Origin of the sequence: Pseudomonas graminis, assembly GCF_004364335.1 — a bacterium.
GTDB lineage: Bacteria > Pseudomonadota > Gammaproteobacteria > Pseudomonadales > Pseudomonadaceae > Aquipseudomonas > Aquipseudomonas graminis_D.
In genome coordinates, this window is the sequence record NZ_SOCR01000016.1 from 1 (window position 1) to 57671 (window position 57671).

31 protein-coding genes (1 of these 31 running past the window's edge) are annotated in these 57671 nt (G+C 63.2%); 14 read left to right on the forward strand and 17 right to left on the reverse strand.

Going from position 1 to position 57671, the window contains the following annotated elements:
• Positions 1 to 553: 553 nt before the first annotated feature.
• The 10 genes from EC919_RS24545 to EC919_RS24590 all read right to left on the reverse strand — a co-directional run bounded on the left by EC919_RS24545 (position 554) and on the right by EC919_RS24590 (position 37736).
• Entirely contained in the window at positions 554 to 2752 is a 2199-nt protein-coding gene (locus tag EC919_RS24545) for a TonB-dependent siderophore receptor (RefSeq protein ID WP_133776896.1), read from the reverse strand.
• Between the two features lie 174 nt (positions 2753 to 2926).
• Positions 2927 to 4357 carry an aspartate aminotransferase family protein gene (locus EC919_RS24550; protein ID WP_133776897.1) on the reverse strand — a complete coding sequence of 477 codons (1431 nt, stop codon included), beginning with the start codon at positions 4355 to 4357 and terminating at the stop codon, positions 2927 to 2929.
• Positions 4350 to 20588, reverse strand: coding sequence for a non-ribosomal peptide synthase/polyketide synthase (locus EC919_RS24555; RefSeq protein ID WP_243842334.1), 16239 nt, complete (start codon positions 20586 to 20588; stop codon positions 4350 to 4352). Before EC919_RS24555 ends, EC919_RS24550 begins: the two co-directional genes overlap by 8 nt.
• Positions 20588 to 30346, reverse strand: a complete 9759-nt coding sequence (locus EC919_RS24560) for a non-ribosomal peptide synthetase (protein ID WP_243842335.1) — start codon at positions 30344 to 30346, stop codon at positions 20588 to 20590. Before EC919_RS24560 ends, EC919_RS24555 begins: the two co-directional genes overlap by 1 nt.
• 130 nt (positions 30347 to 30476) lie before the next feature.
• Positions 30477 to 31823, reverse strand: coding sequence for a lysine N(6)-hydroxylase/L-ornithine N(5)-oxygenase family protein (locus EC919_RS24565; RefSeq protein ID WP_133776898.1), 1347 nt, complete (start codon positions 31821 to 31823; stop codon positions 30477 to 30479).
• 164 nt (positions 31824 to 31987) lie between these two features.
• A complete protein-coding gene (locus EC919_RS24570) occupies positions 31988 to 33682 on the reverse strand; it encodes a multidrug ABC transporter permease/ATP-binding protein (protein ID WP_133776899.1) in 1695 nt (564 codons plus the stop codon).
• 45 nt (positions 33683 to 33727) lie between these two features.
• Positions 33728 to 34279: a sigma-70 family RNA polymerase sigma factor gene (locus tag EC919_RS24575; RefSeq protein ID WP_166650624.1), complete on the reverse strand. Its 552-nt coding sequence runs from the start codon at positions 34277 to 34279 to the stop codon at positions 33728 to 33730.
• 147 nt (positions 34280 to 34426) lie between these two features.
• The gene (nudK, locus tag EC919_RS24580; RefSeq protein WP_133776901.1) at positions 34427 to 35005 is read right to left on the reverse strand and encodes a GDP-mannose pyrophosphatase NudK; all 579 of its coding nucleotides are present in this window, start codon (positions 35003 to 35005) and stop codon (positions 34427 to 34429) included.
• Between the two features lie 550 nt (positions 35006 to 35555).
• Positions 35556 to 36482, reverse strand: a complete 927-nt coding sequence (locus tag EC919_RS24585; RefSeq protein WP_133776902.1) for a Gfo/Idh/MocA family protein — start codon at positions 36480 to 36482, stop codon at positions 35556 to 35558.
• A gap of 66 nt (positions 36483 to 36548) precedes the next feature.
• Positions 36549 to 37736 carry a XylR family transcriptional regulator gene (locus tag EC919_RS24590; RefSeq protein ID WP_133776903.1) on the reverse strand — a complete coding sequence of 396 codons (1188 nt, stop codon included), beginning with the start codon at positions 37734 to 37736 and terminating at the stop codon, positions 36549 to 36551.
• Positions 37737 to 37925: 189 nt separating this feature from the next.
• Here EC919_RS24590 and xylA point away from each other — a divergent pair, with 189 nt between their 5' ends.
• From xylA to EC919_RS24610, 4 genes are all read left to right on the forward strand, one after another.
• Positions 37926 to 39242 carry a xylose isomerase gene (gene xylA / locus EC919_RS24595; protein WP_133776904.1) on the forward strand — a complete coding sequence of 439 codons (1317 nt, stop codon included), beginning with the start codon at positions 37926 to 37928 and terminating at the stop codon, positions 39240 to 39242.
• Between the two features lie 331 nt (positions 39243 to 39573).
• Positions 39574 to 40575: a D-xylose ABC transporter substrate-binding protein gene (gene xylF, locus EC919_RS24600; protein ID WP_133776905.1), complete on the forward strand. Its 1002-nt coding sequence runs from the start codon at positions 39574 to 39576 to the stop codon at positions 40573 to 40575.
• 230 nt (positions 40576 to 40805) lie between these two features.
• Positions 40806 to 42392 (forward strand): D-xylose ABC transporter ATP-binding protein, encoded by a 1587-nt coding sequence (gene xylG, locus EC919_RS24605; RefSeq protein WP_243842336.1) that lies wholly within the window; start codon positions 40806 to 40808, stop codon positions 42390 to 42392.
• Complete coding sequence (locus EC919_RS24610) at positions 42389 to 43525, forward strand: sugar ABC transporter permease (RefSeq protein ID WP_133776906.1); 1137 nt, start codon at positions 42389 to 42391, stop codon at positions 43523 to 43525. The genes xylG and EC919_RS24610 overlap by 4 nt, the downstream gene beginning before the upstream one ends.
• 189 nt (positions 43526 to 43714) lie before the next feature.
• On the opposite strand, the gene dusA is transcribed toward EC919_RS24610, so the two are convergent.
• Complete coding sequence (dusA, locus tag EC919_RS24615; RefSeq protein WP_133776907.1) at positions 43715 to 44725, reverse strand: tRNA dihydrouridine(20/20a) synthase DusA; 1011 nt, start codon at positions 44723 to 44725, stop codon at positions 43715 to 43717.
• 448 nt (positions 44726 to 45173) lie between these two features.
• Here dusA and EC919_RS24620 point away from each other — a divergent pair, with 448 nt between their 5' ends.
• The 7 genes from EC919_RS24620 to tal all read left to right on the forward strand — a co-directional run bounded on the left by EC919_RS24620 (position 45174) and on the right by tal (position 50132).
• Complete coding sequence (locus EC919_RS24620) at positions 45174 to 45617, forward strand: CsgE family curli-type amyloid fiber assembly protein (RefSeq protein WP_133776908.1); 444 nt, start codon at positions 45174 to 45176, stop codon at positions 45615 to 45617.
• Positions 45614 to 46060, forward strand: a complete 447-nt coding sequence (locus tag EC919_RS24625; protein ID WP_243842337.1) for a curli assembly protein CsgF — start codon at positions 45614 to 45616, stop codon at positions 46058 to 46060. Before EC919_RS24620 ends, EC919_RS24625 begins: the two co-directional genes overlap by 4 nt.
• A 60-nt stretch (positions 46061 to 46120) precedes the next feature.
• The gene (locus EC919_RS24630; RefSeq protein ID WP_133776909.1) at positions 46121 to 47104 is read left to right on the forward strand and encodes a hypothetical protein; all 984 of its coding nucleotides are present in this window, start codon (positions 46121 to 46123) and stop codon (positions 47102 to 47104) included.
• A 52-nt stretch (positions 47105 to 47156) separates the two neighbouring features.
• On the forward strand, positions 47157 to 48059 hold the full coding sequence (locus tag EC919_RS24635; RefSeq protein ID WP_133776910.1) for a CsgG/HfaB family protein: 903 nt from the start codon (positions 47157 to 47159) through the stop codon (positions 48057 to 48059).
• The gene (locus tag EC919_RS24640) at positions 48043 to 48552 is read left to right on the forward strand and encodes a curlin-associated protein (protein WP_133776911.1); all 510 of its coding nucleotides are present in this window, start codon (positions 48043 to 48045) and stop codon (positions 48550 to 48552) included. Before EC919_RS24635 ends, EC919_RS24640 begins: the two co-directional genes overlap by 17 nt.
• 5 nt (positions 48553 to 48557) lie before the next feature.
• On the forward strand, positions 48558 to 48866 hold the full coding sequence (gene csgH, locus EC919_RS24645; RefSeq protein ID WP_133776912.1) for a curli-like amyloid fiber formation chaperone CsgH: 309 nt from the start codon (positions 48558 to 48560) through the stop codon (positions 48864 to 48866).
• Between the two features lie 339 nt (positions 48867 to 49205).
• Positions 49206 to 50132, forward strand: a complete 927-nt coding sequence (gene tal, locus EC919_RS24650) for a transaldolase (protein WP_133776913.1) — start codon at positions 49206 to 49208, stop codon at positions 50130 to 50132.
• Between the two features lie 100 nt (positions 50133 to 50232).
• Here tal and rssC read toward each other — a convergent pair whose 3' ends face one another.
• Both rssC and rssB read right to left on the reverse strand, forming a co-directional pair.
• On the reverse strand, positions 50233 to 50715 hold the full coding sequence (rssC, locus tag EC919_RS24655) for an anti-sigma factor antagonist RssC (RefSeq protein ID WP_133776914.1): 483 nt from the start codon (positions 50713 to 50715) through the stop codon (positions 50233 to 50235).
• Positions 50715 to 51896 carry a two-component system response regulator RssB gene (gene rssB, locus EC919_RS24660; protein WP_133776915.1) on the reverse strand — a complete coding sequence of 394 codons (1182 nt, stop codon included), beginning with the start codon at positions 51894 to 51896 and terminating at the stop codon, positions 50715 to 50717. The genes rssC and rssB overlap by 1 nt, the downstream gene beginning before the upstream one ends.
• A gap of 265 nt (positions 51897 to 52161) precedes the next feature.
• On the opposite strand from rssB, the gene EC919_RS24665 reads away from it, so the two are divergent.
• Complete coding sequence (locus EC919_RS24665) at positions 52162 to 52461, forward strand: PilZ domain-containing protein (protein ID WP_133776916.1); 300 nt, start codon at positions 52162 to 52164, stop codon at positions 52459 to 52461.
• 98 nt (positions 52462 to 52559) lie between these two features.
• On the opposite strand, the gene EC919_RS24670 is transcribed toward EC919_RS24665, so the two are convergent.
• Positions 52560 to 53261 (reverse strand): MlaA family lipoprotein, encoded by a 702-nt coding sequence (locus EC919_RS24670; protein WP_133776917.1) that lies wholly within the window; start codon positions 53259 to 53261, stop codon positions 52560 to 52562.
• A gap of 201 nt (positions 53262 to 53462) precedes the next feature.
• Between EC919_RS24670 and EC919_RS24675 the strand changes: the two genes are divergently transcribed.
• Entirely contained in the window at positions 53463 to 54098 is a 636-nt protein-coding gene (locus tag EC919_RS24675) for an HAD family phosphatase (protein WP_133776918.1), read from the forward strand.
• 111 nt (positions 54099 to 54209) lie between these two features.
• Positions 54210 to 54473 carry a DUF4404 family protein gene (locus EC919_RS24680; protein WP_065989610.1) on the forward strand — a complete coding sequence of 88 codons (264 nt, stop codon included), beginning with the start codon at positions 54210 to 54212 and terminating at the stop codon, positions 54471 to 54473.
• Between the two features lie 1558 nt (positions 54474 to 56031).
• Here the strand turns inward: EC919_RS24680 and queF are convergent.
• From queF to EC919_RS24695, 3 genes are all read right to left on the reverse strand, one after another.
• On the reverse strand, positions 56032 to 56862 hold the full coding sequence (gene queF, locus EC919_RS24685) for an NADPH-dependent 7-cyano-7-deazaguanine reductase QueF (protein WP_133776919.1): 831 nt from the start codon (positions 56860 to 56862) through the stop codon (positions 56032 to 56034).
• A gap of 80 nt (positions 56863 to 56942) precedes the next feature.
• Entirely contained in the window at positions 56943 to 57491 is a 549-nt protein-coding gene (locus tag EC919_RS24690) for a cupredoxin domain-containing protein (RefSeq protein ID WP_133776920.1), read from the reverse strand.
• Positions 57492 to 57500: 9 nt separating this feature from the next.
• Positions 57501 to 57671, reverse strand: partial view of a lipoprotein-releasing ABC transporter permease subunit gene (locus EC919_RS24695; protein ID WP_133776921.1) — the 3' portion only. Its footprint extends 1074 nt past the window's final position; the window shows 171 of its 1245 coding nt (coding positions 1075-1245); its start codon lies off the right edge, out of view — the gene reads right to left on this strand; the stop codon is at positions 57501 to 57503.

The following is a 57671-nucleotide window of genomic DNA, read 5'->3' on the forward strand; positions in this document are numbered from 1 at the left end:
AGGAAAAGCATTGAAAAGCTGAAGGCTGCCCAAGGCATCCTTCAGCTATGACAAACTTTCCCCGGACACTAGTGACGCAGAGCGTGGGAACGATCGATACAGGGAGGGGGGGCAATCAGCAAAAATTGTTGGCGCCTGGGCTGGCCTCTTCCCGGCTGAAGCCGGTCCTACAAAGGCATCGCAGGCGTCCAGAGGAATTGGCGGTGACCTCGACTGTAGGACGGGCTTCAGCCGGGAATCCGTTGCCGTTGCCGTTGCTTTTGATCTTCCTACGCAGCAAGTCCAGACACCGCCAATCGCGACTTGGGTGCAGGCTGAACGGAGGTCTCGCGCAGTGGGCCGAGCCGCATGGATGCGGCGAGAGCTGCCCCCCGCCATGGATGGCGGATGGCAGCGGGCCCACGGAGCGGGGCCGGAGTGAAGGAACCCGACGAAGTCGGGCCAAACCGAGAGCAAGCACCCTTGGTTACTTGGGGTGCTTTTCCAAGTAACTCGCCGAAGGCGAAACGTCTGCCCCCAGGCAGACGCTCTTGATGTTCTCACCCCTTGCGAACTACCAACGGAAAGCAACGGTCCCCAGCACCGTCCGCTCTTCGCCCCAATAACACCGACCCGCGTTATTGCAGCCGCTCACATACTCCTTATCGAACAGATTCTTCGCATTCACATCCAGCGACCAATGCTTATCGATGTCATAACCCACCAACGCATCCACCAGCGTCACATCACCGGTCTTCAACTTCCCGTACAACGTCGGCGCGGTATACGCGAACGTATTATCGAAATAACGCACCCCGCCACCCACACGGAAACCGCTCAGCGGACCGTCGAGGAAGCGATACGTCGCCCACGTACTCGCCTGATTACGCGGTATGCCGGTCAACTGATGATCCTCGTACAACGAACCCGGACTGTCCTTCGTCACCCGCGCATCGGTGTAGGTGTACGACGCCGTCAGGCTCAGGTTCTTCGTCACATCGCTGTTGACCTCAAGCTCCACGCCCTTCGACTCGCTCTTGCCGATCTGACGGCTGAACCCGTTCGAACCGGCAATCACGTCGTGGGTCTTGGTCAGGTCAAACACCGCCGCGCTGAACGTCGTGTTCCAGCCCGCCGGCTCGTACTTCAGACCCATCTCGTACTGCTCGCTGAGAATCGGATCAAGCAACTCGCCGTTCGGTTGCGACGATTGCTGCACCGGGGTGAACGCCGTCGAGTAACTCACGTACGGCGAAATACCGTTCTCGAACTGGTACATCAACCCGGTCTGCCAGCTGAAACGATGGTCCCAGCCGTCCAGGTCCGCGGCGCCGCTGGTGGTGCCGGCGCGGTTGCGGTACTGGCTGTTGACGAAGTCCTGACGACCGCCCAACAGGTAGATCCAGTTGTTGTACTTGCTCTGCAACTGGCCGTAAGCGCCGTACATCTGCTGATCCAGCTGCGAGTTCTGCACCGTCGCGATCATGCGCGGATCGCCCGACGGGTACACCGGATTGAAAGCGTTGTACGTGCCGCCGTTGCCGGCCGCCCAGTCCTGGTTGAACGAGGTGCGGTCATAGCTGGCGCCCAACAACACGGTATTTTCCAGTGCGCCGGAAGTGAAGTGGCCTTCGAACTGGTTGTCCACCGAGTAGGTGATCGACTTGTTGTCGCGGTCGTACGCGGTGCTGGTCAGCGTGCTGCCGAAACCGGCGTTGTTCAGGTTGTTCGGCCAGGTCTCGTGACGGTCCAGGCGCGATTCCATGAAGCGCGAGTTCTGGCGGAACTGCCAGGTGTCGTTGAGCTGGTGCTTGAACTCGTAACCCAGGGTCCAGGTTTCGCGCTCGAAGTCGTCCCAGTTCGGGTTGCCGTTGAACTGGTCCTTGCCGATCTTGCCGTTGACGTTGTTCAGCAAGGTGCCGGCCGCCGGATAGCCGAGCAGCAGCTTGGTGCGATCGCGCTGGTACGACGAGAGCAGGGTCAGCGCGGTGTCTTCGTCGAAGTTGAAGGTCATCGACGGCGCGATGTAGATGCGGTCGTCCGGCACCGAATCGACCTGGGTGTCGGCGTTGCGGCCAAGCATGACCACGCGGCCGAGGATGCGGTTGTCGTCGGTCAGCGGGCCGGACACGTCGAGGGACAGTTGCCGACGGTTGTTGCTGCCGTAGGTGAACTTGGCTTCGCCCTGGGCGGTTTCGGTCGGGCGCTTGCTGACCAGGTTGACCAGCCCGCCCGGCGCGTTTTCACCGTAGAGGATCGAGCTCGGGCCACGAAACACTTCGGTGCGTTCCAGGCCATAGGGTTCGGTGGTGGTGTCGTAACGGTTGCCTTGCAGACGCAAGCCGTCCTTGAGCAGGCCGTAACCGTAGTCGGTAGCGTTGTAGCCGCGAATGGAGAACAGATCGCCCGCGAGTCCGTCGCCCACGGCAAAGGGTGGGGCGAAGATGCCGGGGACGTAACCGAGGATGTCGGTCAGGGTTTGCGAGCCCTGATCCTGAATGCGCTGGCGTGTCACCACCGACACCGAGCGCGGGGTTTCCGACAGCGGCGTACTGGTCTTGGTGCCCGCCGTGCTGTTTTTCACCTGATAGCCAACGGTTTCCTGCCCTTCGGGCGCTTCACCGGTGACCACCGAATTCTGCAGTTCGATGGTGGCGCCCTGCTCGGCCTTGGCCGGGGCATCCGCCGCCCATGCCGCGCCGTGGCAGGCGACCGTTGCGACCAGCGCTGCCAAGGCATTGACCTTGAAGTGACCCTTGTTATTGCTCGCCATCCGAACTCCCCCTCCCTTTGAAATCACACGGGGCAATGCCCCAAAATTGACCGCTTATGTCAAAAAAGCGTGAAAATGTAACAAAGAACGTTTCTCATTACCATTCTTATAGTAAAAAAGGGCGAAGGGCCACTGCTGGTCCTACGCCCTCTTTCAACGCTGTTACAACAAGGGTTAACGCTGTTTGACGGCCGCTGAAACGGCGGCGGCAAAGATGCCGGCGATCTGGTCGATCTGCACGGCAGTGACGATCAGCGGCGGCAGGAAGCGGATGACCGACGAGTGCCGTCCGCCCACTTCGATGATCAGCCCGCGCTGCAAACATTCACGCTGGACGGTCGAGGCCAGCGCGCCACTGTGGGGGAAGTGACCGAGGGTGTCAGGGCGGCCATCAAGATCGACCATTTCCACCCCGAGCATCAAGCCCATGCCGCGCACATCGCCCATCTGCGGGAAGTCTTTCTGCAGCGAACGCAGGTGGCGGATCAGCCGCTCGCCCATGGCGGCAGCGTGCAGGTCCAGTTGCTGTTCGCGGACGATGCGCAGCGTGGTGGAACCGGCGACCATCGCCAGTTGATTGCCACGGAAGGTGCCAGCGTGGGAGCCCGGTTTCCACACGTCCAGGGACTTGTTGTAGACCACCACCGCCATCGGCTGGCTGCCGCCGATGGCTTTGGACAGCACCAGCACGTCCGGCACGATGCCGGCGTGTTCGAAGGCAAACGGCTTGCCGGTGCGGCCGACGCCACACTGGATTTCGTCGAGGATCAGCGGCACGCCGGCGTCGCGGGTGATGCGACGGATTTCCCGCAACCAGTTCGCCGAAGTAGGCACCACGCCGCCCTCCCCTTGCAGGGTTTCCAGAATCATCCCGGCCGGCGGCAACACGCCGCTTTCCGGGTCGGTCAGCTGGTTCTCGATGTAGTGCAGGCCGATGCGCTCGCCGGCCTCGCCACCGACGCCGAACGGGCAGCGGTAGTCGTAGGGAAACGGCAGGAACTGCGCGCCGCCGGCCATGCCGTCCAGATAGGTTTTAGGCCCGAGATTGCCCATCAGCGCCAGCGCGCCCTGGGTCATGCCGTGATAGGCGCCGTGGTAGGCCATCAGGTTGCTGCGCCCGGTGGCGGTCCGCACCAGTTTCAGCGCCGCCTCTACCGCATCGGTCCCGGCCGGGCCGCAGAACTGAATGCGCGCGTCCCTGGCGAATTCAGGCGGTAGCAAGGCGAACAGCTCGTTGATGAAGTCGTCCTTGGCTTCGGTCATCAGGTCGAGGGTGTGCAGCGGACGCTGGCCGTCGAGGGTGGCGCGCATCGCCTGGATCACCTCGGGGTGGTTGTGCCCCAGCGCCAGGGTGCCGGCGCCGGCCAGGCAATCGATGAACCAGCGCCCCTCGCTGTCCTGCACGTGAATGCCCTGGGCGCGTTTGAGTTCCAGGGGGATGCGCCGCGGGTAGCTGCGCGCGTTGGACTCCACGGCCGCCTGCCGCTCCAGGCGCGGGGTCGGCGCAAAGCGGTAGTCGGCGTTGGCGACGGCGGCGTCCGGGCTGCTCGACAGCGCCTCGCTGTGGCGGGCGGCAATCGGCGTCACGTTGTGTTGGCTATGCATGTTCGTGCTCCTGGAAATCGTAGGAATGAGGGCGTTCGTTGACCCGCGCGAGGGCCTCGGCAAGCTGAGTGATGAACGGCTGATCACGGACGATCGAAAGGTGGTCGGCGTCGATCCAGGCCGAAACCTGCAAGCGAACACCCATGCCCTGCTCCAGAAGAGCCGGTGCGTTATCGTTATTTTCCGGCGAGCGCTCGGCCCACCAGGCGTAGACCGGCACGCTCAGGGCGTGGATCTCGCGGCATTGATTGGCCAGCTGGCGCATGTGCCGCTCGACGCCGAGCAACTGTTGCCAGTGCGCGTCGGCTTCCAGGCCTTCATCGCCAGCGTCCAGAGCCGGGCTTTCCGGGGCGGTTTCTGGAAGGACAGGACGCGGCTGACCGGCGCCCGGCACGTAGCCGTCGATCAGGCCGACGAACTCGACGCGCTTGCCGAGGCGGGTCAGCAGTCGGGCCATTTCCAGGACCATCGTGCCGCCCATGGACCAGCCGATCAGCCGGTACGTGCCGGACGGCTGTTGTTCGAGCAGCGCCTTGACGTAGTCGCGGGCCATTTGCTCGATAGAACTGTCGCGCCACTGGCCGTCCAGCACCTGGCGATTCTGAATGCCCCACACGTCACACTGCGCAGACAGCCGCCGGGCCAGTGCGTAGTAACCGACCACCGTACCGCTGACCGGGTGCACGCAGAACACCGGCGGTTTGTTGCTGGCGCCGCTGCTCAGACGAATCAGAGGATTCGGTGCGCCGTCGCGGGTGCTGGCCATGGTTTGCGGTGCAGTCGATTGCGGTGCGACAGGCTGTGCGGATGGCAGGCTTTCCAGCAACGCCATCAACCCGTCGCGATAGGCCGTTTGCAAGCGTTCGATGGTCTGACGCTGATAACGCTGACCACTGAAACGGAAGGTCAGTCCCAGTTGCCCGGCGAACACCTGACCGTTGATTTCCAGCTCGCGATTGAGCGGCGTGGACGGGTCGACCAGCGCGCCGGCCGCCACCTTCGACGGCGAGAAACGACCATCGCCCAGGTCCTGATCGAACTGACCCAGGTAGTTGAACACCACCTTCGGCTCCGGCAGTGCGGCCAGTGTCTGACGAGCCGAATCGTCGCCCAGATAGCGCAGCAGTCCGAAGCCGACGCCCTTGTCCGGCAAACCCCGCAGGCTGTCACGCACGCTGACAAGGGTCTGCCGAATGTCACCGGCGGCACGCACCCGCAGCGGGAACAGACTGGTGAACCAGCCCACCGTGCGACCGACATCCAGTCCTTCAGCCAGGGCTTCGCGGCCATGACCTTCCAGGGCGACGAGATTGTCGGACTGACCACTCCAGTCTTTCAGCGCTTCGGCGAGCACCGCCAGCAGGATTTCATCGGTGCGCGCCGCCAGTGCCGCCGGGGCTTCGCGCAACAAACGTCGGGTCAGCCCGGCGTCCAGCAGCAGCTCGCACTGTTCAAGGTCCTGTTGGGTGGCGCGGCCTTCCGGGTGGTCCACCGGCCAGACCGGCTCGGTGCTGCCGACCTGTTCCAGCCACTGCGCCACCTCGGTATGACGCTCAGGCGCCTGCGCCGCGTCGACCAGATGCCGCGCCCAGCGTTGGAAGCTGCTGGATTTCGGCCCCAGATCAACGGCACCGCCCGAAGCAACCTGGGCGTAAGCCCGCGCCAGATCTTCCAGCAGCACCCGCCATGAGACGCCATCGACCACCAGGTGATGGGCGACCAGCAACAGCTTTTGCCCTTCCGGCATCTGCGCCAGCACCACGCGCAACAGCGGACCCTCATGCAGATCAAGGCTGCGCTGGGCCTGTTCGCACAGCGCAGTCATGGCATGGTCGTCGGCCACGTCACGCACCCAGAGGCTTTTGACGGCAGGCGTCGCTCGATACCGCTGCTGCCAGCGGCCGTCAGCATCCTGATGGAAACTCAGGTTCAGACCGTCGTGATGACTCAGCAGCGCGGCCAGCGCCTGGCTCAACAGCGGCGCTTCCAGCGGACGCTGCACGTCCAGCAACAACGCCTGGTTGAAGTGCGCGCGGTTGCTCATCGGCTGCTCGAAGAAATGCGCCTGAATCGGCGTCAACGGGAGCTCGCCAGTGGGCGCGTCTTCAATCAACAGCGCTGCGCTGGCTTCGATGACCGTGAGGCGCAGGGCCAGATCCTTGAGGCGCGGATGGCTGAACACGTCTTTGGGCAGCAGCTTGAAACCGACCTGACGCAGACGAGTAATGACCGCGAGCGACTGGATCGAGTCGCCGCCCAGCTCGAAGAAGCTGTCCTGACGGCTGATGGTCTCAACGCCCAGCAACTCCTGCCAGACCCGCGCCAGCTCGACTTCGCGCGCACCTTGGGGCGCTTCGAAGGCCTGACTGCCGATCTGCGGATCAGGCAATGCGTTGCGGTCCAGCTTGCCGTTGGGCAACTGTGGCAGGCGTTCCATGACCACGATATGCGCCGGGACCATGTATTCCGGCAGGGTGTTTTTCAGTTGGTCCTTGAGGCTGTCTTCAGACAGGTCATTGCCGCCGACATAACCCAGCAACTGCTTGCCGTTGCCTTTGTCGCGCACGATCACCAGCGCTTCGCGCACGCCCTCGCAGGCCTTCAGCGCCGCTTCGATTTCACCGGCCTCGATGCGGAAGCCACGGATTTTGATCTGATGGTCAATACGGCCCAGGTATTCCAGCAGACCTTCGCTGTTCAGGCGCACGCGGTCGCCGCTGCGGTAGATGCGTTCGCCAGCGCGGAACGGGTGCGGCAGGAAGCGCTCGGCGGTCGCGCCGGGACGGTCCAGATAACCCCGCGCCACCGCGCCGCCCAGGTACAGCTCACCGGCTATGCCTTGGGGCAGCGGGTTCAAATCCGCGTCCATGACGTAGCCCTGACGATCCCCCACCAGATCACCAATCGGCGCATACGCCGTGGTGAAGTCAGCGGCCTCGGCGGAGGCCAGCCACAGCGTTGGCGTGACCACGGTTTCGGTCGGGCCATAGCCGTTGATGATCCACAGCGGCTGCAAATTGCGGATCACGTCGTGGAGCATCTCCCGGCTGAAGGCTTCACCGGCAAAACAGTACGTCTTCACTCCCGGCCCTTTGCCCTGCACACCGGCCCAGTCGGACAGCTGACGCAGGTAGCTCGGCGGGAACGAGGCCACGGTGATGCCTTCGCGAATCAGGGTGTCGTAGGTCTGTTCAACGCTCCACAACTCCTGATCGCGCAGCACCACACGAGCGCCATAGCACAGCGGCATCATCCAGCCTTCGTGGGCGCCGTCGAAGCTGATCGACAGGAAGTGGAACTTGCGGTCTTCCGGCGTGAAGCGGTAGCGCTCGCCGATGGTCTGGATGTGCATCGAGATATCGGCGTGGGCGATGGCTGCGCCCTTTGGTTTGCCGGTGGAGCCCGAGGTGTAGATCAGATACGCCAGTTGCTGCGGGTGAATGACCACATCGGGCGCTGTTTCAGGCTCGGACGAGCAATCCAGTTCGTCGATGTTCAGCAACGGCACATCACCCACCGGCACGCGATCCAGCGCCGCGTCGTGGCTGATCAACAGCCTCACGCCACCGTCTTCCAGCATGTAACGCAGGCGCTCGGTCGGGTAATCCGGATCGAGCGGAATGTAGGCGCCACCCGCTTTAAGCACGGCGTAAAACGCCAGCCACAAGTCAACGCCGCGCTCCATGGCAATCGCCACCCGAACTTCGGTGCCAATGCCCCGGGCGCGCAAGGCGTGGGCCAGTTGATTGGCGCGACGGTCGAACTCGGCGAAGGTCAGGCGCTGTTCGCCATGGACCAGCGCGATGGCGTCGGGCCGGATGCGCGCGTGGTCGGCGATCAGCTCGTGAATCGGCCGATCGACATAAGGCGTAAACGGCGGCGTGTTCCATTGATCCAGCGCGGCCAGGTCCGTCTCGCCGAGCAACGGCAGATCGCCGATGGCGGCATTGGGTTGCGCGCAGATCGCCCGCAACAGCGTGACCAGTTGCTCGAACAAACGCGCCACGGTCGAGGCGTCGAACAGGTCGGTGGCGTAATCGAGGTAGCCGCTGATACTGCCGTCGCGGTGCTCGAAGGTGCCCAGCACCAGGTCGAATTGCGCGCCCTTGATGTCCCACTGGCGGGCTTCGCAGCTCAGGCTGTCGAACTGCAGCAGCGACATATCCGGCTGCTGCTGATGGTTGTAGCTGACCTGGAACAGCGGGTTGACGCTGAGGCTGCGCGCCGGTTGCAGCGCTTCCACCAATTGCTCGAACGGCAGGTCCTGATGGGCATGGGCGCCGAGCAGGTTGTCCTTGACCTGAGCCAGCAGCGCGGTGAACGGGTGGTCGCCGCTGACCTGGACGCGCAGCACCAGGGTATTGACGAAGAAGCCGATCAAACCCTGGGTCTGCACCTCGGCACGGCCTGCTACCGGCACGCCGATGCGCAGGTCGCGCTGGCCGCTGAGGCGGTAAAGCAGCGTGTCGAACGAGGCCAGGAACAGCATGAACAGCGTGGCGTCGTGGGCTTTCGCCGTGTGGTGCAACGTGTCGGCCAGATCTTGCGGCAGCACGAAGGCATGGCGTCCGCCTTTGCCATCGCGCTCGGCCGGACGCGAACGGTCCGCCGGCAGTTCCAGCACCGGCTGTTCGTCACCCAGGGCCTCGCGCCACCAGTTCAATTGGCGCTCGCGCTCGGCACCGCTCAGGTGTTCGCGCTGCCAAGCGGCGTAGTCGGCGTATTGCACGCTGAGCTCTGTAAGTTGCAGATCCGCAAGTTGCAGCTCAGCCAGTTGCACGTCGCTGCCTTGGGCGAACCGGCGATACAGCGCGGCGAAGTCTTCGAGCATGACCTGCACCGACCAGCCGTCGGAGATGATGTGGTGCATGCACAGCAGCAGGCGCCACTGATCGTCCGCGACCCGCGCCAGCGCCACCCGCCACGGCGCCCGCTCGGCGTCGAGGTCGAAGGGCTGATTCATGAAGTCCTCTGCCAGCGCATCGAAGGCGGCTTCCGGCGCCGGGTGGTCGCGCAGGTCGTGACGGGCGATGTGCACGCTGCTGACCGGCAGAATCCGTTGCTGCGGCACCGCCTCCCCGTATTGCATCGGAGATGGACGGAAGCAGGTGCGCAGGGTTTCGTGACGGGCCGCGAGGGCGTCGAAGGTCTGCTGCAGGGCATCGAGTTTCAGCACGCCGCTGAGGTTAAGCACGCACGGCAGGTTGTACGCGACGCTCTCGGGCTCCAGTTGCGCGAGGAACCACAGGCGCTGCTGGGCGAAGGACTGCGGCGCGAATTCCCGGTCGGCACGACGCTGCAGAACCGGCATGGCCGTGGCGACGGCCTGGGTGTTCAGGTAGTGCGCCAGATCGGCGAGGACCGGCGACTCGAACAGCGCACGCAGGGGCAGCTCAAGCTTCAGGTCGCGGCGGATTTGCGCCACCAGTTGAATGCCCAGCAGCGAATGCCCGCCCAGGGCGAAGAAGTTGTCCTGACGGCCGATTGGCGCGACGCCGAGCAGGTCTTGCCACAGGGCAGCCAGCTGGGTTTCGACGCCGGCCAGTGGCGCTTCAAAGGCCCGTTGCTGGATGTGTGGGTCTGGCAGGGCTTTGCGGTCGAGCTTGCCGTTGGCCGACAGCGGCAGCGTTTCCAGGGTGACAAAGTGGGCCGGGACCATGTAATCCGGCAGGCGCTGTTTGAGCTGGGTACGAAGGTGTTCTTCGTCGAAATCGTCGGCCACGAGATAGGCAACCAACTGCATGCCGGTCGCCAGTTCGCGGGCGATCACCACCGCTTCGTTGACCGCTGGGTGATCCAGCAGTGCCGCTTCGATTTCGCCGATTTCCACCCGCAGGCCGCGCAGTTTGATCTGATGATCGAGACGGCCCAGATATTCCACCACACCGTCGACACGCCAGCGCGCCAGGTCGCCGGTGCGATACAGGCGCTCACCGGTGCCGAATGGGCTCGCTACGAAGCGCTCGGCGGTCAGGCCGGGACGTAAATGGTAGCCGCGAGCGAGGCCGTCGCCGCCGATGTACAGCTCGCCGGGTACGCCGATGGGTTGCGGGTTGAGACGGCTGTCGAGGATGTGAATCTGAAGGTTGTTTATCGGGCGGCCGATGGGCACGGCAACGCCCGGCTCATCAACGCAGGTCCAGTGGGTGACGTCGATGGCCGCTTCCGTCGGGCCGTAGAGATTGAACAGGCCAGCGTTCGGCAAGCGCTGCAGGGTTTCCCGCGCGAGATCAGCGGGCAAAGCTTCGCCGCTGCACACGATGCGTTTGAGGGAAGCGCAGCCAGTGAGATCGTCCTGGGCCATGAACGCCCCAAGCATCGACGGCACAAAATGCAGCGTGGTGATCTGCTGCCGTGCGATCAGCTTATTGAGGGCAACAGGATCGCGATGATCGCCGGGCTGAGCGACGACCAGACGCGCGCCGATCATCAACGGCCAGAAGAACTCCCAGACCGACACGTCGAAACTGAACGGTGTTTTTTGCAGCACCGCGTCGGTGGCGTCGAGGGAATAAGCCTCCTGCATCCAGGCCAGGCGGTTGAACAGCGCCGCGTGAGTGTTGCCCGCGCCCTTGGGTTTCCCCGTCGAGCCCGAGGTGTAAATCAGGTAGGCCAGTTGCTCGGGGTGTAGCTCGACACTCGGCGCCGTCACTGGCTGAGCTGAGAGGTCAAGCTGATCCAGATTCACCACCCGCAAGCTTTCAACAACAGGCAGGTCAGCGATCACCCCATCGTGGCTCAGCAGCAAACCGATCCCTGCGTCTTCCAGCATGTAACGCAAACGATCCGCCGGGTACTCCGGATCAAGCGGCACATACGCAGCACCGGCTTTGAGCACCGCATACAGCGCCACCACCATTTCCAGCGAACGCAACGCCGCCACGCCCACCAGCGATTCCCGCCCCACGCCCTGCTTTTGCAGGTAATGGGCCAGCTGATTCGCCCGCTGATCCAGCTCGCGATAACTCAGCACCTCATCGCCAAAGCGCAAGGCTTCGCGCTCCGGATGCGCCTGGGCAAGCCGCTCAAAATGACTATGAACAAACGGCTTATCGGCAGCCCAGTTCCGCGCCGTGTCATTGACCCACGCCAACTGCGCGCGGTCTTCAGCATCCAGCAACTCGAAGTCGCCAATCGCGGCGTCCGGCTGCTCAATCAACTCGGCGAACAGCTGCTCAAAACGCCCATGCAGCCGCTCGATGCTGCCGTGATCAAACAGATCCGTGGCGTAATTCCACGACCCACCCAGCACGCCATCGGCGTCTTCGTGGGTGTTCAGCGCCAGGTCGAACTGGCTGCTGCCATCGTCCAGCGGCAGCACGTCGGCGCGCAGGCCGGGCAGCCCGGCGAGTGATGCAAAGTCTTGCTGCTGGTGGTCGTAGGCCACCTGGAACAACGGGTTGTGGCTCAGGCTGCGTTGCGGTTGCAGCGCTTCGACCAGTTGCTCGAAGGGCAAGTCCTGATAGGCCTGGGCGCCGAGAGTCCGCGCCTTGGCCTGTTCCAGCACCTGAAGATAGGTCAGCTCGGCAGACACCTCGGCGCGCAGCACCTGGGTGCTGACGAAGAAGCCGATCAGCCCTTCCACTTCCAGCCGCGAACGGCCGGCAATCGGCACGCCGATGCGCAGGTCGTTCTGTCCGCTCAGACGGTGCAGCAACACCTGATAGGCCGACAGGATCGCCATGAACGGCGTGACGCCCTGCTGCTTGGCAAACCCGCGCACGCGCTGACTGAACGCGGCATCGAAGGCGAACAGCACGCGGTCGCCGCGATAGCTTTGCTGGGGCGGACGCGGCCGGTCGGTCGGCAGTTCCAGCACCGGGTGCTCGTCACCCAGTTGCTCGCGCCAGTAGTTCAACTGCCGCTCGCCCTCGCCTGCCGCCAGCCATTCGCGCTGCCAGGCGGCAAAGTCGGCGTATTGCACCGGCAATGGCGCCAGCTGCGGCGCGCGGTTTTCCACGGCCGCGCGGTACAGCTCGCAGAATTCCTGCAACAGCACCCGCACCGACCAACCGTCCGAGATCATGTGATGCAGGCACAGCAGCAAACGCTGCTCATCAGGCGCGACGCGCACCAGGGCCAGCCGCCAGACCGGGCTGCGCGACAGGTCGAACGGGCGCTTGACGAAGGCCTGGGCCAAGGCGTTGAAGGCGGTGTCGAGATTCGGCTCCGCGGTGATGTCGATCCGCTCAATCTGCACGGACCGGGCAGGCTCGATCTGCTGCATCGGCACGCCATCGACCGCCAGGAACCGCGTGCGCAGCACTTCATGGCGCGCGGTCAGGCCGTCGAATGCCGCCTGCAAAGCAGCCTCGTTCAGCGCGCCGCACAAGCGCACGGCACCCGGCAGGTTGTAGGCGTGGCCGCCGGGTTGCAACTGATCGAGGAACCACAGGCGCTGCTGGGAGAACGACTGCACGGCAAGGGCCTGCCGACGTGGGGTCAGCTCAAGCTGGGGCGCGTCGGCGCCTGTCAAGCCGGCGATGCGCTGGGCGAAATCACTGAGGCGCGGCGCGTCGAACAGGGCACGCAACGGCACGCTCAGTTGATGCTCGTGGCGCAGCCGGGAAATCAGCTGCATCGCCAGCAGCGAGTGGCCGCCGAGTTCAAAAAAATGATCGTTGCGGCCGACCGATTCGATGCCCAGCAGTGGCTGCCACAGCGCCGCCAATTGCTGTTCAAGTAGCGTTTGCGGCGCTTGATAGTCGCTGGAGATCACCTGCGGGTCAGGCAGCGCATTGCGGTCGAGCTTGCCGTTGGGCAACTGTGGCAAGCGTTCCATGACCACGACGTGCGCCGGCACCATGTATTCCGGCAGGGTGTTTTTCAGCTGCTGCTTGAGGTTGTCTTCAGCCAGGCCATTGCCGCCGACATAACCCAGCAGGACCTCTCCGTTTGCGCTGTCGCGAACGACGACCAGGGCTTCGCGCACGCCGTCGCAGGCTTTCAGTGCCGCTTCGATCTCGCCGGCTTCGATGCGGAAACCGCGAATCTTGATCTGATGGTCGATACGGCCGAGATACTCCAGCAGGCCCTCGCTGTTCAAGCGAACGCGATCGCCGCTGCGGTAGAGGCGCTCACCGGCCTTGAAAGGATGCGGCAGGAAACGCTCGGCGGTTGCGCCAGGACGGTCCAGATAACCCCGCGCCACGGCGCCACCCAGATAGAGTTCGCCAGCAATGCCCTGGGGCAGCGGGTTCAAATCCGCGTCCATCACGTAGCCCTGACGGTCGCCCACCAGATCGCCGATCGGTGCATAGGCCGTGGTGAAATCGGCGGTCTCGGCGGAGTCCAGCCACAGCGTCGGCGTGACCACCGTTTCCGTCGGGCCATAGCCGTTGATGATCCACAGCGGCTGCAGATTACGAATCACGTCGTGGAGCATTTCGCGGCTGAAGGCTTCACCGGCGAAGCAGTAGGTTTTCACCCCTGGCCCCTTACCTTGGACGCCGGCCCAGTCGGACAGCTGACGCAGGTAGCTCGGTGGGAACGAGGCCACGGTGATGCCTTCGCGGATCAGGGTGTCGTAGGTCTGCTCGACGCTCCACAGCTCCTGATCACGCAGCACCACCCGGGCGCCGTAACACAGCGGCATCATCCAGCCTTCGTGGGCGCCGTCGAAGCTGATTGAGAGGAAGTGGAACTTGCGGTCTTCCGGCGTGAAGCGGTAACGCTCGCCGATGGTCTGGATGTGCATGGAGATATCGGCGTGGGCGATGGCCGCGCCTTTTGGCTTGCCGGTCGAACCCGAGGTGTAAATCAGGTAGGCCAGTTGCTGCGGATGAATCGTGACGTCCGGCGCTGTCACCGGCTCGGACGAGCAATCCAGTTCATCGATATTCAGCAACGGCACATCACCCACCGGCACGCGATCCAGCGCCGCGTCGTGGCTGATCAACAGCTTCACGCCGCCGTCTTCGAGCATGTAACGCAGGCGCTCGGTCGGGTAATCCGGGTCGAGCGGGATGTAGGCCCCGCCGGCTTTCAGTACGGCATAGAACGCCAGCCACAGATCAATCCCTCGCTCCATGGCAATCGCCACCCGCACTTCGGTGCCGATGCCCCGGGCGCGCAAGGCGTGGGCCAGTTGATTGGCGCGACGGTCGAACTCGGCGAAGGTCAGGCGCTGCTCGCCATGGACCAGCGCGATGGCGTCGGGACGGATGCGCGCGTGGTCGGCAATCAGCTCATGGATCGGCCGTTCCACGTACGGCGAGAACGGCGGCGTGTTCCAGGCGTGCATGGCGTTGACGTCGCCTTCGGTGAGCATCGACAGCTCGCCGATGCGCGCCTCGGGGGAGCGGCAGAGGCCGTCCAGCAAGGCCTGAAAATGCCCGCACAGGCGCGAGATCTGTTCGGCGCTGAACACGTTGCTGTGGTAGTTGACGTGAACATGGGCGTGCTCGCCTGCCACCACCGCCAGGCTCAATGGGTAGTGGGTCTTGTCGCTGAGTTCGACCGAACCCAGGTTGACGCCGTTGGCCTGTTTGTCCCGCAGCACCGCGTCCACCGGGTAGTTTTCGAACACCAGCAGGCTGTCGAACAGGTCGCGACCGGCATGACCGGCATAGCGCTGGGCCTCGAACAGCGGCGTGTGTTCGTGTTCGCGCAATTCCAGGTTGTGGGCTTGCAGGTCATTCAACCAGTCGCCGACCTTCTGCTGCGCCTGGGGCGCCTGCACCAGCGGCAGGGTGTTGATGAACAGGCCGAGCATGCGCTCGATGCCCGGAATCTGGGCGGAACGACCGGACACCGTGGCGCCGAACGCCACCCGCTGTTGCCCGGTGTAGCGCTGCAACAACAGCACCCACACCGCTTGAATCAGCGTGTTGACGGTCACGCGCTGACGCCGGGCGGCGCTGTTCAGCAGCTCGCTGTTGAGGTCCATGGAAGTGACCCGCACCTGGCTCGGCAACGGCTCGCCGGTGCTGGAGGTCGGCGCAGTCAGCGCCGCCGCCATCATCGTTGGTTGGTCGAAACCGGCCAGGTGGCTCTGCCAGAAGGTCTTGCTGCGCTCGGCATCCCGGCTCAGCAGCCATTCAACGTAATCCCCGTAATGCCCGGCGGGCTGCGGCGTGGCGTCGGACATCGCCGCCTGAATCACTTCACCCAGCACCGCCGCGCTGCTCCAGCCGTCCAGCAGAATGTGGTGGAAGGTCCAGACCAGTTTCCACAGCGTCTCGCTCTGGCGAACCAGCAACACGCGCATGAGCGGCGCCGCGTGCAGGTAGAACGGGGTTTCCCGCTCGGCCACCAATACATCGGCCAGTGCCTGATCGCTGCTGCGCAGATCAAGTTCGCGTACGACCAACGCGGCATCGCGACGGATCAGTTGCACCGGCTGTTCGCTGCCAGGGATGCGGAGGAACGCCGCACGCAGGATCGGATGGCGCTGCACCGCCGCGGCCCACGCCGATTTGAATCGGGCCACCGGCAGGTGTTCGATGTCCAGCGCCACCTGATTGATGTACAGGTCCCGGGCGCTGCCCTGATCGGCCATCTCGCTGCCGCTCAGCTCGGTGTGAAACAGCAGGCCTTGCTGCATGGGCGTCAGCGGGTACAGCTGTTCGATGTCCCAGGCGGCGACCGGCAATGCGTCGAGTTGCGCCTGATTCAGCGCCAGCGCCGGGAAGTCCGACGGGGTGACCGCAGCGTGGCGACGGCAGTGTTCGATCACCTCGTCCAGGGCTTCGCCGTAAGCGTCGAGCAGGCGTTGAACCGAGGCGGATTCATGGCGTTCGCCGCTGTAGCTGCAGGTCAGGCTGAACTGGCCGTCACGGATTTGCGCATCGATGGACAGCTCGCCATTGAGCGGTGCATCGGCGGCGCGTTGGGCGCCGCTGCCCTCCTCGGCCAGGCTGAAAAGCCCGCTGCCGTTTTGCAGCCGACCCATGTAGTTGAACAGCACACAGCCGTCCAGCGCCGGCAAGGCTTCGCCGCGCAGGTGGCGCAACAGACCGTAACCCAGACCGCCGTTGGGCACGGCGCGCAGGGTTTCCTTGGTGTGTTTGAGCGCGGCGTCGAGGTCGTCGTGGGCCTGCAGGCTGACCGGGTACAGGCTGGTGAACCAGCCGACGGTGCGCGCCGGGTCAACGCCGTCGAAGAGGTCTTCGCGGCCGTGGCCTTCCAGGGCGATCATCGCCTGGGACTCGCCGCTCCAGCGCTTCATCGCGCGGACCAGTGCGGTCAGCAGCAGGTCGTTGATCTGCGTGCGGTACGCCGCCGGGGCCTCGCTGATCAGCTTTTCGGTGCGCGCGGCGTCCAGTTGCAGGTGCAGTTGACGCACGTTGTTTTGGCGCGCTTCGCCCTGGGGATTGGCGCAGGGCAATGCGGGTGCTGGCGTCAGGTTGCGCCAGTACTCGGCTTCGGCCAGCACGGCGTCGCTGTACGCAAAATCGAGCAGACGATTGGCCCAGCGCTGGAACGATGCGGTTTTGTCACCGAGGTCGAGGGTGAGGTCCGCTTGGGCCTGGGTGTAGGCGTTTTGCAGGTCTTCCAGCAGGATCCGCCACGACACGCCGTCGACGACCAGGTGATGGACCACCAGCAGCAAGCGTTCGCCGCCTTCGGCCAGGGTGAAATGCACCGCGCGCAGCAGCGGGCCGTCTCTCAGATCGAGGCTGGCCTGGGCTTCGTCGCAGGCTGCATCAAGTTGCGCGAAGCTGGATTCACGCTGCCACAACAGGCCGTCGGGAGCTTGCTCGTCAGCTGAAAGCTCTTCAGCAGAAAGGCGGGCGCGGTAGCGTTGCTGCCACTGGCCGCTGTCCTGCTGAACATAGCGCATGCGCAGGGCGTCGTGATGGTTGATGACGGTATGAAGCGCCAGGGTCAGCGCCGGCAGGTCCAGCGCTTCACTCGGGTTCAACAGCAGCGACTGGTTCCAGTGGTCGCGGTTGCGCATCGGTTGCTGGAAAAACCAGTGCTGGATCGGCGTGAGCGGGATGTCGCGATTGAGCTCGATGCGCTCGACTGGGCGCGCGTCCTGACTGACCACCTGAGCAACCTGGGCCAGCTCGGCGATGGTCTGGCGTTCGAACATCTGCCGGGGCGACAGCACGATGCCGGCCTTGCGCGCGCGGGAGATGATTTGCAGGCTGAGGATCGAGTCGCCGCCGAGGGCAAAGAAGTTGTCCTGACGACCGATTTGCGCGACGCCGAGCAGGTCTTGCCACAAAGCCGCCAGTTGGGCTTCGACCCCGGCCAGCGGTGCTTCGAAGGTTCGCTGCTGGATCTGCGGATCGGGCAGTGCTTTGCGGTCGAGCTTGCCGTTGGCCGACAGCGGCAGGCTGTCCAGCGTGACAAAGTGGGCCGGGACCATGTAATCCGGCAGGCGTTGTTTGAGCTGGGTGCGCAGGTGTTCTTCGTTGAAATCGTCGGCCACCAGATAACCCACCAGTTGCATGCCGGTGCTGAGTTCACGGGCGATGACCACCGCTTCGCTGACCGCCGGGTGATCCATCAGCGCCGACTCAATCTCGCCGATTTCCACGCGCAAACCGCGCAGTTTGATCTGGTGATCGAGACGGCCGAGGTATTCCACCGCGCCGTCCGCACGCCAGCGGGCCAGGTCGCCGGTGCGGTACAGGCGCTCGCCTTGACCAAACGGGCTGGCGACGAAGCGCTCGGCAGTGAGGGCCGGACGCAGGTGATAACCACGCGCCAGGCCGGCGCCGCCGATGTACAGCTCGCCCGGTACGCCGACGGGTTGCGGGTTGAGGCGGCTGTCGAGGATATGGATCTGCAGATTGGCGATGGGGGCGCCGATTGGGACGGAAACGCCCGGCTCGTCGCGGCAGGTCCAGTGGGTGACGTCGATGGCCGCTTCGGTCGGGCCATACAGGTTGAACAGGCCGGCATTTGGCAGGCGCTGAAGCGTTTCCCGCGCGAGATCAGCAGGCAAGGCTTCGCCGCTGCAGACGATGCGTTTCAGGGAGGCGCAGCCGGTAAGATCGTCCTGAGCCATGAAGGCGCCGAGCATCGACGGCACGAAGTGCAACGTGGTGATGTGCTGCTGTTCAATCAGCGATTTCAACAGCAGCGGATCGCGGTGATCCCCCGGCTGGGCGACAACCAGACGCGCACCGACCATCAGCGGCCAGAAGAACTCCCAGACCGAGACGTCGAAACTGAACGGTGTTTTTTGCAGCACGGCGTCTGAAGCGTCGAGCCCGTAAGCGTCCTGCATCCACGCCAGACGGTTGAACAGCGCTGCGTGGGTGTTGCCGGCGCCTTTGGGTTTTCCGGTCGAACCGGAGGTGTAAATCATGTAGGCCAGTTGTTCGGGGTGCAGCTCTACTACGGGCGCCGTGACGGGTTGCGCGGAGAGATCAAGCTGATCCAGATTCAGCACCCGCAGCCCTTCAACAACCGGCAGGTCATTGATGACCGCATCGTGGCTCAGCAGCAAGCCAATCCCGGCGTCTTCGAGCATGTAGCGCAGGCGATCCGCCGGGTATTCAGGATCCAGCGGCACATACGCAGCACCGGCTTTGAGCACGGCATACAGCGCAACCACCATTTCCAGCGAACGCAACGCCGCGACACCGACCAGCGATTCGCGACCGACGCCCTGCTCCCGAAGGTAATGGGCCAGCTGATTCGAGCGCTGATCCAGCTCGCAATAACTCAGCACCTCATCGCCAAAGCGCAAGGCTTCCTGCTCAGGATGCAGCTGCGCCAGACGCTCAAACTGCCGATGCACAAACGGCTCAGAATCCCACTCCCGCGCCGTGTCATTGACCAACGCCAGTTGCGCGCGGTCCTCAACATCCAGCAACTCGAAGTCGCCTATCGCCGCGTCAGGCCGCTCCAGCATTTCCGCGAACAGCTGCTCAAAACGCCCGTGCAGACGCTCGATGCTGCCGTGATCAAACAGATCTGTGGCGTAATTCCAGTTTCCCGCCAGTTCCCCCGCCGCGTTTTCCCAGGTGTGCAGCGCCAGGTCGAACTGCGCGCTGCCATTGTCCAGCGGCATCAGCGTGGCGTTGAGGCCGGGCATCAATTGCAGCGCTTCGTCCTGGCGTTGCTGATGGTTGTAGAGCACTTGAAACAGCGGGTTGTGGCTGAGGCTGCGCTCGGGCGCCAGGGCGTCCACCAGTTGCTCGAACGGCAGGTCCTGATGGGCCTGGGCGCCTTGGGACGCTAGTCGAACGCTGTCGATGATCCGGTTGAAACTGGCGTCGGCCTGGACCTCGCCGCGCAGAATCTGGGTGTTGACGAAGAAGCCGATCAGGCCCTCGGTCTCGGCGCGCTGACGCCCGGCAATGGGTACGCCGATGCGCAGATCGGTCTGGCCGCTCATCCGCTGCAACAGCACTTGATAGGCCGCGAGCAGGACGGTGAACAAGGTCACGCCGCGCTGCCGGGCCAGTTCACGCATGCGCCCGGACAGCGCCGCGTCGAAGCTGAACGGCAGGCGCGCGCCACGGAAACTCTGGCGCGCCGGGCGCGGACGGTCGGCCGGCAGTTCCAGCACCGGCGGCTCGTCGCCCAGTTGTTGCTGCCAGTAAGCGAGTTGCCGGTCACCCTCGCCCGCGTCCAGGCAGGCACGCTGCCACAGGGCGACGTCCGCATAGCTCAATGGCAGAGGCGCCAAACTGGCGTCGTCACCCGACAGCGCCGCGCGATAGGCCTCGACGAAATCCAGCAGCAGCACCTGAATCGACCAGCCGTCGGCGATGATGTGGTGCAAGCAGACCAGCAGCACGTGGTCGTCTGCCGCGCGCTCGATCAGCGCTACGCGCCACAGCGGACCTTGGGCCAGGTCGAACGGGCGTCGGGCGAAGGCATCCGCCAGCGCTTGCACCTCGCCTTCGTCGTCTGGGCGCAGCCGCTCGAATGGCAACCCTTGAGTACCGCAAATCACCTGCTCCGACGTGCCGTCTTCTGCGGTAGCGAACACCGTGCGCAGGCTGGCATGACGCTCGGCCACGCGCTCGAACGCCGTTCCCACAGCACCGACATTCAGCTCGCCCTTCAGGCGTAAGGCACCCGGCAGGTGATAGGTGCTGTTGCCCGGCTCCAGCTGTTCGAGAAACCACAGACGCTGCTGGGAAAACGACGCCGGGCTGCGCTCGCCCGCGATACCCGGCGGCACCGGCAGCGACGACGCATCCAGGCCCTGCTCGCGCAGCTTGTTCAAAAACACCCGACGCTGAGCGCTGCCAAGGCTGAGGAAACGCGTGGCCAGGGCCAGCAGCTTGCTCTGTGAAGTCATGCTCGGTTGCGACATCAGTTGCTTTCCTCCAGCTCATTCATTAACTCGTCCAGGGCATCGAGCCGGTCGAGTGTCAGGGTCTGCCCCTGCAAGGTGTCGATCAGCGCCGCCTGGGCGGCAACGGTGGTGGCTTCGAAGGCCTGGGCCAGCGGGATGCTCACCCCGAGGCGCTCGCGAATGCGCGACAGCAGCCGCGTCGCCAGCAACGAATGACCGCCCAGTTCAAAGAAGTTGTCGTGACGACCGACCTGCTCAACCTTGAGCAGGCTCTGCCACAGCTCGGCGAGGACTTCCTCACGCTCGCCTTGAGGCGCTTCAAATACGCGCTCCTCAAGGCTCGGCGCCGGCAGGGCCTTGCGGTCGAGCTTGCCGTTGGCGTTGCGCGGCATCTGCGCCAGCACGACGACGTGTGCCGGCACCATGAACGCCGGCAGGGTCTGCGCCAGCGCGCTTTTCAGCACGTCGCTGGACAACGCTTGCTGGGCCTCGGCGACCACATACGCCACAAGTTGCGGGCCATGGGGCGTCGGTTGCGCGCTGACCACGGCGTCGTGCACCGAGGGTTGCGCCAACAGCAGGTTTTCGATTTCGCCCAGCTCGATGCGCTGGCCGCGAATCTTCACCTGAAAGTCCGCACGGCCAACGTATTCCAGCGCGCCGTCGGCGTTCCAGCGGGCCAGGTCGCCGCTGCGGTACAGCCGCGCACCGGTTTCGCCAAACGGATCGGGCAGGAAGCGCTCGGCGGTCAGCCCTGGCCGCGCGGCATAGCCACGGCCGACACCGACGCCGCCGATGTACAGCTCGCCCACCACACCGGGCGCGGCCAGTTGCAGGTTGGAATCCAGCACGTACAGGCAGTTGTTGTCGGTGGGCCGCCCAATCGGCATGTTGGCGTTGAGCGCCGGCGCGGCGGTCAGGGTGTGCAGCGCGACATCGTCGGCGCACTCCGCCGGGCCGTAGGCGTTGACCAGCGGCACCTCGGGGTAGCGGGCAAACCAGCGCGCGGCAAGGTCGGTGGTCAGCGCTTCACCGGTCGGCAGCAGCCAGCGCAAAGCATCGAGCCGCTGGGGCGCGACCGCGAGCATGGCGTCGATCACCGCCGGCACGCACTCCAGCACGCTGACCTGATTGGCCGCGACTGCCTCCAGCAGCCGTTGCGGGTCCTGCACCACGGCGTCCGGCAGAATCTCCACGCGCCCGCCGAACAGCGGCGCGGTGAGGAACTGCCACACGGAAATATCGAACCCGGTGGCGGCGGTCTGGGCAATGACATCGCCCTCGCCCAGACGCAGGTACGGCAGCTTGGACATCTGGTTGTTGAGCATGCCGCGCTGGTTGACCATCACCCCTTTGGGCTCGCCGGTGGAACCGGAGGTGTAGATGACGTAGGCCAGTTGCTCGGCGGTGGCGTAGCGGCCCGGATTTTCGTCGGCGGACTCATCGGCGTCAGTCAGCAGCTCTTCAAGCACCAACACACGGGGTTTGCGTTCGGCCAGCGCAACGATCGCCTCGACCTGGGGCACACATTCCCGCGGCGTCAGCAATACCGGCGCGGCGCTGCTCACCAGCATGCGCGCGCTGCGCCCGGCCGGGTGACGATCATCCAGAGCCAGATAGGCCGCACCGGCCTTGAACACGCCGACGATCATGCTCAACAACGGCAGGCCGCGCGGTGCGAACAGCGCCACCACGTCGTCGGCCTGCACGCCCGCTGCAATCAGGCCGTGACCGATGCGGTTGGCCTGACGATTGAGTTCGCAGTAGCTCAGGCTCTGACCTTGGCAGCGCGCGACTTCCTGGGCCGGATGGGCCAGCACCCGCGCCTCGAAACGCTCCAGGTAGCTGATGTCGTACCAATGCTGTTGCACCGGGCCGAGCCCTTGGGCCAGCAACTGCTCACGCTCGTTGTGCTCAAGGATCTGCAACTGGCTCAGCGTCTGCTGCGGGTTGTCGATCAACTGGGTGAGCAGACGGCGGAAATGGCTGACCAGCGTGCCCATGTCGGCGTCGTTGAAGTGCCGGGTGTCGTAGGTCAGCTGCAGTTGCAGGGATTCACCCGGCAGCAGCACCACGGTCAACGGGTAGTTGGTGTGGGTGCGGTTGGCCAGCGGGTTGATGCGGTATTCGTTCACGGCCTGCTGCACCTCGGCGCCCAACGGAACGTTCTCAAAGACAAACAGGCTGTCGAACAGCGGCTGACCGCGCGGGGTGTCGGCGAGCAGCTGAATGTCGGCCAGGGACAGGTGTTCGTGCTGACGCATGTCGGCGTTCTGCCCCTGCATAGCATTGAGCAGCTCCAGCGCCGAGGCGCCGATGCCCGGCCGGCGGATGCGCAGCGGCAAGGTGTTGATGAACAGCCCCAGCGCGCCTTCGATGCCTTCCAGCTCGGTCGGACGACCGGCCACGGTGACGCCGAACAGCACTTCGTCGCGGTCGGCATGGCGCATCAACAACAAGGCCCACGCGGCCTGCACGAAGGTATTGGCGGTCAGGCGATGCCGACGGGCTTGCTCGGCGAGTTTTGCGGTCTGCTCGACGCCCAGCGCCAGGGTGACGTCGCGCATCTGCGTTTCGCCCTGCTGGTTACGCTGCACACTGTGGCGGTACGGCAGCGGCGTGACGTCGGTGAAGCCGGCCAGCGCGTCGCGCCAGTAATCGCGGCTGACCGCTTCGTCCTGCTCGGCGAGCCAGGCGAGGAAGTCGCGATACGGCCGCGCCGGCGGCAGGCTGACCTGACGGCCTTCGAGGTACGCGCGGTAATGGGCGAAGAATTCAGTGAGCATCAGGCCCCGGCACCAGGCGTCGATCAGCGCGTGGTGGTGGCTCTGGACGATGCGGAAATCCGCCTCGCCGAACTTGATCAGGCGCAGGCGCAGCAGCGGCGCCCGGGCGAAATCGAAGCCCTGTTCGCGCTCGCTGTTCAGCAGGTCATCAAGCTCGGCTTCAGCGGCGTCGCGGGACAGATGGCTGAGGTCGATCAGTTGCACCGGCGACGGCACGCGACGCATCACAACCTGACGCTGCACGCCGCTTTCCAGACCATGAAACGCCGTGCGCAACGCCGGGTGGCGCTGCACCACTTGCTGCCAGGCGAACTTGAACGCCTCGAAATCCACGTGGCTGCCGACGTCGTACTGGTCCTGCATCAGGTAGATGCCGTTGCCTTGCTCCAGCAGGCTGTGGAGCAAAATGCCCTGCTGCATCGGCGCCAGCGGCAGGATGTCTTCGATCTCCCGCGCGGGGATGCCGAGGGCATCGAGTTGCTTTTGATTCAACGCCGCCAGCGGGAAGTCCGAGGGCGTCAGGCCGGCGTGGGTTTCGTCGCTGCAATGGGCGATCAGCTCCAATAACTGCGCTTCATACAGCGCCACCAGTTGCTCGATGCTGTCACGGCTGAAGCGTTCGCGGCTGAAGGTCCAGTCCAGTTGCAACTGGCCGTCGCGCACCTGACCGTCGACCGCCAACGCATTGGCCAGCGGCCCTTGGGGGTCACGCAGATTGGCCGGCGTACGGCTCGACAATGCGAAGAGCGCGCCCTCGCTGTCGTCGAAACGGCCGAGGTAATTGAACGTCACGCCCTGGCCGATCAGCTCTGGCAAATCTGCCCTGGCGATGTACTTCAGACTTCCGTAGCCGAGGCCTTTTTCCGGCACGGCACGCACGGCTTCCTTCACCGCCTTGAGGGTGGCGACTGCGTCATCCGCGGCGTCCAGCGCCAGCGGGTACAGGCTGGTGAACCAGCCGACGCTGCGGCTCAGGTCCAGCACGCCGGTAGCGTCCTCGCGGCCATGGCCTTCGAGGCTGATGACGTGGCGACGGCGGCCGCTCCACTGCCACAGCGCCTGGGACAGCGCCGCCAGCAGCAGGTCGTCGATGCGCGTGCGATACGCCGCCGGGGCTTCGCTGAGCAGGCTGCGAGTGGCGGACGCGTCGAAGGTCAGGTGCAGGGTTTCGCTGTCGCCGACCCGGCTTTCCACCAAAGCATCGCCGGGGAGGATGGCATCGGTGGCGTCCAGTGCTTGCCAGTAAGGCAATTGCTTTTGCAGCCCAGGGTTTTGCGCCAGGGTGGTCAACGATTGCGACCAGGCCTGGAAGCTGGCGGTTTTGTCGGCCAGGGCCACGCTGTTGCCAGCGGCCAGTTGTTGGTAGGCGAGTTGCAGATCCTCCAGCAACACCCGCCACGACACGCCGTCCACGGCCAGGTGATGGATCGCCAGCAGCAACCGCGCTTCACCCGACGGCAGGCGCGCATGGACCACGCGCAATAGCGGACCGGTGTCGATGTTCAGGCTGCGCTGGGCTTCATCGCTCAGTGAATCCAGATCCTCTTCGCGGATCAGTTCGCAGGTCCACAGCACGCGCTCGGCACTTTCGCTGTCGCGGTAACGCTGCTGCCAGTGGCCTGCATCGTTCTGATGGAAGCTCAGGCGCAGGCTGTCGTGGTGGGCCAGCACCGCCCCGAGGGCCTGCTGCAACAGCGCAGTGTCCAGCGCTTGCGGCACATCGAGCAGCAGCGATTGATTCCAGTGCTGACGCTGGGCGACCGGCAGGCTGAAGAAGCGCGCCTGAATCGGCGTCAAGGCAAACTCGCGGGGCGCAACGGCTGCCGTAACGGGCGCGGCGGCAGGTTTGGCTTCGGCCACCGTGGCGACCTGGGCGAGTTCGGCGATGGTCTGTTTTTCGAACAGCTGCTTGGGCGTCAGGCGAATGCCTTGTCGGCGAGCCCGGGCGATGATCTGCAGGCTGAGGATCGAGTCGCCGCCGAGGGTGAAGAAGTTGTCGTGACGGCCCACCGCCTCGACGTTCAGCGCCGCTTGCCACAGCGCGGCGAGTGCGGCTTCGACCCCTTCACGGGGCGCTTCGAAAGCGTCGGACGCCATGCTTGGGGTCGGCAGCGCGCTGGCGTCGAGTTTGCCGTTGGCGGTCAGCGGGAAGGCGTCGAGGGTCAGGATGTGGCTCGGCACCATGTAGTCCGGCAGGCTGTGGGCCAGTTGCGTGCGCAGCGCCTCGCCGTCCACCTTCGCGCCGCTGTCGACGTTAGCGTCCACCAGCGCATAGGCGATCAACTGCCCGCGATCATCGACACGCACATGGGCGTCGCGCAGGCCGTCCAGCTGGCGCAGGCGCTGGGCGATTTCACCGAGGGCCACGCGGTAGCCGCGCACTTTGACCTGATCGTCGGCGCGACCCAGGAACTGAATCTGCCCGTTGGCCAGCAAGCGCGCGCGGTCGCCACTGCGGTACAGCCGCGCGCCGTTGCCGCTCGGGTCAGGAATGAAGGCCGCAGCAGTCATGGCCGGACGCTGGTGATAACCGCGCGCCAACCCCGGCCCGCCGATGTACAGCTCACCGACGTCGCCCTGCACCACCGGTTGCAACTGATCGTTGAGAATCAGCGCCACGGCATTGGGCAGTGGCCGGCCGACGGGCACGCTTTCACCCAGTGCTGCTCCAAGAGCCTCGTTGCTCAGCACGCCGACGGTGGTTTCGGTCGGGCCATAGTGGTTGATGACCCGGCAGCCGGGTTTCAGGCGGTTGACCTGCGCCACCAGTTCCCACGGCAGCGTATCGCCGCCAAGGATCAGCGCGTGCTCGGGCAATGCATCGGCGGCATTCGTCGCCTGCAACAGGCCGTTCAAATGGGTCGGCACGATCTTCAGCACGCCCACCTTGTGCTCGGCCATGTAGGCGGCGAAGCGGTCGGCATCGTTGGTGCGGTCAGGGCTGATCAGGTGCAGCGAACGCGCCGAGCACAGCGCACCAAACAGCACGGTGTGGCCCAGGTCGGCGCCGACGGTGGAGACCATCGCCATGCTCGCCTCGGACGCCAGATCAAGACGGGCGAGCAAGCCCTGAACGTAATCGGCCAGGGCGCCGTGGCTGATCACCACCCCTTTCGGCGTGCCGCTGGTGCCTGAGGTGTAGATCAGGTACGCGGCCTGATCGGCGTGGGGCTGCAGGTTCAGGGCTTGCGCCGGCAACAAGCGCCACGCGGCATCGGCCGCCACGCTGATGAGGTCGCCATGGAAGTCGCCCGGCGCCGACACGTCGCTGATCAACCCGCTTGCGCCACTGTCGGCCAGCACAAACGCCTGACGCTCGGCCGGCCATTTCGGGTCCATCGGCACGAACGCGGCGCCACTCTTGAGCACCGCCAGCAGGCCGACGACGAACTCCAGGGAGCGCTCCAGCAGAATGCCCACGCGGCTTTCAACGCCCACGCCGGCCTGGCGCAGGTGCTGCGCCAGTTGATTGGCCTGGGCATCGACCTCGGCAAAACCGGCGCTGCGCTGTTCGTCTTGCACGGCCAGACCATTCGGTTGTGTGCGCACGCTGGCATCCCACAGGCTCAGCACATCGGTGGCCGGGAACGCCACGGCTTCGGCAACGACACAGGAAGGCTCGGCGCCAATCTGCAGATCCGCCAGCCGCACCTGAGGTTGCGCGACGACCTGCGCGCAAATGCGCAGAAGATCTCCGGCGAGACCGGCGATACGCGGTTCGTCGAACAAATCACAGGCATAGGTGAACACCGCCTGAATGCCCTCGGCGTCGTCGGTGATGTCCAGGCCTAAATCGAAGTGCGCCGAGTAGTCGTCGAGCTGGTTGACGTCCATGCGCACGCCGGCCATGTCGACGTTCTGCGGCAGCGGAAATTGCTGGGTGAATTTCACCTGGCACAGCGGGTTGTGGCTGAGGTTGCGCGACACGCCGAGGGCTTCGACCAGTTGCTCGAACGGCAAATCCTGATGGTGTTGTGCGCCCAGCGCGGTCTGGCGCACGGCGTCGATCAGCTTGCTGAACGACTGCTGCGGCGACACCTCGCTGCGCAGCACCAGGGTGTTGACGAACAGCCCGATCAATCCTTCGGATTCGGTGCAGGTGCGCCCCGCCACCGGCACGCCGACGCGCAAATCAGTCTGGCTGCTGTAACGCTGCAACAGGGTTTTGTAGGCGGCGAGCATGACCATGAACAAGGTCGCGCCGTGGCGGCTGGCGAGGTCGCGCAGGCCCTGGCTTAAGTCGCGGTCGAGGGCGATGGCGTAACGGGCGCCGCGATGGCTTTGCCGGGCCGGACGCGGGCGGTCGGCCGGCAGATTCAAAACCGTCTGGGCATCACCCACTTGCTCACGCCAGTACGCCAGTTGGCGCTGCCCTTCCCCGCCGGCCAGACGCGCGCGCTGCCAGGCGGCGAATTCGGCGTATTGAATCGGCAGCGGCGGCAACACGGGAAGCTGTCCTTGCGCATGGGCGCTGTACAGCGCGGCGAATTCCTTGAGCATGACTTGCACCGACCAGCCATCGGCAATGATGTGGTGCAGCACCAGCACCAGTTGCTGCCGATCCGGCGCCAGTCGCACGTTGAGCACACGCCACAACGGGCCGTTCTGCAGATCCATCGGCTGCTCGACTGCCGCTTTGGCCAGTTCGCTCAACGCTTGCTGCGGGTCGGTGTCCTCACTCAGATAATGGCGCTCGATCAGCACCGGGCCTGGCGCGTGAATGCGCTGCACCAGCTTTTCGTTGGCGTCGATGGCGAAGGTGGTGCGCAGGCTTTCGTGGCGGGCGGCCAGGTCGTCGAGGCTGCGTTGCAGGGCGGCGTCATCCAGCGCGCCAGTCAGGCTCAACTGGCCGCACAGGTGATAGGCGCTGCTGTCCGGTTCAAGCTGCGCGAGGAACCACAGGCGCTGCTGGGCAAAAGATTGCTCGGGGTTAGCTTCGCGGGAGATCAGCGCTACGCCAGCAGGGCGCTCAGTGTTGCGGCCGTGGGTAGAGAGGTGCGCGACGACGTGGGCGTTGAACGCGCCGAGGGTCGGATGCTCGAACAGGTGCGCGGGCTCAAGTTTCAGGCCCAGCTCGCTGCTCAGGCGCGACAGCACTTGCACCACGCCGACCGAATCACCGCCCAGGGCGAAGAAGTGGTCGGCGGCATTCAGGTCGCTTTTGCCGAGGACTTCCTGCCACGCCGCGACGACTTCCGGCAGCAAGGGTGAAGCATCTACAGTGACGGCCACGCTGTCGGCATCGAGCAAACGCCCGTCCTGCCAGATCGCGAAACTGTCGAGGCTGCCGTTCTGCCAGCCGCTGCGGCAGGCGGAACGCTGCAGTTTGCCGCTGGTGGTGCGTGGCAGTGCGCCCGGCTCCAGCAGCACGATGACTTTCGGTGCCACCAGAAACAGCTCGGACACCGCGTCGCGCACCGCGTCGCAGATCATCGGCGGCTTCATCAGGCGGCGCACGTTGCGGCTGATTTCCAGCGCCAGGCCGACGCCTTCGACGCCCTGCTCGTCCGTTACCGGGAAGGCGGCGATGCGCCCGCGACGCAGCAGCTCGACGCTCTTCTCCAGGGCCTGCTCGATGTCTTGGGGGTACAGGTTCTGGCCGTTGAGGATGATCAAATCCTTCAAGCGACCGGTGATGAACAGCTCGTTGTCGCTGGCGATGCCCAGGTCGCCGCTGCGCAACCAGCGCTGGCCGTCTTCCTCGACAAAGGTCTGCGCGGTGGCTTCGGCGTTCCGCCAATAGCCCTGGGCGACGCTCGGCCCGGCAATCCAGATCTCGCCGACGTGGCCGGACGCGAGGGGCTGCAGCGTCGCCGGATCGACAATGCGCAGGTCGTGATCGGGCCGGCACCAACCGCAGCCCGGCAGACGGCTTTTGGCATTCTGGTTGGCGAACACCGCCTCGGCGGCGTCCCCGGCGGCCAGCTGGCTGCCGTCGAAATGCTTGATACCGAACGGCCTGTCGCGCTCGGCGGCGCTCACATACAGGGTCGCTTCTGCCAGGCCGTAACTCGGCGTCAGGGCGCGGCGGTTGAAACCGGCCGGCTCGAAGTGTTCGCTGAAGGCATCCAGGGTGGCGATGCGAATCGGCTCGGAGCCGGAAAACGCCAGGCTCCAGTTGTCCAGCACAAGGCCCTTCACGGCGGCGGGTTTGATGCGCTCGACGCACAGGCGATAGGCGAAATCCGGGCCGCCGGAGAAGGTGCCGCCGTACTGACTCATCGCTTCCAGCCAGCGCGCCGGCCGGCCGAGGAAATAGTTCGGCGACATCAGCGTCAGCGTGCCGCCGTAGTACAGCGGCAACAGCAGACCGCACATCAGGCCCATGTCGTGGTACAGCGGCAGCCAGCTGACCCAGCTTTCCGACGCGGGGTCCGAGATGAAGTGCCGAGCCATGGCGATTTCGTTGGCCATGAGGTTGTCGTGGGAGACCATCACGCCTTTCGGTGCGCTGGTGGAGCCCGAGGTGTATTGCAGGAAGGCCAGCGAGGCGGTGTCGATCAGCGGCGCCTGAAACCCTGCGTGGCCGTCGGTGATCTCCTCGACTGCCGCGAAGCGCCCGCCAGCCGGCATGAACGACTGCAACAGGTGCTGGAATTTATCCAGGTCTTCCCGGCGCCCGAGGACCATCTGCGGCGCGGCGTCGTGGAGGATGCCGGTCAGCCGGTCCAGATGCGTCTGCCGGTTGTACTCGGGGGCGAAGGCCGGCACGGCGATAGCTTTGGCGTACAAACAGCCGAGGAACGCCGCCGCGTAATCGGCGCCCGTCGGCAGGATCAGCACGCAACGCTCTCCGCCCTGCACGCCGAGGTGCTGCTGCAGGCAGGCGGCAATCGAACGGGCCTTGGCATCCAGTTGTGCGTAGGTGGTCAGCAGCGGCGGCTGGTCCTCGTGGACGATGTGTCGAAGGGCAATCCGGTCCGGCTGGGTCTGCGCATAAAAGCCCACCAGTTCGGGAAAATGCGCGGCCTGATCTCGTATGGATTTCATTCTTTCACCTGTTTGTATCGGCAAGGCTCAACCCGCAGGCAGCACGAAGGCGGCCCACAACGTTGTGAGAAAAGAGTGGGTGGCCGCTGACGACCACCGCTGTGACGGGTTTCTTCTTTGCTGCCCGGGCTTAGCGCGCCAGCTTGAGCGCTACGCGCGGCTCGGTCTGCGCCTGCAACGACCCATGGGCAGAGCGCGCCGAACACGGTTGCGCCTGGTCACCGAAGATCGATTCGACGACTTCCTGGGAGCGGATTGCGAGCACCGACAACAGGGTGTCGCTCAAGCCGTGGCTGTCCTCGCAGCAACCCTGCAGGAAGATCCCGGCCTCGCTGCCGGGGCTCAGGGGCAAACGATAGTGACGGTCGACGTTGGCGCCCTCGATGTATTGCTGAATGCCCGAGAGCAGTTCCAGGTGGTAGTCGCGGCGGTAACCGGTGGCGAGCACGACGACATCGAAGGTTTCGCTGTGCATCTGGTCATGGGGCGCATCGCGCAGGAACAGCTCGATGCCGTCGGCGGCCACTTCGGCGTGCACCACTTCGCGGTTGGTGAGCATGCGGTGACGCTCTTCGCCGCGCACCTTCTGCTGGTACATGCGCTGAAAAATCGTCTCGATCAGGTCGGTGTCGACCACCGAATAGTTGGTGTTGCGGAACTCGTCGAACAGCGCGACGCGGCGCTCCTGACTGTGGTTGAAAATGGTGTCGGTGAAGGACGGATTGAAAATCTGATTGACGAAGGGGCTGTCATCGGAGGGCTTCAGCGCGCTGCCGCGAATCACCAGGGTCGCCTCAACGTTGTCGAAACGCGAGGCCAGGTCTTCGAAGATTTCCGCCGCGCTCTGACCGCCGCCGACCACCGCCACGCGCACCGGGCCGGGGCGGTTGGCGAGGAGTTTTTCGATGCCGCCGCGATAGCCGGCAGAGTGCAGCACGCGCGCATCTTCCAGACCGTCAAAGGCCGCCGGAGACTGGGGAATACCGCCGATGCCGAACACCAGATTGCGCGCGCGACGGCGGGAGATTTCGCCGTGCTCATCGCGAGACAACACGTCCATGGCGACGAAGCGGCCGTCTTCGAAATGCGGTTCCACTGACATCACTTCGGCGCCGTAATGGGCCTGTTCGTTGAAGTGCGAGGCGGCCCAGGTCAGGTAGTCGGTGTACTCCTCGCGGGTCGGGAAGAAGGTCTTCAGATTGATGAAGTCCTGCAGACGACCGCGCTCGTTGAGGTAGTTGACGAAGGTGAAGCGGCTGGCCGGATTGCGCAGGGTCACCAGGTCCTTGAGGAAGGAAATCTGCATGGTGGAACCGTCGATCAGCATGCCTTCGTGCCAGTTGAACGCCGGCTTTTTCTCCAGGAAACACACGTGGGGCGCCAGACCGCTGCGCTGGGCATGCTCCTGGGTGGCAATGGCCAAAGCCAGGTTCGACGGGCCGAAACCGATGCCGATGAAGTCGTAGACGAGTTCCATGCTTCCCTCTCGTAAGGCGCGATGGGCGATCGACTCCGGCAAGCCGAGCGACAAAGTCGCCGGCGCCGGATGGCAGTTCACGCGCATCAAAAATGTTTAAGACTGATTCTCATTAACATGACGACTGAGGCTGACAGCTGTTTAGTCCCGGTCGCGGAAAATTCTTACAACGCCTCGACTGACTTCATCTGATAGGCGGCGCCGATCTCTTCCACCGCGTCGCGGCTGGCGTTTTCCCGGCGATCACCCTGCAGTTCGCTGAGCTGCCCGGACTCCATCTTCACCAGACGGTCAGCCAGGTCGAAATACTGGTCGTCGTGGCTGATGGCGAACACCGTGACGCCGGCCTTTTTGAACATCGGCAGCAGCTCGCGGTAGAAGAAACGGCGGAACAACGGGTCCTGATCGGCGGCCCATTCATCCAGCAGCAGAATGTCGCGCTTCTCCAGCAACGCCAGCATCAGCGCCAGGCGCTTGCGCTGCCCCTGGGAAAAACGCGTGTTGAGCAAGTGCCCGTCGGCGAGCTGCACCTTGTGCTTCATGTGCAGCTTTTCCAGCCAGTGCTCGACGTCAGCTACGTCAGCGTTCTGCCCATCGGCACCGAGCAATTGAGCAAACAGGTGGAAGTCGGTGAACACGCTGGCGAACAGCTGACGGTAGGCCAGCCAATCGTCAGAACCGATGACCTGGCCGTCGATCAGGATCGCCCCCGCGGACGGCCGATACAGGCCGCTGAGCAAGCGCGCCAGGCTGGATTTGCCGCTGCCGTTGCCGCCCATCAGGAACACGGTTTCGCCCCGGCGCAGGGTCAGGTTGACCGGGCCGACATCAAAACCGGGCTCGTCGCCCTGGGGCGCGTAGTGGTATTCGACGTCGCGCAGTTCGAGGGTTTGCCAGTGGCCGGCGATGTGGCTTGGTGCGACGTCGAAGCTTTCGTGGTGTTCGGCCAGGGCCAGCGACTCGACTTTATCCAGCGCCACGCGCCCGGAGATCTGCGCCGGAATCGCCGCCACCGCCAGCACTAGCGGCGTGCGCATGAACAGCACGGTCAGCGCATAGGTCGCGGCTACTTCGGTCGGCGCCCAGCCCAGGCCGTTGGCCAGGTAGAACGCCAGGCCGATGGTGCCGAGGACCATGATGTTGGCCCAGTTGCTGGCCAGGCCGTGATACCGGTCGGCCAAGGTGAAATGCTCACGGTAGCGCTGGGCGGCGACGTCGAAGGTTTCTTCGTACAGCCGGCGCGCGCGGTCGCGGTTGAGAGTCAGTTCCTTGCGGCCGTCGATCACCCCTTGGTAGCTCTGGTAGAGCTTGTCTTCGGACTCACGCAGCGCACGGATGTGCGCGTTGAGTTTTCCCACCAGCAGCCAACCGACCCCCAATGTGAATGCCATCCAGCACAGGGTGGTGATAAACAGCGACGGCGACAGCCAGGCCAGGTAACTGAACGACGCGACGCTGAGCACCGAGCCGTAGATCAGGTCCGGCAGTTGCACGAAGGCCATGGTCACCGCTCGAATGTCGCTGGACAGGCTGGCAAAGATTTTCGCCCCGCCGATGGATTCGATGCGCTCGATGTTGGTGTCCAGCAGGCGCTTGACCATCACCCGGCGCAGGCCGTAAACGAACCGGTGACCCAGCGCGGTCAGCGACAAAGAGGCCCCGGACGCCAGCGCCAGCAGCACGGCGAGCATCAGGCCGAACTGCAACAGCGCGGTGCCGAGGCCTTCGTGGCTGCTGATCATGCGTTGGTTGACGAAGGCAATCACGCCGACGCTCAACAGCCCGCTGCTGACGCTCAGCAGCAGCACCAATGCAAGCGGCCAGCGGTATTGCTGGAAGACCAGACGAATTAATTTCATGGATGACTCCGGGCAGTGAAAACGGGGGACATGACGCGGCGATGCCTAGAGCTCGCCGAGCCGCGCGCGGCAGTGAGACAGGGTGTCGCGCAGGAGGAAGTTGACCATGGTCGGCGAGGTGCCGATGACCTTGGCCACGTCGCGCTGGGTGTAGCCCTGGATCTGGCTGAGGTCGAAGACGATGCGCATGCGCTTGGGCAGTTCGTTGAGCGCGCCGACCAGTTGACCGAGGGACTCGCGACCGGCCAGCACACGCTCGGGGGACACCTCGAAACGGATCTGATCTTGCTGCTCGGCTTCGGCGCCGTGGTTGCGTTCGAGACGCTGGCGACGAAGGCGGTCGATGGACAGATTGCGCACGACGCGGAACATGTAGCGCGCCGGTTCCGTGGAGGCCAGGTCGCTTTCGAGCATCTTCACGAAAGCGTCCTGGACCACGTCTTCTGCCCGGGCGCGACAGCCGAGGAATTTGGCCGCCAGGCGCAGCAGCGCTTCGCGGTGGGTGTTGTAGGTGCCCATCAGCGCATCGAGGCGCGGGTCTCTCGCGCCACGGGTGGCGCCAACACACGGTGAGCCGAGCCGTGTGGGCTGGCTCATTGCAGGGCGAAAATCCATCTTGTTCGACATCCCTGGTAACAAAGGAACGCGAAGGATAACGCAAACGATTCTCATTGCAACGTAAGAAAATTTACCGATTGGTGAAACTTTTTCGTCGTGCTTCGAGTCGTTTTGGCCCTGCAGCCCTCATTTCATCAGGCGCAGCTCCAGGTATTGCAGGAGCATGATGGTTTTGCCGTCGTTGATTTCGCCGCTTTCCACCATGGCGATGGCCTGCTCGAAATCCAGCTCCAGCACTTCGATGTCTTCGCCCTCCTCCTCCAGCCCACCCCCTTCGCTGACCCGATCGCCGGGCTGGTATTCACCGATGAAAAAGTGAATGCGCTCGGTCACTGAACCCGGGCTCATGAAGGCATCGAAGATCTTCTTCACCGAACGCACGACGTAGCCGGTTTCTTCCTCGGCTTCCAGGCGAATGCGTTCTTCGGGGCTGGCGTTGTCCAGCAACCCTGCTGCCGCTTCGATCAAATAACCGCTGTGGCCGTTGACGAAGGCTGGCATGCGGAACTGCCGGGTCAGCACCACCGTGCGGCGCTCCAGGTTGTACAACAGAATCGTCGCGCCATTGCCCCGGTCGTAGACCTCGCGGGTCTGGGACTGCCAACTGCCGTCACGGCGTTGCAGCTCGAAGCTGTATTTCTTGAGCACGTACCAGTTGTCAGAGAGGAGCTGTTCGTCGGTAATGCGGATGGGGGTGGAAGGCATATAGCGGTCCTTGATAAATGCGTTTTTTGATATCGATTGCCGATGGTGATCCCACTGATTCAACGCGATCACCCCGTCGGAGCCGGCTTGCTGGCGAACCCGTCGTGTCAGGCGCTGCGGCGGCGAATGGCCCACCGCGTTCGCCAGCAAGCCGGCTCCTACAGAAGTTGCGTCCGGCGCGGTTCCTCAATGGTGCAAATATCCCCTGTAGGAGCGCGCTTGCCCGCGAAGGCGTCGGATCAGGCAACGCCGTGTTAAAGGGTCAAACATGCTCGCGCCGCACAAAAACCCCGAACTATTGTTTCCATCGATTGCCAACATAGGCACGAACGCCGTTCTGTTTGCCCGTGCAAATCCGGATGATGGCGGCACTGATTAACCAGACAAGGATTTGCCCGCAATGTCCATCAACATGACCATTCTGTTGACCCTTATCGTTTCGTTCTCTATTGCTCTGGCCGGCGTGGTGCATATCTGACGCTGTCGGCCCACGTGCCATAAGCGACAAAGCCCGACCGGCGCGCCAGATCGGGCAGTTGTTCGTCAGTTGTCACTCATGAAATTCAGGCGCCGTTTCCTTGCTGCCGACAAAGAAACTGTCGGCGACGATGCGCAGCGGTTGCAGGTCCAAGTCGCTTTTGCCCGCGTCGATCAATCCCGCGAAGTGCCCGTACATGGCCGGGTACTCGCCCTCCTCCGAGACGGTCTGCGCCACGCCATCGATACTGACCTGCGCACCGCCCGCGTCCAGGCGCATCACGCCTTCGTTGCAGTGCAACTCGATGCTCCACTGCTCGTTGACGCTGTGATCGAAATCCAGTTCGGCGATCACCTGCACGTCCTCAGCGGAACGCATCTGCAACGACGCCGCAATCGGCGACTGGCAATTGCTCGGCACGCTCAGGCTCGCCGACTCGACGAACAGCGCGCGCGGCAGCAATTCGGTGACGATCGACAACGCGTTGATCCCCGGATCGAACACCCCCAGCCCGCCCGCCTGCCAGATCCACGCCTGGCCCGGGTGCCATTTGCGCACCTGCTCTTTCCAGTCAATCCGTACCTGCTTAAGGGTCTTGCCTTCAAGCCACTGCACGGCGTTGCGCACGCCCGGGGCGAAGCGTGAATGCCAGGCAAACAGCCCGCTGACACCCGCCGATTTGACCTCGTCGATCAGGGCAAGGGCTTCGCCCAGGGTCGAGCACGGCGGTTTTTCCACCAGCACGTGTTTGCCAGCCTTCAGCGCCCCTTCAACCAGCGCAAAACGCCCCTGAGGCGGCGTGCAAAAGGCGATGGCGTCCACCGCCGGACCTTGCGCCAGCAGCTCGGCCAGTGAGCTGAAATTGGGCACGCCCGGACAGTGTTGACCCAGCGTCGCCACAGCCACCAGCTCAAACCGGTCACTGGCGTGGATCGCCGGCACGTGCTGGTCCTGGGCGATCTTGCCGTAACCCACCAGCCCTAAACGAATCGGATGCATCGATGACTCCTGTGATGTTGTCGTTGTTATGACAGACGCGCCCCGTTCGAGACGCCCTAAAGCAAATCAGTGAAGCGCTGCTGCCTCGCCCTGCTGATATTCGCGAGGGGTGCAGCCGAACTCCCGGCGGAACACCGTGTGCAGGTATTGCGCGGATTTGAAACCGCAGTTTTGCGCGATGTCGGCGATGGCCGAGTCACCGTGCTTCAGGCCCGACGCCGCGGCGGTCAGTTTGAAGCTGAGAATCTCGTCATGCACGCTGCAACCGCGCGCCTTGCGAAAGTGCGATTCCAGCGAAGAACGGGAAATGCCAACGTAGCCCGCGACCTGGGCGGTCTTGATGCCTTGGCAGGCGTACTGGCGAATGAAATGCAGCGCCTGCATGACGTAAGGGTCACCCAGCGGCTGATGCAGGCTGGAGGCCTGAACGTTGATGGTCTCGGGCGGCACCAGGATCTGGCGGGCGGTCGAGGGCATGCCGTGGAGCATCTGGTGCAGCAACTGCGCCGCCGTGTGCCCCATCAATTGAGTGCCCTGGGTCACCGAACTGAGCGGCACCCTCGTCAGGGTACGGGTCAGCGGGTCATTGTCGATGCCGATCAGCGCCACTTGCTCGGGCACCGCAATGCCCGCCGTCAGGCACGCCTGCAGCAACTGCCGCGCGCGGGCGTCGCTGACGGCGATGATGCCGATAGGTTTGGGCAGGCTTTGCAGCCAGGTGATCTGCTGTTCGACGGCGCTGTCCCACAGCGGCGCGCTGGTGCTCAGGCCGCGATAGACCTCGCCGTGCAAACCGTCGCGCTGCAACAGCCGGCGAAAGGCCTTCTCACGCTCTTGGGCCCAGCGATTGCTCTGGGCTTCCGGCAGGCTGAAACAGGCAAAGCGCGTCAGACCGGCCTCGATCAGGTGCTCGTAGGCCAGCTTGATCAGGGCGAAATTGTCGGTCGCGACGTAGGGAATGTGCTTCGGGTAGGCCCGCTCGTCCTCGTAGGAACCGCCCACGGCGACCACCGGCAAGGTGCTCCCGGCCAGCGCCTCGCCGATCAGCGGATCGTCGAAGTCGGCAATGATGCCGTCACCCTGCCAGCGCTCGATGCCTTTCAGGCGGCAGAGAAAGTCCTCTTCCAGAAACAGGTCCCAGGAGGCACGGGTGCTGCTTAGATAATTGCCAATGCCGGTGATGATGCCGCGGTCGTAGATCTTGCCGCCGTTGAACAACAGTGCGATGCGGTGAGCGGGCGGGACGGTTTTCATTATTGTTCCCCGGGCCTGTGAAGCGAGTCGGCACAGACTAGGCCTGCGCCGGGGGAATCTCAATACTCAAAATCGAACACCGGGTTGGTGATTTTCGCAATCGGCGCGGACGGGGCCGTTGCTAGTATCGGGGGCAGCCAAGAACAAAAACGTGCAGAACGCCGCCGACAAAACAATAAGGAAACGCCGATGCCCTGCTTCCCCGATATCGACACCATTCGCTACGAAGGCCCCGGCAGCGAGTCGCCCCTCGCCTTCCGCCATTACGACGCCAACAAGATCATCCTGGGCAAGCCCATGCGCGAACACCTGCGCATGGCCGCGTGCTACTGGCACACCTTCGTCTGGCCGGGCGCCGACATGTTCGGCGTCGGCACCTTCAAGCGGCCATGGGTCAAACCCGGGGACGCCATGGAGCTGGCGCGGTTGAAGGCCGAAGCGGCGTTCGAGTTCTTCTCCAAGCTGGGCATCGACTACTACAGCTTCCACGACACCGACGTCGCCCCCGAAGGCGCCAGCTTGAAAGAGTACAGCCATAACTTCGCGCAGATGGTCGACGAACTTGAGCGCCATCAGGAACAGAGCGGCATTCAGCTGCTGTGGGGCACCGCCAACTGCTTCAGCAACCCGCGCTTCGCGGCCGGCGCCGCAAGCAATCCGGACCCGGAAGTGTTCGCTTATGCCGCCGCTCAGGTGTTCAGCGCGATGAACGCGACCCATCGGCTCAAGGGCTCGAACTACGTGCTGTGGGGCGGTCGCGAAGGTTACGAAACGCTGCTCAACACCGACCTTGCGCGCGAACGCGAGCAACTGGGCCGCTTCATGCGAATGGTGGTCGAGCACAAACACAAGATCGGCTTTACCGGCGACCTGCTGATCGAGCCCAAACCCCAGGAGCCGACCAAGCACCAGTACGATTACGACACGGCCACGGTGTTCGGCTTTCTGCAACAGTTCGGTCTGGAGAAGGAGATCAAGGTCAACATCGAGGCCAACCACGCCACCCTCGCCGGCCACAGTTTTCACCATGAAATCGCCACGGCGGCGTCCCTCGGCATCTTCGGCAGCATCGACGCCAACCGGGGTGATCCGCAGAACGGCTGGGACACCGATCAGTTTCCCAACAGCGTCGAAGAGCTGACCCTGGCTACGTACGAGATCCTCAAGGCCGGCGGTTTCAAGAACGGCGGCTACAATTTCGATTCCAAAGTGCGCCGGCAGAGCCTGGACGAAATCGACCTGTTCTACGGCCACGTCGCGGCCATGGACGTGCTCGCGCTGTCGCTGGAACGGGCCGCTGCGATGATTCAGGACGACCAATTGCAGGCGTTCAAGGACCAGCGCTACGCCGGCTGGGACCAACCGTTTGGCCGCGCGGTGCTGTCGGGGGATTTCAGCCTGGATTCCTTGGCGCAGCACGCGCTGGACAACGAACTCAACCCCCAAGCTGTGAGCGGCCGCCAGGAAATGCTCGAAGGCGTGGTGAACCGGTTTATCTATCCCTGATACCCGAAGGCGCCGTGCACGGACGGATCTATCCCTGACATGACGCGCGCTCAACGGTAGGAGCCGGCTTGCTGGCGAACGCGGTCGGTCAGCTGCGAAGAGGTCGACTGAACTGACGCGTTCGCCAGCAAGCCGGCTCCTACGGTTCTTCGGCGTGCCAGCGAAAGCGGCGCTGCCCTCACGAATGGTTCCCGGCTAAAGCCGGTCCTACGACTGGAGTTGGTTACATTCTCACGACAAATCCCCGCTCGCGGTGCGCGGTCAGTCTCTACAGTTCCACCGGTACATCGTCGAAACGTGTCTCTAAACAAAAATAACAGGACGCAACCCCATGAAGAGTTTCAAGACCACCCTGCTCGCCAGTGCCCTGGCCCTGCTCAGCCTGCCCGTCATGGCCGACTCGGCCCATCCGAAAATCGGCTTTTCCATCGATGACCTGCGCCTCGAACGCTGGGCCCGGGACCGCGATTACTTCGTCGCAGCCGCAGAGAAAATGGACGCCAAGGTGTACGTCCAGTCCGCTGATGCCAACGAAGGCAAACAGATCTCCCAGATCGAAAACCTGATCTCCCGCGGCGTCGACGTCATCGTCATCGTGCCGTTCAACGCCACCGTGCTGACCAACGCCGTCGCCGAAGCCAAAAAGGCCGGCATCAAAGTGGTGTCCTACGACCGGCTGATCCTCAACGCCGACATCGACGCCTACATCTCCTTCGATAACGAGAAAGTCGGGGAAATGCAGGCGGCCGGCGTGCTCAAGGCAGCCCCGAAAGGCAATTACTTCCTGCTCGGCGGCGCCCCCACCGACAACAACGCCAAGGTGCTGCGCGAAGGCCAGATGAAAGTGCTGCAGCCGGCCATCGACAAGGGCGACATCAAGATTGTCGGTCAGCAATGGGTCAAGGAATGGAACCCGACCGAAGCCCTGAGCATCGTCGAAAACGCCCTGACCAAAAACAGCAACAAGATCGACGGCATCGTCGCCTCCAACGACGCCACCGCCGGCGGCGCGATTCAGGCCCTCGCCGCACAGAAACTGGCCGGAAAAGTGCCCATCTCCGGCCAGGACGCCGACCTGGCAGCGGTCAAGCGCGTGATCGACGGCACGCAAACCATGACCGTCTACAAACCGCTGAAACTGATCGCCTCGGAAGCGGCAAAACTGTCGGTGCAACTGGCGCGCAACGAGAAGCCTACGTTCAGCTCGCAGTACGACAACGGCGCCAAGAAGGTCGACACCATCCTCCTGACCCCGACGCCGCTGACCAAGGACAACATCGATCTGCTGGAAAAGGACGGGTTCTATACCAAGGATCAGATCGCCGGGAAGTGATCGCCCTTTGCAGGCTGCCATAGCTGCAGTGTGACCCCTGCACCGACACCTGCACCGACACCTGTAGGAGCGTGGCTTGTCCCGCGAGCGGCGGGGAACCCGTCGTAAAACCTGACACTGTGGTTTGCCTGACACAATGCGTCTGCTGAATTTACGACGGCTTCGCAGCCGGTCGCGGGACAAGCCGCGCTCCTGCACGAGAACTCCGGCCTGTCCTGGAATACCGCGCCATGTCCGATCACCTGCTGCAAATGAACGGCATCGTCAAATCCTTCGGCGGCGTCAAGGCACTCAACGGCATCGACATCAAGGTACGGGCTGGCGAATGCGTCGGCCTGTGCGGTGAGAACGGCGCCGGCAAATCAACGCTGATGAAAGTCCTCTCGGCGGTCTATCCCCACGGCACCTGGGAGGGTGAAATCCTCTGGGACGGCCAGCCGCTGAAGGCGCAATCCATCAGCGAAACCGAGGCCGCCGGGATTGTCATCATCCATCAGGAACTCACCCTCGTCCCCGACCTGTCGGTGGCGGAAAACATCTTCATGGGCCACGAGCTGACCCTGCCGGGCGGGCGCATGAATTACCCGGCGATGATTCACCGCGCCGAAGCCCTGATGCGCGAATTGAAAGTGCCGGACATGAACGTCGCCCTGCCCGTTTCGCAATACGGCGGCGGCTATCAGCAACTGGTGGAGATCGCCAAGGCGCTGAACAAACAGGCGCGGCTGTTGATCCTCGACGAACCCTCCTCGGCCCTGACCCGCTCGGAAATCGAGGTCCTGCTCGACATCATTCGCGAGCTCAAAGCCAAGGGCGTCGCCTGCGTCTACATCTCCCACAAGCTCGATGAAGTCGCCGCCGTCTGCGACACGGTCTCGGTGATCCGCGACGGCAAGCACATCGCAACCACAGCCATGGCCGACATGGACATCCCCCGCATCATCACGCAAATGGTCGGCCGCGAGATGAGCAACCTCTACCCCACCGAGCCCCATGCCGTCGGCGAGGTGATTTTCGAGGCGCGCCACGTCACCTGCTACGACGTCGACAACCCGAAGCGCAAACGCGTGGACGACATCTCGTTCGTGCTCAGGCGCGGGGAAATCCTCGGCATCGCCGGGCTGGTCGGGGCCGGGCGCACCGAACTGGTCTCGGCGCTGTTCGGTGCCTACCCGGGCCGGTACAGCGGCGAAGTGTGGCTGGACGGCAAACCGATCGACACGCGCACGCCGCTCAAATCCATCCGCGCGGGGCTGTGCATGGTCCCCGAGGACCGCAAGCGTCAGGGCATCATTCCGGACCTGGGCGTTGGCCAGAACATCACCCTCGCCGTGCTCGACAGCTTCGCCCACCTGACCCGCATCGACGCCGAAGCCGAACTGGGCAGCATCGACAAGGAAATCGCGCGAATGCACCTGAAGACTGCGAGCCCGTTCCTGCCGATCACCAGCCTCTCCGGCGGCAATCAGCAAAAAGCCGTGCTGGCGAAGATGCTGCTGACGAAGCCGCGGGTGCTGATTCTCGACGAGCCCACCCGCGGCGTGGACGTGGGCGCCAAGTACGAGATTTACAAACTGATGGGCGCGCTGGCGGCCAGCGGCGTGTCGATCATCATGGTGTCGTCGGAGCTGGCCGAAGTGCTCGGCGTCTCCGACCGTGTGCTGGTGATCGGCGAAGGCCAGCTGCGCGGGGATTTCATCAACGAAGGGCTGACCCAGGAACAAGTGCTCGCGGCCGCCCTCAGCCAGGCCGGGGACACTGCATACAACAAAAACAATAACGACCGGCCAGGTGCTGTGGGAGATGCGCGTCAATGAATCAACTCAAGCAACTGTTCACCCGCTACAAAATGCTCGCCCTGGTGATCGCCATCGCGGTGATCTGGCTGTTCTTCAGCTGGGAAACCGACGGGGGCTTTCTGACGCCGCGCAACCTGTCGAACCTGCTGCGGCAGATGTCGATCACCGGGATTCTGGCCTGCGGCATGGTGCTGGTGATCATCAGCGGCGAGATCGATCTGTCGGTGGGTTCGCTGCTCGGTTTGCTCGGCGGCGTGGCGGCGATTCTCGACGTGGTCTATCACCTGCCGCTGCCACTGAACCTGTGCATCGTCGCCGGCTGCGGGCTGTTGATCGGTCTCACTAACGGCTGCATGACCGCGTACCTGCGCATCCCCTCGTTCATCGTCGGCCTGGGCGGCATGCTGGCGTTTCGCGGGATTCTGCTGGGGATCACCGGCGGCACCACGATCGCCCCGGTGTCGCCGGAACTGGTCTACATCGGTCAGGGTTATCTGCCGCCGCTGGTGGGGATCGTGCTCGGCGTGCTGCTCTTCGCACTGACGCTGTTCCTGACCTGGCGTCAGCGCAGCAACCGGGCGTTGCACGGGCTGGCTGCCCATTCGCTGGCCCGGGATGGGGTGCGCGTGGCGGCGATTGGCGTCGTCCTGGCCGGCTTCGTTTACACGCTGAACAGCTACGACGGGATTCCGGTGCCGGTCCTGCTGCTGTTGGTCTTGCTTGGGGCTTTCAGCTACATCACCACCCAGACCGTGTTCGGCCGGCGGATCTACTCGGTCGGCAGCAACATGGAGGCCACGCGCCTCTCCGGCATCAACGTGCAGGCGGTGAAGTTATGGATATTCGGCATCATGGGCGTCATGTGCGCCCTCGCCGGGCTGGTCAACACCGCCCGCCTGGCCGCAGGCTCGCCGTCAGCGGGCAACATGGGCGAACTCGACGCCATCGCCGCCTGCTTCATCGGCGGCACCTCCATGCGCGGCGGCTCGGGCACCGTGTACGGCGCACTCCTCGGCGCCCTCGTCATCACCAGCCTCGACAACGGCATGTCCATGCTCGACGTCGACAGCTACTGGCAGATGATCGTCAAGGGCAGCATTCTGGTGCTGGCGGTGTGGGTGGATGTGAGCACGCGGGCTGGACGGCGGTGAGTGCTTGACCACACTCAGTTTCACCACACTCGAGCCCGTAGGAGCCGGCTTGCTGGCGAACCGGCTGTGTAATCTCACACGTTCATGTCTGAACGACCGCCTTCGCCAGCAAGCCGGCTCCTACAGAGTCCGTGCCTATCCCTCGACCGGGCAGTGAGCGATCTGAATCCAGCCGGACGGGTAACCCGCTCACCGCCCTTCCAGCAACTCCCCTGCCCGATCCAGCAGCCCCAGCGGGTCGTCCGTCTTGTGAATGTCCACCGAGAGCATCTGCCGGAACTTGCGCGCGCCGGGAAAGCCGGTGCCCAGGCCCAGCACGTGACGGGTGATGTGGTGCATCGAGCCACCTTCGCGAAGGTGCGCTTCCACATAGGGCCGCATCAGCCTAAGGGCTTCGGCGCGGGTGATCTGCGGGGCGTCGCTGCCAAACAGTTCGCGGTCCACGCCTGCCAGCAGGTACGGGTTGTGGTACGCCTCGCGGCCGAGCATCACGCCGTCGAAAGTGTTCAGGTGCTCCTGGCACTGCTCCAGGGTCTTGATGCCGCCGTTAAGGATGATCTCCAACTCGGGAAAATCCTGTTTCAGTTGCGCAGCGATGTCATAGCGCAGCGGCGGAATGTCACGATTTTCCTTGGGCGACAGGCCTTCGAGAATGGCGATCCGGGCATGCACGGTGAAGCTGGTGCAGCCGGCGTCGCGCACGGTGCCGACGAACTCGCACAGCTGCTCGTAACTGTCGCGGCCGTTGATGCCGATGCGGTGCTTGACCGTCACCGGAATCGTCACGGCGTCGCGCATGGCCTTGACGCAATCGGCGACCAGCTGCGGATGCCCCATCAACACCGCGCCGATCATCTTGTTCTGCACCCGGTCGCTCGGGCAGCCGACGTTGAGGTTGACCTCGTCATAGCCCGCCGCTTGGGCCAAACGCGCACTGGCCGCGAGGTCGGCCGGATTGCTGCCGCCCAGCTGCAAGGCCAGCGGATGCTCTGTCTCGTCGTGACGCAAGAAGCGCTCGGTATCGCCGTGGAGCAATGCGCCGGTGGTGACCATCTCGGTGTACAGCAGCGCATTCTTCGACAGCAGACGCAGGAAGAAACGGCAGTGACGATCCGTCCAGTCCATCATCGGGGCCACGGAAAAACGCCGTGAGGGCTCGGAGGGCAGGCGATCGGTACGGGGTTCTGTGATAGGCAGCATGGTAACAATAAGCAGGTCGGGCGAAGAGGACGCGCATTCTAACAGCTCACACGCTCTGCTGAAGCCGATCCTGCTGAAAACACGCCCATTGCAGAACCCGCTTCAGGCGGACAGTCATTAAGCAGGTGGTCAAAACTTATAACAACTTAACCCGCACCACACCGTTATAAACTGACCACCCTCCTAAGCATTAGCACGCTAACCATCCTCTTTCAAACGCGGCCCTTAACATATCAATAGGCGTTGCTTTAATTAAGCCACTTCTCGGCAGATAATTTGACGCCATAAATTCGCACCCCGCTCGCCCACTGCTTATTTAAGCAACATTATTTAAATAATAGCGGAAGTTGACGCCAAGAAAATAAATGAACTTATTTTAATTAACCACTGGCAAAGTATTTTTATTGGGATATAACAAGTAACAACCGGCACACACGAACGTACAAACATGACAATCCTTAAAGTTATCGGCCTATGGCTGCTGCCCCTGTGCGCCGCAACCACGGTGTTTGCTCAGCCGAGCGTGAACACTTCCGCGACGGTTGAACAACATCGGACGCTTAACCATCGGGACGTCGGCGGGATTGTGATCGGGCAGACCATGACCCTGGCAGGCCGGACGTTTTATGACAGTTTCGCAAACACCTGGCGCGAAAAAGATGAAGCGGAAACGTTCACTGTGACTATCACCGAACGTCCCACTGCGCGGTTAGGCAGCCAGGTCTTCGTGGATTACGGCAATCGCCGGTTGTTTCAAATGTTCCTGCCGCCCAACCGCACGCTTATTCCGGCCATTGCAGCCGACGCGGCCGGTCAGGTGTACCAGGCCATTCTTGATTATCAATTGGCACAATTCTTTGGCGACCCGGACATTGGACGAGACGAGCTATGAAAGCACTCACTATTAATCGCAGCCTGGTGGTTGTCGCCGGCCTCGTCTTGATGACCGGCCTGTGCTCAGGCGTCCAGGCCAGCGAATTGGCTTATGTCCCGAACAACCCGTCGTTCGGCGGCAATCCGTTGAACGGCCCGGTGCTGCTCAATCAGGCCCAGGCGCAAAACCATTACGTCGAAAAGTCTTCATCGTCCGGCGCCTACGCCGGTCAGACCGCGCTGACTCAGTTCAATAGCATGTTGCAGAGCGCCATTCTAAGCCGGGTGTCGTCGGCCGTAACGTCCAGCATCGTCGGTGCCAACGGCCAACTGGTGCCGGGCACCGTCGAAACCACCGACTTCCGCATCGCAATCACCAACCTGCAAGGTGGCCTGCTGCAGATCGTGACGACCGACAAGAACACTGGCCAGACCACCCAGTTTCAAGTGAATCAACCGTAAGACCCGTCGCATCCGCTCCTCCGCACCACCCCACTACAATACTGAATAAGGAAGATCATCATGCAAGCACGCAAATCCTTACTGTCTCTGGCCATCCTGTTCGCTGTCTCCGGTGCGGCCATGGCCGACTCAAGCACCGTCAACACCACCCAGGCAGGTTCTGACAACGGACTGAACGTCGAGCAGCGCGGCGCCACCCAGTCCACTGTCACCGTCAATCAGAACGGCGGCCGTAACGTCGCAGGCGCTATCAACCAGACGGCCACTTACAGCAACCTGGCGATCAATCAGACCGGCTACTACAACCTCAGTAGCGCCAAGCAGGCGGGTAACAACAATACGGGCTCCATTACCCAGAACGGCGGCGGCCCTCAGCCTCAAATCGCGAGCCTGGATCAGTCCGGGGGCTACAGCAAAGCGACCATTGATCAACAGGGCAACTACAGCACCAGCGCCTACGTCACCCAGGGCGGCGGCAATAACAACACCGCCAGCACCTCGCAATCCGGCAACAGCACGCGCGTCAGCGGGACCCTTTCCCAGGCTGGCAGCTACAACCTGGCGAGCATTTCGCAGCAAAGCAATAACAACACCGTCACCAGCAGTGTCACCCAGGCGGGCAACAGCAATACCGGGACTGTTTCGCAACGGCATAACTCCCAGCAAGTGTCCGCCACCCTGCAACAGAACGGCAACAACAACGCCGGCTCGATCCAGCAGAACGACACCCTCGCTACCACCGCCAACGCTCAACAGCGTGGCGACTTCAACACGCTCTCCGTTTCGCAGAACGGCTCTTTGCTGAAGGCCGACGTCCAGCAGAGCGGCAACAACAACTACGCGTCCAGCACCCAGACCGGCCTCAACAACGAAGATACGCTGCTGCAGACCGGCAACAACAACCGCGCGGTGGTGAGCCAGACCGGCACCGGCACTTACCTCTCCACCAACGCCGTTCGCCTGACTCAGTCCGGCAACAACATGGTCGCCAACGTCAGCCAGACCGGCGGCAGCGGCAACGTGGCAACGATCTACCAACACTAAGATGATTTACCCCGCCAGGGCCTGGCGGGGTTTTCTTGCGGGAAGAGAAAGTATGCGCGTCCGTCCCCTCATGTTGATATTCACTGCCGTCATGCTGATTGCCGGCTGTACCACGTCTCGCCCTGCGGCGACCATTTCCCCGGCCACGCTGTCGCCTGCAACCCAAAGCCTGCGTGACCTGACCCACCTGCCGCCACCGGCTGGCCCCATCAGCGTTGCGGTATACGGCCTGCGCGATCAGACCGGGCAATACAAACCGTCCCCCGACAGCTCGTTTTCCACCTCGGTGACCCAGGGCGCCGCGTCGCTGCTGATCAGCGCCCTGCGCGACTCACGCTGGTTCAAGCCGGTGGAGCGCGAGAATCTTCAGGACCTGCTCACCGAGCGCAAGATCATCCGCGCGCTGGAGCAGCCCCAGGATCAGGCCCAGGTGCAACTGCCTGCGCTGCGACCGGCAAACATGATCATCGAAGGCGCCATCGTCGCGTACGAAAGCAACGTGCGCACCGGCGGCATCGGCGTTCGTTACCTCGGTGTCGGGCCTTCGGAGCTTTACCGCCAGGATCAGGTGACCGTCAACCTGAGGGCGGTGGACATCCGCACCGGTGACATCATCCAGAGCATCACCACCACCAAGACCATCTTCTCGATTCAGGTCGATTTCGGCATCTTCCGCTTCGTCTCCCTCAAGCACCTTCTGGAGGTCGAGACCGGCGTATCACGCAACGAACCCGTGCAGCAATGCGTGCGCGAAGCCATTGAAACGGCGCTGATCCACATGATTGCCCAAGGCGCGCGGGACGGCAGCTGGAACCTGAAAAACCCCGCTGACCTGAACAAACCGCTGCTGCAGAGTTATCTGCAGAGCTACGACGAACAGATGACCACCTTGCCGCTGGCTGATGCGGACAAGGACATCGTTGCCACAGGAGAGAAGAATGAAACGCAACGTTAAAGGATTCGGCTGCCTCGCAGCGGCACTGCTGCTCACCGGCACACTCGCCCAGGCGCAGGATCTGGTGCGCGAAGCACGCTACGCGGACATCACCGTCGGCAACAGCGTCGCCACCATTTTGCAGATCGGCGCTGATAACAACGCTCGCGTCGACCAGAGCGGAGCCCGACAGAACCAGGCAGTGACTCAGACCGGCAATCGCAACCAGGCGGTGGTCAACCAGAGCGGCGTCAACAACGCGATCACGGCGCAGCAGAACGGCACCGCGAACACCGCGCAGGTCAGCCAGTCCGGCACCAGCAACCAGACCGGCGTGACGCAGAACGGCACCGACAACGCCGCGAACGTGGTGCAGACCGGCGCCTACAACCAGGCTTTCGTCGGGCAGTACGGTCAGGCCAACCAGGCCAGCGTCACCCAGGCCGGATTCGGCGGCGCCGTGTCGATCCAGCAGTTCGGCGACCACATGAACGCCAGCGCGACCCAACGGTGATCTCGATGATGGACTTCACTCAGCTGGTGGTGACGGTTGACGCCCAGCACAGCGGCTCGACGGTGGTGATCCGCCCGCACCTCGAGAATCCTGCCCCGCTGACGCTGCAATACCGAATGACCGTCAGGCAGAGCAGCGCCCAGGGCACCTCGGCGATCAATCAGGAGGGCGATCTGCAGAACGGCGTCGCGGCGAACAGCATCAGCCTGAGCCTGCCGGCCGAGGCGACGTGCCAGGTTCATCTGGAGGTCTTCGACCGGACCACGCTGATCAAAGCGGTGGACAGCGACTGTGGCGAAACCACGGCTCGCTGACCCGGACGGCGGCGGTTCAGAAGGATCAGCCGCTCAGGGCCATCTGTGCCGGCCAGTCCCTGACAGCCAGCGGATAAGATGTCAGGCGCCGGGAACATCCCGGGCAGTCCGGGCTCCAACCAGTCTGGATCGAGTATCCGCCCTCCTCGGGAACCGACAGGCCATGACCCCGCGTCGCCCTTTTTAAAAAGCGCCGATCGCCCGGATCATGGCTGACACGCAGGCACGCCGTTTGCGCAAACGCAGGCGTCTAAACCGGCGTGTCTGTCGCGGTTTACGCCCTTGAGTGACCGGCGGCGCTCGGGTAATGTCAGCACACCCACAGGACAGAGCACGCTCATGACTTCCAAGCTGGAACAACTCAAGCAATTCACCACCGTCGTTGCCGACACCGGCGATTTCGCTGCCATCGAAAAACTGAAACCCGTCGATGCCACCACCAACCCTTCCCTGTTGCTCAAGGCCGCTTCCAGCGAGAGCAACGCTGACCGCTTGAAAGAAGCGTTCACCGGCAGCAACAACGACATCAACGTCGCCAGCGACCGTTTCGCCGTCGCCATCGGCCGTGAAATTCTGAAAGTGGTACCGGGCCGCGTCTCTACCGAAGTGGATGCACGCCTGTCCTTCGACACCCAGGCCTGCATCGAGCGCGCCGATCGCATCGTCGGTCTGTACGAAGATTTCGGCATCGGCCGCGACCGCATCCTGATCAAGCTGGCTTCCACCTGGGAAGGCATCAAGGCCGCTGAAGTGCTGGAAAAGAAAGGCATCCAGTGCAACCTGACCCTGCTGTTCTCCTTCGCTCAGGCCCAGGCCTGTGCCGACGCCGGCGTGTTCCTGATCTCGCCATTCGTGGGTCGCATCTACGACTGGTACAAGAAAGCCGAAGGCAAAGACTACGTCGGTGCAGAAGATCCGGGCGTGCAGTCGGTGACCCGCATCTACAACTACTACAAGGCCAACGATTACAAGACCGTGGTCATGGGCGCCAGCTTCCGTAACCTCAGCCAGATCGAAGAACTGGCCGGTTGCGACCGCCTGACCATCAGCCCTGACCTGCTGCAGAAACTGGCAGAAGATAACGGCACGCTGGCCCAGAAACTCAAGCCAGGCAATGGCGGCGAGCCACGGGTGACCCTCAACGAAAGCCAGTTCCGCTGGGCTTCCAACGAAGACGCTATGGCCACCGAGAAACTGGCCGAGGGCATTCGTCAGTTTGCCCGCGACCAGGTAGCCCTGGAAAAGATGCTGTCGGCCAAAGCCTAAAGCGTCAGGCACGTAAAAAGGGCGGCTCCTTCACAGGTGCCGCCCTTTTTTAATGCCTCGGTTCGAGACCGGGGCGTGTTACTGGTGTTGGTAGTGGTTTCTACTGGTGCTCGAGCGCATTGACCAGATCACGGAAGGCTTCGCGGTTCGAGTCGTTCAAGCCCATGAGGATCTTGTGGGCCTCAAGCACCTTGGCCTTGACCACGTCTTCGCACTGATCCTGCGTCGGCAGATCGCTCAGGGCTTCAGGCCGGGGAATCGGCCGACCGACGATGTTGAACACCTGGTCGAAGCCCATGGACTGCAGCAGGCGCGTGATGTCTTCGTGGGTGGTGACGACCGTCGGTAGCAACCCGGCCTTCTGGCGCGAAAGTATCGACAGCTTGGCCAGCAGACCGAGGGTCGTGCTGTCGATGCTGCGTGTTTCGGTCAGATCGATGACCACCGTCGAGAAGTTCATCGAGGTGAAGATCCGTTCAATTGTCGCATCCAACGCCGAGCACAGCGTCAGACGCACTTCACCCACAAACTTGAGGACGAATGTGCCGTCTTGCTCGGCGAACTGGATTCTACCGGTACTCATTAAAGGTTCCTGCTCAACACTAACAAGGCGATATCATCCGGCATCTCCCCTAGCGTGGCCAATCCAAACGTCTGGCGCAGACCATCCAGGCTGCCCCCCGCCGCCTTGACCAGTTCGGGCAAGTTGGCTTCTTTCTCTTTGAGTGTATCACCTGGCAGAAGGTCCAGAATGCCATCGGACAGCAGTGTCAGACTAAAGGACTCCGGCAGATCGATGACGTGATCCGTGTAAGTCGCTTCGTTGAACAGTCCGACCGGCAGCCCACGGCCTTCAAGGTAATGCGTGTCGCCCGGGGTGTAGAACACCGGCAGCGGCAAATGGCCGCCGACGCTGTAGGTCAACTGCCCGGTGTCCTCGTCGATTACGCCGCCCACCATCGTGACATGCTTGCCCAACTTGCAGCTGATCAGCCCGCGATTGATGTGGCCCAGCACATCGGATGGCTTGAACTCCGGCAGGCTGCCGCCGCGCTTTGATTCGAACAGCAGCCGCGTGGTCATGAACTTCAACAGCACGGTGATGAACGCAGACGAGGCGCCATGGCCGGACACATCCGCCAGATAGAACGCAACGCGGCGCTCATCGACCCGAAAATAATCCACGAAATCGCCCGACAGGTACAGCGACGGGATGATCTCATGTTCGAATTCGAATGCGTCGATGGCCCAGGGGCTGGTGGGCAGCATGTTCATCTGCACCTGACGGCCCGCGTCCTGATCTTCCTGCAGCAAATGCAGGCTGGCTTCCAGTTCGCGGTTGGCGGTCTCCAGCTTCTGTCGGTATTCCTGGTTTTCGTGGAGCAGGCGCGCCCGCTCGAGCGCGCGTCGGACCGAGTGCTCAAGCACTGCGAGGTCTTCGAGGGGTTTGATCAGGTAATCGGCAGCGCCCAGGCGCAGTGCTTCGACGGCATCGCTCATGACACCTGCGCCGGACACCACGATGACCGGCGTTTCCGGCGCAAGGCTGGTGACCTGACGAATCAGCTCGAGACCGCCCACCTGCGGCATGCGCAGATCGCAGATCAGCAGATCGGGCTTTTCCTGCTCGAAAGTCTGTAGACCCTGCAGGCCATTGGCGGCTTGCAGAACACTGAACCCGCTGTCTTCCAAATAGGCCGCGAGACTCGCGCGCACTACTTCGTCGTCATCGATGATCAGCAGCGTGGCACTGGTTTTTTGCATGTGGGCAAACGGCGCCAGATTAGGTTGGCGTAGGCGGCTGGTTGCAGTCAGCCCGCGTACTGGATTCGCTTCTAGCCTCTCTGGCTCAGGTAGCGGACTTGTAGTCAAACGCTTCACATGACAGAGCTGCCCTTCAAGGCGCAGACGGTACTCCCATCCGCCTGGCGTTTCAAGCGTGGCCCCGCTGCCGAGCGGCGTCTTTACATCGCAAATCACCCGGAGTTATAAGAACCGTTAAATCAGCAATCAAAACAAAGGATGTGCCATGGGCCAGCTCGATCGCGATTACGAAGAAAAACGGGATTACATTCGCATGCGGGTCGATGCGGAGATCAACCTGATCTACGCCGGCCAGATTATTCCGGCGGTGTGCGTGGATTTATCAGGCTCCGGCATGCAGGTACAGGCGCCCCGCTCGTTTCAGGTAGGTGACAAGATCAGCGTAAGCATCGACTCCGAGCATGCCGCACTCAAGGGACTGGAGGCCGATACCGAGGTGGTGTGGATTGCCGACATCGATGGCGGCGAGCAGAAACTGGGCCTGACGATCCTGGCGATGAAGTGACGGCAGCCCGGAACTCCGTCACATTTCCGAAAAATAGCGAAAATAAAAAGGCGACCCTCAGGTCGCCTTTTTTTGCATCGTTTTGCAGGCCTTCTGGATCAGAAGTCGTCGACGACCTTGCCGTCTTTGACCTTGAACTCGCGGTTCTGCAGATAAGCGTTGCGGATGAAGATGTACTTGTCGCCATTGATCAGCTTTTCAGCCGACAGCAGGCTGGCGCGGGTATCGACAACGCTCACGCCCAGCGCGGTGTTGCGCGTCGGCACGTGGTCGATGTAACGCCAAGGCTGAGTGTAGGTGTCCGGGTATTTGGCGAACGCGTCACGCACGGTGCTAGGCCCCAACAATGGGATCATCACGAACGGACCGCTGCCCACGCCCCAGTGACCGAGGGTCTGGCCGAAGTCTTCGTCATTGCGCTGCAGGCCCATTTTGGTGCCGACGTCGAAGAAGCCGAGCAAACCAAACGTGGTGTTGAAGATCAGGCGGGCGGTATCGACCCCGGCCGCTTCAGGCTTGGCCTGGAGCACGTCGTTGGCAAAGTTGGTCACTTCGCCGACGTTCTTGAACATGTTGTGGATGCCGTCTTCGAGGAACTGCGGCGTGATGAACTCATAGCCCTGGGCAATGGGTTTCAGCGCGTAGGTGTCGACGGTGTCGTTGAAACGGAAAATCGCTCGGTTGACGCCTTCCCACGGATCTTCGTCCGCCGCATTTGCAGCCATCGGCGCCACGGCCAGGCTGGCCCACACACACGTTCGAATCAGACGATTGATAAAGCCAGCACCGTTCTCGGGCATAGCTGAGACTCCCAGTCAAAGTAATCAAGCGGGCGCTACGCCCCAAACCAAAGGCGAGAGTATAAAGCGTTCTGTGACTATTTACGTCGCTGAAATGGTCGCGGTTTTGTAGGGCAATAAACATCCGAAGACACTGTCATCGTTTGGTCATCGATTTGTCATGGCAATCCCTTAGCGTCATCGGCTTTGAGAGGGAATGCCATGCTCGCCCCGGTCGCCGTCGCTGCTCCGTCGTTCACCGCTGTATTGTTCGGATTGAGCGGTTGCCTCGTCGACTTCGGCGCCCAGACGCGCACGCTGCTGGCCAGCGACGGCACATCCCTCGTCTCGCAGGACGCTAGGCCCTTTGCAGCACTGGCCCCCGGTGCGATCAATGCGCTGAAGCATCTCAAGCAGCACGGCATTCCCAGCGCCTGGATCGATGAATACCCCTCCTCCATCACCGAACAGTTGGCTGCGCCGCTCGGCCCCCTGATTTTGCCCACTCCCGCGCCGACCCACCGTTGGCCTGCACCTGATGCGTGCTGGCAGGCGCTGATGACCCTCGGCGTCAGGCAACTGGACGGCTGTGTGCTGGTCAGCGGCGATCCGCGGCTGCTCATGGCCGGCATCAACGCAGGGCTGTGGACGGTGGGGCTGGCGTCATGCGGGCCGCTGTGCGGTTTGTCACCCGAGCAATGGGAGGCATTGAGCGATCTGGATCGCGAGCGCCGTCGCGGACGAGCCACCCTCGAGCTGTATGCCGCCGGCGCGCATTCGGTCATCGATCACTTGGGCGAACTGGAGTCGTGCCTGGCGGATATCACGCTCCGCCGACAGAAGTCGGAAAAGCCCTGAGCTGACTGAGGTCATGCACAGCGGCCGGGAGTGGATTAGTCTAGGGCGGTGAAGGACCTTTGCCTGCGCATTGCGGTCCATCGTGAGACTAATCAGATTAAGGAAGACCCCATGTCCGTCAGTGACTTGCAACTACAACTCAACACGTTGCGCGAGCAGCTTGAGCAGAATCCGCAGCTGACCCTGGAGGAGCGCGGGAATTTGACCGAGGTCATGGAACAGATCCAGGCGCAGATCGAACTGGAGACAGTGTCTCAGGACCCGAGCATTGCCGATGGCGTCAACCTGGCGGTCGAGCGATTTGAAGTCGATCACCCCACCATCGCCGGCACGCTGCGCAATGTGCTGGTCACACTGGGCAGCATGGGGATCTGATTCAGGCATCCGCGCGCTCACCTCATTGAAACAGACCGGCTCCTACGGGTTTCGTTTACGCCGAAGATTGCGTGCGTTGCCGAGATCCACTGTAGGAGCGCGATCGCCCGCGGATGCGATCTGTCAGTCGACATCTTGATTTCAGACCCACCGCGTTCGCCAGCAACCCGGCTCCTACGGACTGTGTTTACGCCGAAGATTGCCTGTCTTGCCGAGATCCACTGTAGGAGCGCGCTTGCCCGCGAATGCGGTGGGTCAGCCGACATCTTCGTTTGAGATCCACCGCGTTCGCCAGCAAGCCGGCTCCTACGGGTTTCGTTTACCCCGACGATTGCGTGCCTTGCCGAGATCCATTGTAGAAGCGCGCTTGCCCGCGAATGCAGTGGGTCAGTCACCCTCGCATCGTCTGAGCATTCGGGTTCGCCAGCAAGCCGGCGCCTACGGATTTCGTTTACGCCGACGATTGCGTGCGTTGCCGAGACCCACTGTAGGAGCGCGCTTGCCCGCGAATGCGGTGGGTCAGTCACCCTCGCATCGTCTGAGCATTCGGGTTCGCCAGCAAGCCGGCGCCTACGGATTCTGTGCGCGCTGAAGATCGCCTGCGTTGCCGAGATCCCCTGTAGGAGCGCGCTTGCCCACGAATGCGGTGGGTCAGCCGATATCTTCGTTTCAGTGCCACCGCGTTCGCTAGCAAGCCGGCGCCTACGGATTTCGTTCACGCCGACGATTGCGTGCGTTGCCGAGATCCACTGTAGGAGCGCGCTTGCCCGCGAAGGCAGTGAGTCAGTCACCCTCGCATCGTCTGAGCATTCGGGTTCGCCAGCAAGCCGGCTCCTACGGGTTTCGTTTACGCCGACGATTGCGTGCGTTGCCGAGATCCACTGTAGGAGCGCGCTTGCCCGCGAATGCAGTGGGTCAGCCGATATCTTCGGTTCAGACCCACCGCGTTCGCCAGCAAGCCGGCGCCCACCGATTCTGTGTGCGCTGAAGATCGCCTGCGTTGCCGAGATCCACTGTAGGAGCGCGCTTGCCCACGGATGCAGTGGGTCAGTCACCCTCGCATCGTCTGAGCATTCGGGTTCGCCAGCAAGCCGGCTCCTACGGGTTTTGTGTGCGCTAAAGATCGCCTGCCTTGCCGAGATCCATTGTAGGAGCGCGCTTGCCCGCGAATGCAGTGGGTCAGCCGACATCTTCGTTTCAGACCCACCGCGTTCGCCAGCAAGCCGGCTCCTACGGACTTTGTTTACGCCGAAGATTGCGTGCCTTGCCGAGATCCATTGTAGGAGCGCGCTTGCCCACGAATGCGGTGGGTCAGCCGATATCTTCGTTTCAGACCCACCGCGTTCGCCAGCAAGCCGGCTCCTACGGATTTCGTTCACGCCGACGATTGCCTGCGTTGCCGAGATCCACTGTAGGAGCGCGCTTGCCCGCGATTGCGGTGGGTCAGCCGATATCGATGGAGCAGGCAGATTCCGTTCGCGGGCAAACGCGCTCCTACACCTGCACTGCGTCGGAGCTAGTATCTGTGGCAGGTTCGAAGAGGCTGTACATCATTGCTTTACTGCCGCGCGAGACGCCCGTTCTCAAACGTCAGTTTTTCCGTGCTGCGGTACGGGTTGATGTCCAGCCCGCCGCGACGCACGTAACGCGCATACACCGTCAGTTTTTCCGGTTTCAGCAAGCGCTGCAGGTCCATGAAGATGCGTTCCACGCACTGCTCGTGGAAATCCGAATGCTGACGGAAGCTGACGATGTAGGCCAGAAAACTGGCGTGATCGAGCGCCGCGCCACGGTACTCAACCGCGACGCTGCCCCAGTCCGGCTGGCTCGTCACCGGGCAGTTGGATTTAAGCAGATGGCTGTGCAGCACATCGTCCACCACCCGCGACTCATCGCAGCGCAGCAGTTCGGGCTGAGGGCGGTCGTAGCTTGAAATGCTCACGTCGAGTTCATCGACGCACACACCCGGCACCGCAACGATACCCTCGGCCTCGATGTCCTTCAGACTGCGAATGCGAACCCCAACCGGTTTGCCCGCAGCGGCTGACAGGTCTTTCTCCAGCGTGGCGATCAGCTCGGCCTCAGACGCGAACGCGGTCTGGTTGAGCGAGTTCAGGTACAGTTTGAACGACTTGGATTCGATGATATTTGCCGAATCCGCCGCAATGCTGAACTCACCGATGGCCACCACCGGCTTGCCCGAGGGCAGCAGCCAGGACAGCTCGTAGCAATTCCAGAAATCGACACCCTGATAAGGCAGCGTCTCGGCAGTCAGCCCCAGTTCCGCCCACTTGGCAGCGCGTGGAATCGGGAACAGCAGAGACGGCGTGTACGTGGCGATGTATTCGCTGGACTTGCCCAGCGGCGAGTGTTCGGCTGCGGGATGCATGGCGGGACCTGAACCTGAATAAAGCGGCTGTAAAAACCAAGGCCGCGAAGTTTATCGGGTTCGGCTCGGGTTTTCAGCGTTTACTGACTGATCGCCACCTTGCCGACCATGCCCGCCTGATAATGCCCGGGCAGATTGCACGCGAACTCCAGGCCCGTGGCGTCGGTGAAGGTCCAGGTCAGTTCGGCGGTCTTACCCGGTTCCACCAGCACGCTGTTGGGATCGTCATGTTTCATGCCCCCGGCGCCTTGCTCCGAAGCCTGCTCCCCGCCGTGGGCCATCCCGTGATCCATGCCGGCCATATCGTGCTTCATTTCAGTCGGGGTGAGCATGCCGCTGGCCATCATTTTCAGCATTTCCTGCTGGTGCGCCGCGTGCATCGCCGCGTCACCGAGGTTGAACTCATGCAGCAACCGGCCCTTGTTGACCAGCACGAACCGCACGGTCTCGCCCTTTTTCACGTCCAGGGATTTTGGCTCGAAGTAGATATCGCCCAGCGCCACTTCAACGGTACGCGTTGCATGGGCAGCGTCGGCCGGGTGACCGAACGCGAAATGCTCGCCGGGTGACCCTTGGGCCGAGAGGCTTGCACCCAGCAGCAGGGCAATAGCGACATAACGGAGCGACATCGGCCTCTCCTACTCGTAGCGCAAGGCGTGGGCCGGCTGGATCTGCGCGGCGCGGTAGGCCGGGTAGATCGTTGCCAGAAAGCTGAGGATAAACCCGGCACTGCAGATCAGCGCGACGTCACTGCCTTCGAGCTGCGACGGAAGATTGCTGATGAAGTACACGTCCGAGGTGAAGATGTG

Bases quoted from the DNA above. Each gene is read 5' to 3' on its own strand.
- xylF (WP_133776905.1), top strand. From the start codon at position 39,574: ATGAAGAGTTTCAAGACCACCCTGCTCGCCAGTGCCCTGGCCCTGCTC.
- EC919_RS24610 (WP_133776906.1), top strand. From the start codon at position 42,389: ATGAATCAACTCAAGCAACTGTTCACCCGCTACAAAATGCTCGCCCTG.
- EC919_RS24625 (WP_243842337.1), top strand. From the start codon at position 45,614: ATGAAAGCACTCACTATTAATCGCAGCCTGGTGGTTGTCGCCGGCCTC.
- EC919_RS24665 (WP_133776916.1), top strand. From the start codon at position 52,162: ATGGGCCAGCTCGATCGCGATTACGAAGAAAAACGGGATTACATTCGC.
- rssB (WP_133776915.1), bottom strand. From the start codon at position 51,896: ATGCAAAAAACCAGTGCCACGCTGCTGATCATCGATGACGACGAAGTA.
- EC919_RS24565 (WP_133776898.1), bottom strand. From the start codon at position 31,823: ATGGAACTCGTCTACGACTTCATCGGCATCGGTTTCGGCCCGTCGAAC.
- EC919_RS24575 (WP_166650624.1), bottom strand. From the start codon at position 34,279: ATGAGCCAGCCCACACGGCTCGGCTCACCGTGTGTTGGCGCCACCCGT.
- EC919_RS24620 (WP_133776908.1), top strand. From the start codon at position 45,174: ATGACAATCCTTAAAGTTATCGGCCTATGGCTGCTGCCCCTGTGCGCC.
- EC919_RS24670 (WP_133776917.1), bottom strand. From the start codon at position 53,261: ATGCCCGAGAACGGTGCTGGCTTTATCAATCGTCTGATTCGAACGTGT.
- dusA (WP_133776907.1), bottom strand. From the start codon at position 44,725: ATGCTGCCTATCACAGAACCCCGTACCGATCGCCTGCCCTCCGAGCCC.
- EC919_RS24680 (WP_065989610.1), top strand. From the start codon at position 54,210: ATGTCCGTCAGTGACTTGCAACTACAACTCAACACGTTGCGCGAGCAG.
- EC919_RS24550 (WP_133776897.1), bottom strand. From the start codon at position 4,357: ATGCATAGCCAACACAACGTGACGCCGATTGCCGCCCGCCACAGCGAG.
- EC919_RS24675 (WP_133776918.1), top strand. From the start codon at position 53,463: ATGCTCGCCCCGGTCGCCGTCGCTGCTCCGTCGTTCACCGCTGTATTG.
- EC919_RS24630 (WP_133776909.1), top strand. From the start codon at position 46,121: ATGCAAGCACGCAAATCCTTACTGTCTCTGGCCATCCTGTTCGCTGTC.
- rssC (WP_133776914.1), bottom strand. From the start codon at position 50,715: ATGAGTACCGGTAGAATCCAGTTCGCCGAGCAAGACGGCACATTCGTC.
- nudK (WP_133776901.1), bottom strand. From the start codon at position 35,005: ATGCCTTCCACCCCCATCCGCATTACCGACGAACAGCTCCTCTCTGAC.
- tal (WP_133776913.1), top strand. From the start codon at position 49,206: ATGACTTCCAAGCTGGAACAACTCAAGCAATTCACCACCGTCGTTGCC.
- EC919_RS24570 (WP_133776899.1), bottom strand. From the start codon at position 33,682: ATGAAATTAATTCGTCTGGTCTTCCAGCAATACCGCTGGCCGCTTGCA.
- EC919_RS24690 (WP_133776920.1), bottom strand. From the start codon at position 57,491: ATGTCGCTCCGTTATGTCGCTATTGCCCTGCTGCTGGGTGCAAGCCTC.
- csgH (WP_133776912.1), top strand. From the start codon at position 48,558: ATGATGGACTTCACTCAGCTGGTGGTGACGGTTGACGCCCAGCACAGC.
- EC919_RS24585 (WP_133776902.1), bottom strand. From the start codon at position 36,482: ATGCATCCGATTCGTTTAGGGCTGGTGGGTTACGGCAAGATCGCCCAG.
- EC919_RS24555 (WP_243842334.1), bottom strand. From the start codon at position 20,588: ATGTCGCAACCGAGCATGACTTCACAGAGCAAGCTGCTGGCCCTGGCC.
- EC919_RS24560 (WP_243842335.1), bottom strand. From the start codon at position 30,346: ATGAAATCCATACGAGATCAGGCCGCGCATTTTCCCGAACTGGTGGGC.
- queF (WP_133776919.1), bottom strand. From the start codon at position 56,862: ATGCATCCCGCAGCCGAACACTCGCCGCTGGGCAAGTCCAGCGAATAC.
- EC919_RS24590 (WP_133776903.1), bottom strand. From the start codon at position 37,736: ATGAAAACCGTCCCGCCCGCTCACCGCATCGCACTGTTGTTCAACGGC.
- EC919_RS24635 (WP_133776910.1), top strand. From the start codon at position 47,157: ATGCGCGTCCGTCCCCTCATGTTGATATTCACTGCCGTCATGCTGATT.
- EC919_RS24640 (WP_133776911.1), top strand. From the start codon at position 48,043: ATGAAACGCAACGTTAAAGGATTCGGCTGCCTCGCAGCGGCACTGCTG.
- xylG (WP_243842336.1), top strand. From the start codon at position 40,806: ATGTCCGATCACCTGCTGCAAATGAACGGCATCGTCAAATCCTTCGGC.
- EC919_RS24545 (WP_133776896.1), bottom strand. From the start codon at position 2,752: ATGGCGAGCAATAACAAGGGTCACTTCAAGGTCAATGCCTTGGCAGCG.
- xylA (WP_133776904.1), top strand. From the start codon at position 37,926: ATGCCCTGCTTCCCCGATATCGACACCATTCGCTACGAAGGCCCCGGC.